This window comes from Pedobacter hiemivivus (assembly GCF_004331685.1).
In the GTDB taxonomy this organism is placed as follows: Bacteria; Bacteroidota; Bacteroidia; order Sphingobacteriales; family Sphingobacteriaceae; genus Pedobacter; species Pedobacter hiemivivus.
The window spans coordinates 807399-864614 of the sequence record NZ_SJSM01000001.1 but is presented as its reverse complement, the minus strand read 5'-3'; the positions used below and the strand labels follow the sequence as shown (position 1 = coordinate 864614).

Below are 57216 nucleotides of genomic sequence, written 5' to 3'. Positions count from 1 at the left end.
TCATAATGGCGTGAGATATATTAGAAAGTACGAAAAAATCGAATTAATTGACGAAAATATCTGTTCGGAAATCTTTCTTATAAAAGATTCCATCCTTGGCTTTAATTTGTTTTGTACAGGTCAATTTAAAATTGATGCTGAAAATATGAAGGTATATGCTTTGATGTTTGTTGCGCTTCCTGATTATCTTGATTTTGTAAAGTATAGTGGCTTTTTGGGAAAAGAAACATACGAAAGGTTAAAAAAACGGGATATCCCAGACATTATGTGAATGTGGAAAAAGTAAAAGCCTAACGATAAGTATGCTTTTGACGTTAAAAACGTTTATTATCGGGAATAAAAACCTGCCTAACATTTTAGAATAATTAAAATATGAGTCAATATACCACAGAAGAAATCAACAACGAGAATATTATTGAACAGAAGAAGATGAATAGGCACACCTTTTCAATTTTAATCGGTAAAGGATATAAAGAATTTGAGGAAGCTGAGCTTGAGTTCTATTTCTATTCTGACGATCCCCTGAAGTTGGAGAAATTAGCGGAGCACCTGAGTTCAAAAGGATATGAAATCGATGTTGTAGAAGAGTCATCCTCAGAAAATGAGTTTGTATTGGATGGAACATCTATAGCTATAAATTTAAGTATTGAAAACCTAAATAAATGGACTACGGAGATGTGTAATTTAGGATTAAGTCATGATTGTGAATTTAGTGGCTGGGAATTAGAAATTTAAATCACTTTGATCATTAATAACTTATACTTTTCCTATTGTAATTAGCGGGTTTGGACTTAACATGATAATAACTTAACGATGAACTATAATTCAAACGATATTAATGTCGCCATTAAAGATGGTGATTTGGATAAAATCCAATTGATTCTGGATGCGCAGCCGAAATTGCTAACCACCGAATATTTTAATGTTCTTGAAACCCCACTGCATACTTGTGCACGAGATGGAAATCTTACCACCTTTAAATTTCTAGTCACAAAAGGTTTGGGCGTAAATATTTCTATAAAGGGTAAAGAGACACCGCTGAATTGTGCCGCGACGGGTAATAATATAGAAATTGCAAGTTGGCTATTAGAGAACGGTGCTTATGTAGAAGGTATAGAAAGCTGTCTTTTGTCACCTTTAATGAATGCTGTTAATTTTGGTCATTTTAAAATGGTGAAGCTGTTGATGAGCCATGGAGCGAATGTTAACAGAATGCATATCAGGAATGGAATGCTTCCTCTGGATCGTGCAATTTCGCAAAAAGATCCTAAAATTGCCGATTACCTGAAATTACACCAAGCAAAAAGTCATTACATTTTACCCGAATGGGTTGATAATGAAATTCCGGGAAGTGGTATTTTAAGTCATGTGACTTTGAGGCTGGGAAAGATATTACCCGTAGATATTGCTTCTGTTACTGAGGATAAACCTGTGGTACAGAAACTAGTTCATGCTAACAATAAAAAGAACAGGGTGTTATTTACTTTTGGTTTGTTTGATCTTCATAAACCGATGATAGAACTGTTCATTGTTTTGCCCGAGTATTGGAATTTTTATATTCAAACAGCAGAAAATCAATTTCCAATACAATTGTTGTCGAGGATAATACAATCGGTGAAAGAAGGCATGAAGATATCCGAGGGCGATTATATCCTTGCAGAGGACGATCGTTTTAAAGATCTAAGCTGGCCTGTGGGGATTGCTGCATTATGTGTTCTTGATGTACAATGGCCGGGAGGAAAAAATGCAGAGGAGAAGTTTGACGAAAATAATGATGAAACGGTGATGCTGTACACACTTTTACCTGTTAGAAGAACAAAATCAGGTTTTACTAAAGTACCTATTGAAAAGGCAAGATTAGCCGGTTGGAAAAAGCTAACCCTTCATATTGGAGATGATGACTGAGAAAACAAATTAAAGCTACACAGGGATTCAAATTAAAAAATTATGGATATAAGGGAGATTAACAAAAAAGCTGAAATTTTAGTTTTAAAATATAACCCAACTTGGACTAATGCGTACTTGGATATTAATTTAGGAGAGGTTTTTCATTTATGGAAAGATAAGATGATGGTAAATGAGACACCTTATCAGGATGAAAGTTTGGTACCTATTGAAAATATTGAGATTAAAGATAATAGATACTTTATTTTTAATTCTTTCTACAAAAAAAAAGATACACATTTTAAAATTGATTTTTTAAAGTATCCAGGAGGTATGTATGTTGCTGAACTTATAAGAGAAATAAATCAAAATAATCTTCAAATTGATAAGGCACAGGATTTTATCGAAATTGAATTTGAAGAAAATAAATTTCGACTTTCTATTCACAATGAATTAGAAGGCAAGCTGATTGTTATTGGCTACAATCAGTATCGTAACTACTTTACATTAAGATTTCCAGAACCCGCAAAAGAATATCAGCTAGGCGAGTGTTACATTAATAACAACACTATTTATATTCGATGCGTTGGAACCAACCTATGGGATGAAACAGATTCTACGGAGGGACTTGATTATCAATGGATCCTAAACTTGTCCCCTAACATATTGGCTGTAGCGTCTAAGTTGATTGAAATAGGACTTAGAGATAGGTAAGTATGGTATACTAATAATAGTACATGACTAAAAATTGTTTCATAAAAAATATAATATGACCATTGATAGCTTTAAAAGTCTTTATATCGTATATGTTGAGTTAAATATCGAGCAGATATATACTTTTTTGAAAGAAGACAGTCTTACAAGTTCTTTTGAAATTGAATTATTTAATAATTCGATTGAGGATGTGTATATGGAAAAACTTTATGGTCAATCTCCGGCAGTGTTCTTAGGAGCTGTTTTTTTTAAGCCAAAGCAATTGAAAAAAGGTGTAGTTGTGTTAGGCAATTCGGGAGGATGGGCCACCTTGTGCAATTACATTTGCAAAAGTCTTAATTCTATTAACATTCAGTTTGATATTAACTCTATGGAGTCTGAAATACATCGAAACTCTTTGGTTATGAGCGACTCTGGAAAGATCGTTCGATCAGTGCAGTCGATTGTTGATGATAAGGGCATTTGGCAATTTAATGAAAATGGAGAAGCACTATGGTTTGAAAATATAGAATACTACAAAGTGCAGGAAAAGGCTAAAAGAATTGATAAGGAGATACTGGTTCAGTATTGTGAAAAGTTAAGTCTAAACGTAAAAGATCCTTCTTTTTTTGAATCTAATAATGAATCTATTTTTGTAAAAAGGCAAATAAGGAAGACAGTTGTTTAAAATTTATTAAGAAGATGAGAAAGAGAGTACTTAGGTTTTATTACAGGTGCTTTAGCTGATGAACAAAAGTAGTTTTGTAATATTGAAGTTGATTGAAATGGGCTTAGAGGCCTTTATAAACCTAAAAAAAGGAACATGTCAAAAGGACTTGGTAATATACTAGAAGAGGTTGTATCTGAGTTTAGACCTTTTCTGTTGGAAAGACAATTTGTAGAAAAAGGCAAACGTGACTTTGTCAGAAAAATAAAGTCAGATTTTAACAGACAGGAGAAGATTACTTTTTCGGCCAGGCTACATAGATTAGATTCCAATACAATTTATGTCGCATGTACAATTGGGTTATATTATCCAAGTGTCAAAAAGATCGAAAGCTTCTTTATTACTGATCACTTATCAAAATATCCAATTTTTGCTGGCAGTATAAGCCATTTTTCAGAATCCAACATGTTCTTATCCTTGCCCTATAAAACGGAAGTTAATTTAACTGACGTTGTTGAAGAAATAAAAAGTGAACTTGAAGCAGGGGCATTTAATTTGATCAGTACTTTTCCAACACTTGAAAGTATTTATCTGGGTATCATCAATAAACATCCTTTTTTATATAAATTTTATAATTCGTATCAGGAAAGAGAAATATTAATGGTTACCTGCATTGTTCTTTTGTTATATGGCAAAGACAAAGCTTTAGAGTGGGCTCAAGAAAATTTTAAAGAAGGCAGCTACAAAGACGGTATCATCGAACGTTTACTGGTCTTTGAGTTTACGAAGTAAAGCCTATACTCAGCAATAATGAAAAAAGATATAAAACTATTAGAAGAGACTATCTGATGGTTAATGATAAAATGAATTAGATAAAAAATAGAAAACATTAATAACACTTCTGATAGTGCAGTTTTAAAGAGGGAAGCGGAGATAATAAAACTAAATGGCGGTATAAAAGAAGGTCTATGTGTTGCAAAAAAATTAAATATGAAAAATTCATTTCCTACATATAAGTTTACCAAATTTGACATGGAATATCAGATTCTAACAGATGAAAATCAAAGTAAATTAGCTGAGTATATGTTGAATAATCATTTAAAAAAATTGATTATAACCTCAGACAAAGATGGGATTGGTTGGAATCACTCATTCTTGCCAGATTTGACCGAATTCGATTTCATCGAAGAGTTACTAGTTTATTGGACGAATATTAAAAATATTAAAGGAATACATTCTTGTAAAAATGTAAAAGTTCTGTGGTTAGATAACGATGATAAAACTGAACTGGATTTTTCTCTATTTCCAAAAATCGAGAAGTTAGTATCTTGGGATCGTAAAGGGATTGATGAAATCTGGGCTGTAAAGACGATCAAAGACTTGACATTGGCAGGCCTAAAAAGTAATTATTTTAAATCTGGAGCTGCATTGAAGACAATTGAACGATTACGAATCATTAAGACTCATCTTGAAGATATCAGTTTTTTGGCGGGATGTGAACAAATAGTTTTTCTAGAATTGCTTGAATTGAGTAAAATGGAGAATTTGGATGGCATAGGCATGCTGAAGAATCTAAAGCATCTACGTATTGATGCTAATAAAGTGAAGGATTTCTCCTTTATTAGATTTTTAAAAAATCTCGAAAAATGCTACTTGTCAAGTAAAATTGGAGTTTTTAATGTTGAAAATTTCAAGGATTTGAAAAAAATAGAGAAAATTAATCTGTCTGGAAACCAAAAAGTACAGGAAATAAACCGCTTTTTGCAGAAAAGCTATTTTTAGTTCTGTGATGATTTAAATACTTACTTAGGAACATTTAATGGCTCAAGTCGAAGTGATGTATTACCTAAAGGAAGTGATCCTACAAAAATAGAACCAGGTAGTTTGAGAGTAGAGAGAACAAATTTTTAAATTAACACCAAAGAACAAATGAAGGAAATTAGCGATTTAAAATCTTTTCGAGATGCTTTTGTTGGTGGTATATCATTATCCTTAGAGAAGGAAGGATATCAGTACAAAAAGTCTAAAGAAGTATTTACTAAATTAAATAATGATCATCAATTCAGTATTTTCATCTATATGTATAGAAGAGCTGGCTTTATAGAAGTTGAAACCAGGGTGTATTATTGTAATACAACAATTGAAAAAAAATTAAAAGAGATTGGTATTAAAGTCTTGGATGATAAAGTATGGGGCGGAAGCATAAAATTTATTAGTGAATATTATTTTGGAGCAGAGTATCCGGATAAGTATACTAATCTAATATATGAATTTGGCGAAGAAACTTTACCATTAATACAAACATGGCTTGCATATTTGTCCAGTATCATTGAGCCATTTTTAAAAGATTGTACAAATCCAGTAATTCTAAATAAAATTGTAAATGAGGAAAAAATTGATACATCCGGTTTAAATACATCGTACGAAAAAAGAGTGCTTAGATTTTATTATGTTGGAAAAATGGCAGGGCTTAGTGATGATGAGTTAAGGAAATTGTTTGAATTATATGAAAATCAGTTAATAAAGTTAAACGCCAATTATCTGCCAAAATTTATAGAGATGAAAAACAAAGTAATTTTATAGATTTCAAGAACAGTGATGAGATGTAATAGAAGTAGAATGGATGACTAATTTCAAAAAGGAAAGAAGATGAATCTGTACTCAGAACTAATGAAAGCTTAGATAGCTTTTAATATACAAGCTATGAATAGATATTCCGACGAAAGTACACCAGTGTTCCGCACTAAAGTACCCCATTTATTCCGGAGCAAAGTACGCCAGCCAAACCGGCCAGTATCACTACTAAGCAAGAGTGATATTTTTCAAACTTAATGATTTTTTTTCTTTCTTAAAGACTTGCCCGTAAGGGCTATTCTGTGTGCAGAAGCTGCCAGTCTGTCCATAATGGCGTCAGCCAGCGTAGGTTCATCAATAAAGTTGTACCAGCTGTCCACCGGCAGTTGCGAAGTGATCATTGTAGAACCATTCCCATATCTATCTTCCAAGATATCCAGCAGGGCAATTCTGGCATCATTATTCAAAGCCTTTAGTCCAAAGTCATCCAGGATGAGCAACTTGTTTGCAGAGATCCCCCTGATCCATTTCAGATAAGATCCATCAAGCCTGGCCTGGGCCAACGCATCCAGGAATTTGTTCATACTGAAGTATTGGGTGCGGTAACCCAATAGGCAGGAACTTCGTCCCAGGGCACAAGCCAGAAACGATTTGCCACAGCCAGTAGCACCAGTGATCAGTACATTCTCGCCTTTTTCTATAAACATGCCATCAGAGAGCCTTAACACCTGCTCCCCGGTAATGCCTCTTTCAGCATTGCAAAGTATATCCTCAGGTAAAGCATGGTAGCGCAGTTTGCTGGCCTTGAGATACTTTTGTGTGCGGGCGTGATCGCGATATTCTACTTCTGCCTCGGTGATCATAGCAATCAAAGCATGAACATCCTGCAGTTCATGGACAGGGAGTGATAATGCGGCCTCATAGCGCTTGGCCATACCGGTCAGTTTAAGTGTTTTAAGTTGTTCTACTGTGTTTTGTGTATTCATTATTGAATTATATGATTATGACTAATTATAGGCTTCAGGGCCTCTCAGATTGTTTTGAGCAGGGATACGGAACTCTGGTTCGATCTCTTCTTCCAGCATATCCATGTTGTTATCCAGGATATTCTTGATGGCAGTGTAGCTGAACTTATGCCCCCGTAATCCTCTTTTACAGGCAGCCTCCATGCGTATTGGCCCATAACCTCCCATCAACCTGAGCAGGCCGATACAGGAAGTATAAGACTGGTCGATCACCAGTTTACTGTCCATTACTTTTTTAAAGAACTCCAAGGTATGCGGTCCGTTATCGGCTGCTTTTTTCAGGTAATACTCCGGGCTCCATCCACGCTGACGGGTGATGGCCTGATGTCTTTCGGGCATATGCTCCTTGACACTGGTGTAGCCATGGCTGGTGTAGTTCCTGGTATGAACAGCGATTCTTTGTCCATCATGGTAGATCTCAACATGATCTGCACAATAGGCGATGCGTACTTCCTTTCCAATGTAGCGGTATGGAACAGAGTAAAAGTGCCAGTCTTCACCCACCAGCACATGATAATGCTTCTGTACTTTTGCTTTGGTGTAATGCCTGATACTGTATGCGGACTCAGGCAGTGGCTGCAACAATGCGCTTTCCTGACTATCAAATAACTCCTGTCTGCTGAATATCTTTTTCTGGAAATTGAGCTGATGATGCTGGTCCAACTTTTCCCGGATAGCCTTGTTGAGTTCAGCCAGACTATGAAACGTATGGTTGCGCAAAGCGGCATAAATACGTCTGTAGGTGATCTTAACGTTGTTTTCTACAGAGGGCTTATCTTTAGGCTTGTATGGCCTGGCTGCCAATAAAGCAATATTGTTATGGTTTGCCCAGGTCTCTAACATATCGGTAAAGGCAGGCTCATACTTGCAGCTCTTGGATACCCACTGCCTCATATTATCTGATTTAACACTTAGCGGCACTCCACCAAGGTAATCAAGTGTGTTATTCAACGCTTTTACCACCTGCGGAAGCTTCGCATCGGGTAAAGCCTCTACATAACCATAACCACTGAAAGGCAATACTGCAACATATACCGGACAAGCAATCAACTCACCAGTTGATGGATCACCATAATGCAGCACATCACCCGCAAAGTCTACTTCCAGCAGCTTTGCAGGATAGTGGACGAAATGCATGACCGCATTGTTCAGCTTCATTTGATCTTGTAACAGTTCACAGAATCGGGAATACTGGAAACCAGTTGGATATTCTCTGATGTACTCTTCCCAAAGTAGTAAACGGGTCACACCAGTTCGGCTAAGCTCTTTATTGAAGTATTCAATCAGGCTATTGAAATGAAGCTTACGGGGGTCAGCATCCTCCGGTACAAGTGGCTTTATCAAGCCTAAAACCTGTTCCAACTGTTCATCGGATCGCTTTAGGAGTTCGCTAAAATCGACTCCTGTTTGAAGAAACTTCCCAAGGTAGAGGGCAATTGTTTTCCTGGTAATCTTAACTTCTTTTTCTATCGCCCGTTGGGAAACGCCGCGGTCAAGAAATAAAAGTATCTGTCTTATCTTATGCATACTAAGTAGCTTATTTGCCATACTACATTGGGTTTGGTTACAAACCAAACTTATAGTAATCGGCGGTTAAACTCTGCTTAGTGGTGTACTTTGGTGCGGAATAAGTGGTGTACTTTGTGTCGGAATGTCAGACCGCTACAAACATTAATCCTTTAGCAAAGTGGCGTACTTTGCAGCGGAATAATTGGTAACCTTTCCAGCGGAATACTGGGGTACTTTGCTCCGGAATGGGTGGCGTACTTTCTAGCGGAATCGTGGCGTACTATGCAGCGGAATATCCATGAAATTAAGGAAAACAGAAAATTTTAAAGAAACAGGGGATTTATCTTTTTTAGAAGACTATAAATTCGAAAATGGTAATTCATTTCCAGCGTCATATAAAAAGTTTGTCCATGAATACGGTTATGGGTTGTTGTGTCAATTATATTTGATTTATATACCTATGGGGAATTATTCTGATTCGTGGATGATTAAGAGTAAGGAGCTAAAATCTACCTTATTGGAAATAATTGACAATGATTGGTATTTAACTTTAGAACCAGATGGTTATATTGATTTGATTAAACGTGCGATTCCGTTTGGTAAAAGTGAAAATGGAGATATTTTGTTTTGGGACGACTCAAGTTATAAAAATAATGAACTTAATATTTTTATAACCAATGTGAAAGGAGCAGGAGTATTTTTCATGGGCAATACTTTGTTTGACCTCATTGAGAATATGATTGTACAAACGAAATTTAAAGACAGTTTATTCTTTAGTAATTACCCATTAGAACCTGTTTTTAAGGCAATCAAGAAGAATTAAAAGCTGGAAATCAGAAATATAAAGTTAAAAAAATTATGAATATTGAAGAAGCTTTAAATGAGATTTTAGAAGAATTAGTCGGCGATAGTACTCCAAAGCCTAGTGTTCCATTTTCAAAAGGAATTCCTACGCTGAAAAAGAATTTCTACAGGTCATTAAGCCCGATGCTTAAATCCAGGTTTGAAAAATTTGGCGGATGGGAAGAGTCTACTCACGGTGATTGGCTGGATATAACTGAAATGGAGAGTTTCTGGGAAAGTCATATAGCCGATGAACGATTGAGTGGAATTGTTACTAATGTAAACTCTTCTATTAATAACTGGCAAAATGATGCCGGAAGTATATTTAATGACAAACGAATTTCAGTATTTGCCGGGAGCAAGTATACTTATGAAAGAATATACCTTGTATGGTTTGATTGCATAGAAGAACCAGAACTATGGGTTTATGATACCAATGGAGAAGCAAGATATAAAGATTTGTTAAGTTATTTAGAATCCTATATAAATGACGATCTTACTGCGTTTAATAAAAAATGGAAGCTAGGAGAATACCACTGAAATGAAATACTACATCATCAAAAATAAACAAATGCCCTGGGGAGATTATGGAAATGTATTGGCCTATGGTTTTATTTCAAAAAATGCGACTGGGGATATAATTATAGAGCGGATGGGTCCCATGATTCCAGCTATATATCTATACAATAAATATATAGCTGTTGTTGACGGCTTAAAGAATACCATTGAATCGAGTAGTTTAAAGGGCTATGTTTTTAAGCAGGCTAAAAAAGAAAAAATAGTTAAATTAGAGTGGGAAGGTTGGGATGCAAATGAAAAAATCCATGACAAACCAAAATCGGGCGAACCGGAGGATTTTATTTTGAAACGGAAACATGATCCTGAATTAGCTGAAAAGCTACCTGGAATATGGGTGATGATCTTGAATACTACCTCAGCTGGTCAGATTGATCTGTCAAAAAAGAACGTAGGAGATTATAGTCATATTTCTATTGATTTGACAGATTGGGATGGTTCTGACCTTTTTAGGACACCACAATTAGGTCATCTATTTTGTACGGAAAAGGCTAAAGAAGTTCTCGAAAAATATACAGCTTATTTGAACTTTTTCGAAATACAAACTAATGGATAACCTTGAACGTTAAAATATAGAATGATGTATTATGGAAAGACCGAGAAGAAAGTATCAAGTCTGAAAAACCAGTCGAGTAAATAGAAAGAACAATGCTCATGCCAATACATACTAAGTTTGCCATCTAACCTGTTGGTTAAAGTATCGAAGTTGATTGAATGGGGCTTGGAGGCTGTTAAGGATGCTATAAACCTAAAAAAAAGAATATGTCAAAAGGACTTGGTAATATACTAGAAGAGGTTGTATCTGAGTTTAGACCTTTTCTGTTGGAAAGACAATTTGTAGAAAAGGGCAAACGTGATTTTGTAAAAAAAATAAAGTCAGATTTTAATAGGCAGGAGAAGATTACTTTTTCAGGTAGATTACATCGATTAGATTCTGATGCGATTTATATCGACCCTGTAGTTGGAATATATTATCCTAGTGTTAAAAAAATAGAAAAATTTTTTATTGATGATCATTTGTCAAAATATCCAGTTGTTGCAGGAAGTATTAGCCATTTTTCGGAAAGAAATATTTACTTATCTGTGTTATATAAGACTGGGATTAATTTAACCGAGGTTGTTAAGGAGATACAGCGAGAACTCGATCTTGGAGCATTTACTTTATTAAGTATGTTCCCAACACTTGAAAGTATATATCTTGGCGTAATACATAAACACTCTTTTTTATATAAATTTCATAGATCATACGATGAAAGAAAGTTGCTAACTATGACCTGTATTATTCTTTTATTATACGGAAAAGAAAAAGCTATGGAATGGACAAAAGAAAGTTTTATTGAAGGTCATTTTAAGGATCATATAATCGAACGTTTATTGGTCTTTGAGTTTAAGAAGTAAACCGATTTAAATAAAAGGCAATTCTATACTTAGGTAAATATTTGTTACTTTTAGTATTTAAACTTTGCAAGGACTGTATTTGTAATTTAGTTGTCTGCAATAAATTATAACGATTAACATGAGCGCAATTATACAGCATTCCGTAAAACTATGTATTCAGGCCATTAACAATTCAGGTGATGGACTGGATGCAGAAGTACTGGATGCGATCAGGAGCATTGCAGAGCTTCCCTATAAAGGAGCAGGTTTAGGCATAGGTAGAGGAGGGTATCGTGGATACAGGTCCTCTTACGAAGATCTTTTGAAGAGATTTATAGAAAGGAAAACTATTAATAATAGTTTAGGCTGGGAATCTGCACTGCTGCTTTTGTATGATGCGGACGGTTTTAGTGAATCGGAAATACTATCATCGGCTAAGAGTATTGAAGATGATATTATTTTTAACCACATTCTGGAACATATCATTTCCAATTTAGCCGCTAAAAACGATATAGTAACGGCGCTTAAGTTCATTCCGAACTTTAGAACCACAACCATCTTTCAGGAAGAAAATAACCTTGACAATGGTTATTTAATTCTCCTGTGCCATTATGCCGCTCAGGGAGATGTGGTTCGTTTTTTTGATTATTTTAAGCTTGCTGAGCCTAGAAAAAACAAAGCTGAAATCGCCGAATTAAAATCCTATCTGGTAGAATCATTCGCCACAAAAAATGGCATTGCAGATGCTTTAAAATTATGCGCCCATAAAAATCTAGGGGCCAAATACCACGCTGATGTCTTGCTGGCATTCGCCAAGGTTGGCAAATACACCGAATTAAAGTCCATTTTTGAAGAGTATCCAGCATTGAAACAGCCTGAAACAGAACTTGGCCTTTTATGTACTGCGTATTTTCAGGCAAAGAAAAACAAGTTTGTGGTAGATGACGATTTTGAAAGCCTGTTTGAAAGGGCTTTGCAGCTGGACAGGAAAATTAAATACGGAGATATAAAAATGCAGGATGCGGTGTTGTTTGATTTAGGCCTGGCGGAATTTGATAATAAAGAGCGAAGGGAAAAGTGCCGGAAGGCTATTAAAAACAATAGCATTAAAAAAGAACTTAATGATTATTAGTGGAAATGAACAATATTTGCCGATTTTTTGGAAGGTGGATATTCCGTTTCATAGTACGCCACGATTCTGCTAGACCAGGCTGGACTCCAAAAGCTTTAGGCGAAGGAAAAATATCACCTCGAAATTGATTATTGCAAGTTCTATAATATTGGAAAACAGATTGTGCTACATGATTCAATTTCTAATTTAAAACGAATAAAAGACGTTGATTTTAAGACAGTCATGCGGACGTTTCTTGCAGGCTCATGTTATTCCTTCCTGAACTCTAGTTGCCGGTGATCGGGCTCAGATTGAAGAATAATGGTATCTCCAGTTACTTTTGAGACTTTAATACTATCAATTTTAAGCTCTTGGAATATATCGTGGTTAATGTAGGCCACTCCTAATTTTTTAATTAAAGGAAAATGAGTTTCATAAAGTTGTATTTTTGGTGATGCAGCGAGCACACCAGAAAAACCCTCCCTGATCATCATGCCTTCACCAATATATAAATTGCTTTCGATGCTCAGTAGAAATAAGGGGAGGCCTACTCCAAATAACAACATCATCCTGCTGAATAATGCCCCAGCAAGGATAATTAATGGATAAGTAAAAAACAGACCACCATAGATCTTTAACCACAGGTTTGATGAACGGGCGTACAATACAAACAAGAATAGCCCGGAAGTGATCAATCCTAATGTAAAGAACGGCACTATCCAATTGAAGTAAAAGTAATAGTCGGTCAGTATATTGAGTCCCAGGGCAATCAGACAGAACGCCAGACTGATCAAATGGATATTCGTTAATATGCGCTTATATTTTATCAAGCTGGGTTTTGAAAAATAAAATACAAAGGCTAAAATTAAACAGATCACATAAATAACTACGAACATGATGTAAAAATAGCTTTATTTCTTATTATCCCGATTGGAGAAAAAAAATAAATCTCTCCTGCGAAAGTAGAAGCATACTTTTTTAAGACCAGAGGGATCAGCAAATCGTATTAGTAATGACGCACAATTCAATAGTAATTACTGTTAAAAAGGGCGCAAAAGTGAATCCTGGAGATCTAAGTGTAGATGGTAAATCTATGCCCGTTGGGAAAATACACTCGCATTAAAAAAATATAACTATGGAAAAAACAAGACAATTAGAATTCTTTATGAACATTGAAGATGAAGAGTTTTTTTGTAAAACATTAAGAGATAAACTACCTAATATTTACTTTTTTGATGCTAAAGCCTCTGTGATCATTGAATTCTCGTCAGCAGACCGGTTCGAAATCCAGGAGGGTTACATAGCCGGTAGCATTCACTCGCATTAAAAAGAATAATTATGAATAAAAATTTAGTAAAAGATGCAAGTGTATTTATGACTGATAATGACAATAAACTTTTTGTGGAGTATTTGCAAAAATTATCAGATGTTGTTTTAATTGACACAAAGCCTACCCAATCCAATAAACCGAAAATAATTGAAAATATTGATGATGCCCTGCTTTCTGAAGTAGTTATTCTAAATGCAAATTTACAGGCACTTACAAATTATGAAAAGCATGTCATTGAAATAGGTGGATATTATCATTTTGCAAATACAGGGGAAGGTATTTTACAATTACTACGTTCAAAAATTTCAAGCTATGATAAAAATTGTCTGATGAATGGGAGGTTAAGTGCTTCTTACCACAGTGAAGATACTGATAAATGGGTAAAAGAGGTGTTTAAATGGATAAAAAAGGCAGGTAGAAAAGTCTATAGGACTTCTATCACTAGGAATTTATCAGCAGATATGGCTGAACGAAATTTTTATGCCTTGCCAGCTGCAGCAAGGACTTATAATGGAGCTGATGGTCAATTTCTTACAATTGGCAAGGACATTTACTGCATAACAGAATAATAAACTAAATTTAAACAAATATGGCTCTGGTCTCGGGCAATGTTAATACATCGCCTATATTTAGTTTTAAATATAGCCATAGCCTGCACTGGGCTTTAGAGGACATAATTTTAAGTAAGTTTGGATTTAAAAAAAATGGTTATCATTAAAAAATCGAGAAAATGCAAAAAGTAGAAGTGCGTACAATGGTAAAAAAGACAGAGTTAGAGGCCAGTCCTAAACTTTCTTCCAAAGTGAGAGAATACTTGTGGCAATATATTTTTGATAATTTATTGGTTCAAAAGAAGATAATGGTTGATGATAAATACAACTATAGTGTGACATTAGATTTAAATAAATTTAATCCGGAAATCCATAAATTTTTCACCGATTCACCCTTTAATACGGATGTTAATAAATTTAGGCCTGAACCTAAATTTAATCAGCAAGGCAATCTAAAATTTGCCAATATAAGAGTGGTCTCTAAGGAAATGGAGAAGGATATTTCGCCTACTGACTACGCAAATATTGTATATGACGCGTTCGGTTCATTTTTAGTCCTTATTTCTAAAAAAATAGATAAATCGGAATTAGGCGAACTTAAAAAAGGATTAGACTATGAATATATAAACAGTTTTAATTATCCTGCGACAATCGAAGAATGCAAGTTCTTTATGTTCTAAATAAATGGGTATGCTAATAAACAAAATAGACTTTTATACGTTGAATTTACCTTCTAATCTTCATCGTGTTTTGGAAGAGGAGGGAGGATGGGAATCAGAAGAATTTTTGCCTTTTTTTATAGATGTCGATTTAGTTGAAGGTGAGTCAGAAGATGGAGATCTTTTGTTTTCTTTTCAATTTAGTCCAAGTGGTGAGGAGTTTGAAGAGTTGAATAGAATTATTTCTTCAAGAGGGTTTGACGAAAATGGATATGGTTGGACGGAATTCTTAATGAACGAAATTGAAAAATTAGACCAATATTTGATAGAGGATTTAGGGGTTGATCCGGAAGCAGAGACCTGTAGCATCGTTACTACTTCAAGAGCTTCTTTTGAAAAGTTATTATCTTATTTGACGAAAGTGTTTCAAGAATTGATTTGATAAAATAGAAGTTTTTATCCCCCAATAAGAACACTACCTTCAACGCAGGAGACGATTTGGTGCAATCAAAAAACAAAGGATGCTAAAATAGTTTTACAATAAAAACGAATGGATTTAAGTAGAGAGTAAGGTGTATTAAAAAAAAACGATCCAAATGTGAAACTTACTAATAAACATCATTAAATCTTATGAACTACTTTTAAAAATAACAAAAAAAATATGAGCTATATATATGTTATAGTTGATTGTGAAAGATTTTTAAGTTTTGTAAAGAGAATAGCATTAAAACATAAAGTAGATTGCTTTTTCGAATACAGATCTTCAATTGATAGAACCAAGACTAGTTATAAGCAGGTTGATTTTAACTTAGAAAATTATAACAGCTTAATAAATGAAGAATACGATAGATTTTTTTTTATTTCAAAGGAGATATCTGTTGATGATGACTGGAGCTTTTATGATAAAGGTATTCTTGAGTATTCAATTGAAGGGACTGGGGGAAGGCAGTTAAGTAATGAAATTGAACTTATCGAATTGAGATTGATAGGTGAAAATCCAGATAAAGCTATCAAATCTTTCTTTAATGCGATTAATTATGGATTAAAGAAAGACGAAGATTTTTCACAAGGTATTGGCCCTTCTAGTCATCGTAAAAAATTTTTTTATTTAAATGAAGTAGCTGATAATGGCTTTGAGATATGGAATAATTTGAAGAATAAAAATGTTGCCCTTACTATTATTAAGCAATAAGGATAGATCAAGTTCATTCATATCTATTTGAGGAGGCGTTAAGATATGTTAACCCCTTCCTTATAGATATTTTTGTGTATTAAGTAAATTATAAATATTTAAAGTAGCTAATGTAAATTATGAATATTGAACAAGCTTTAAATGAGATTTTGGAGGAATTAGGTATCTGGCAAGGGATTTACCTTTGTGAACACCGTGACTATGGCGGAGAAAGGAATTTAGTGATAACTGCCTGGGGTGAGCATATATGATTAATGAAGTTGATTTTAAACAGTTGGTTGCTAAAGCGCAAAAAGAAACCAGGGAAGTCGTTAAAAAGGTTGGTGATAAATTAAAAGAATATAGGGATAAATATTTTAGTGTTATTTTTCTATTGCTGGCCATATTCTTTAGCTTGGAATCCTGCCAACATAAAAAAGCAAATAGGAGTTGGGAGTTAGTAGATTTTAATAAAATACCGGGAGAGACACTCCTCAACAATTTCTTTGATGCGTTAAGTAAATACCGTTTTAACCAGATTTTAGTGCTCAATAAAGAACATGTGATTTTACTCGGTGACAATAGTGGTGATAGCGATGAAGATTATGCAGCTAAGGAAAAGGAAGCGATTGTTTTTGTATCTGCGGATGGAGGAAAGACGTTGAAAAAACGTGTTTTGGGTAAAGGTACGCTTAGGGAAGCCGTATCGGTAGGCCGTATCGTGGTTTTAGTGAACGAAAATGGGGGCTCCAGTCAGCTGATTAAAGCACTCCCTTCATTTGAGAAATGGGAAGTAATTCAGGAATTTAAAAACGAAGAAATTAATAATATCAACTTTTACTCTACAACGGTTGGTGTGGCTTCATTTTACCGCGAAACTTCAGATCAGGAAGCGAAAAGCGAGATCAGGTATACTTTAGATGGCGGCAAAACCTGGAAAAATATGGGTCTGCATGTGTCAGATGGTTTTGGCGCGTATGTTTTTGCTTCAGCGAACGAGATCGAATACATCGAAGCAAACCAATTGATAAGGTTTAATTTCATTACCGGAGAACGAACCGTTTCCAGCCAGAAAATCGCTCCTGAAGGATATGTATGTGAGGGCAGTTATTTTAGGGATCCGGTAAGCAGGGAAACCTATACCTATCTGGAAAAGGCATCGAATAAGGAGCTGTCATTAAAAAATTTAAAAACTCAGGAAGTAACGCCATTGCCTAAAGGAAGTGATCATCTGGAAATTTTCGGCGATTATTACCATACGATGGTAAAAGAAGGGGCTTACTATAATTATGTTTGGACAGCAGATAAAGGAAAAACCTGGCATACGGAAGAATTACGGGATTTCTTTGTGACTCCAAGTCCGATGGGTTATTACGGCAAGGGCTATACTTATGCATTGGTTACGCTCTTTAATGCAAAACCTGAAGCCAAAAAAGGCGGCCGGTTTGCCATCCGGAAACCTAGTCAATAGCGATGCATTCCGTCCGAAGCCGAGATCTTCACACAGTTGTCGATTACGTACCCAATATTATAAAAGAAAGATTTATGTATTATAATAAATTGTTAACAGCGCTTTTTCTGATAGTTACTATGAATAGCTGCGCACAGGAAAAAGGGAAACAAAATAAAAAAGTGATGGAAAAAGAGATCGTAGAATTTCAAAGCAGAATGTATGACAAAATAAAGAAATTTGATAAGCGACCGCTTTATTCTCTACAGGTAAACAAGAACAACTGCAGGGGATTGGTTTTGTGTAATGACATTCCACATTGGCTTACTTTTTACGAGAATTATGGAGAAAGTATGAGCCTTTACTTAAATAACTACATTCCAAAATCAGGTACGCAAATGATTATTGTACAGGTGTTTCCAAAGGAGGGAGAGGAGTATATTGCCGCGAATGCCGACCTTGATCTAAAAGTGTGGTATGCTGCTGATAAAGATGAAGGCGTAGACGCCCATCGTGTCCTGGCCAGCGCTGAGTTACCTGAAGACATTGGCGACCGAAAATTAAAGTACTTTGAAATAAAGATACCTTTTAAAGCAAGGGTCCCCTTTGATTTCAGCAAGGATCTGGAGAATGCTCAGGCGCTGAAAAATATAGCGGACATAGAACAAAAAGTGGTAAAAAAGTATCAGCAGCTTAAGGAACTTTTAGTAAAAGGTGATGGCTTGTCTTTTGCAAAAGAATTTGAATACAGTGATTTAAAAAGTTGCACCTATTTATATGCAAATAAAGCGGAACTGATCGCCGTAGATAAAAGGGATAATGCTGACATTAACAGAGCAAGATTGGATGTTAAAAATAGAAGGGTACATCCGATAGCAAATTATGAGATGGTATTTTTTGCTGGCGGGAAATTAGTGCTTCTAAGGACGGCTAAGGGTAAGAAGGACATGCTAAGACTTGAATATGATACAGAAGCCGGAACAGATGGTGATGAAAAACCAGCTATTTTATACCTGCCGGCCGGTAGCACTGAATTGAAGGTCTGGTAACATATTGAACGTTTGGTAACATATATAAAAAAAACTGTTTGAAGAAAGATACTGAAAAAGCGGGTATAGATTCGCTCGATAACGAAGTCCCAATTAAATTGTTCTCAAAGTTTCCTGTAATTGGCGAGGGCGAGGAACTGAATGTTCTTGCCCAGGAAACTCTTTTTGGCTGTATTATTTTTCTCACATGCCTTGCCTCTGTTGTATTTTATCTGATCGATGTAGGTTTTCTCGCTCTCTTCATATTTAATTTAGTCGTTATTACAGTGGGGTATCTATGGAATTATAAATACAATTTTCGTAAAAAACCAATATTGAAGATTAATAAAGAGGGGATTACCCATAAGAACTCTTTTTATGAATGGCATAGGATACATAATATGGTTTGTGCCGAAGAATATAATGGAGAAAGAGGTGTATATGATGCCACGTATATAAAGTTTAACTATGGCAACGCAATTAAAACAATCTATATTGATGGGTTATCTAAAACTAAGGACGAAATCATTCATTACATCTGTTCTTTCTCAGCATCAGGTTTACGACGCACGGGGAAGCGAAGGGACACTTTTAACAATGAAACATGAACTTGGTCTGAAGATCAGCAGCGAGGGACTACAATCTAAATAACATTTTTGGTTAACTTAACTTTTTGATGTAGCACACAAGATTGGTTCTGTCATATCTAAATTGATATGTTTTTACTTTAGTCTTTGAAATCCTAAATTTCATCAATACTTTCAAAATGAAATTCAAGCACTTCGTCGTCATCGGATGACAATAATTCATTTTTAAAACCAAAAATACCATCGTCCGAATCTACCAGAAGCAGTAAATCTTTATCGTGTTTTTGCAGTGATTCGATTTTGGATTTCATAGTAGCCAATTTACGTCAATTTTTATTCCGATCTGGTGGTGATGGGACAATATCTAACGGAAAATTTCTTTCAAGACTAACCAAATGTTCATAATGGCCAAATTCGGGGTAATGCTCATATAGTCCATCTGTTACAAAGATTTCACTACGCACATAGTCATGAATTTTCTCATGCCGTTCATCATACTTGCGATAGTTAACGTGTCCTTTTTGATCAAATACAAAGTGTAAGCGGTAATCTTCATTTTCGTTGCTTTCAGTATTAAAATGATAATACCAGACCTCTTCCAAAAAGATCTTACCTGCATAAATTTCAGTAGGGGAAAAGAAATAGCTCAGATAAACCCGTTGTGCCCTGTCTATGAAATTAGCCCTGATGTGTCCACCTTTTAAGACCAGGTAACAAAAAAGCTGATTTTCCTTAAGTAGGGTGAGTTCATAATGCAATCCATTTGTATGATTTACCCTTGCAATGTCCTCTGCAGTCATCGCCCCGGTTTCGTATTTCTTTTTGTATTTCGTTTTATTGGAGAGATCTAATCTTCCTATCAGCTGGGCTTCTGTCTGAAGCTTTTTTACTGATGCCCAATAATTCTGATATTTTATTTCCATACTAGCTGATAAATGATATTTTCTCTGATTAATAGGCTTCTAGCGCAGCTATGGCTTTAACTTTTGATGCTTCGATATCCCCCGTTATGTCCCCATATTTAGACTCCTTTAAACCTAGTTTCTTTTTCAATAGCTCCTGAACCGTGATGATCATTCCTTGCAGTGCTTTCTCCTCCTTTTCTTCTGGAATTGCTTCCTTTATGTGTTTCAGAATTTCTTCCTTAGATTTAGGATGGTTGAACCATATTTGCCGCATTGCTGTGGCAGCGTATCCTCTTAACTGAGGGTCGCGGTCAGTCAGTAATCGTTCATTTAAAACTTTCAAATCAATTTTGGTTCCTATCCAGCCCAATACAATAATACTCCTGTAACGCAAATCTGCTTTCGGAAGGGCAATGTTTTCCAGCGCCACTTCTTTCGCATGCTTACTTCGTAAGTTCCCTAATAATTGAATGACATCTGCCCTAAGTGAAATGTCTTCAATACCGCTTGTATATTTTTGATAAAGAAAAGAGGAAACCACTTCTTTATTCCTGTTATTCACTACTTCCGAATAGAAGAATGATTTGAGAGTGCCCCTTAGCTGGTCCGACAGATCTTTGTCCTGTAAGATCAGGTAATGGAAATCCAGAAATTCATCGCTGTCCGATGACAACAACTCTTCTTTAAAATCGAAGATAATATCATATGGATTTTCAGATTGTTTTAGTGCTTCATAAGAAGCGTATAGGTTTTTTATATCCATTCTATTTTTAATGATTACTAGACAACACCTGTTATTCAATTAAATTTCAGCAAGTCATCGGTTCATAACTTAAACCTTTGACCTTATTTTTTACCAGCAGCTGATATAACTTTTGAGAAATGATTGTGGCCCTGACGGTAAAGCCCCCTGCTCCAAAAAACTCTTTAGTCTCAAAAAAATCAAGGTCACCCGGTGCCGACTTAAAATCTGGATAAAATCCAACTCCGTTCAGGATATATTTGTTGATTCCCCAGCCTGCAACGCTTTCTATTTTATTGATATGGTGTGCTTTAATATCCAGATCAGCTTCAGCTATTCCCTGAGGGACCAACTGCAACACGCTTTTCAACACGCTATGTGATTTATACTCCAATACAGGGAGAGATTTTATCCCCAGGGGTTCAAATATAGCTTTATAAACTTGAGGTTTAACAAAGATCGAATCCTGTATCCAGAAAGCGGAACCAATAGATGAACTGCCCCAGTTCGGTTCCTTTTTCAATTTATAACTTCCTATTTGCCTGCCTTTCAATATGCCAAATTCTGGATCTGTATTTTCAATTTCAAAAACATCCTTGAAATAAGGATACAGGTCATAAGGAAATTCATATCCAGCCGATTCCGGTTGGGGATAGCCAACCAACTTCGCTGGGTAAACATGTAGAAACGAAGAGCCGCACCTGTCTTTTTCTGAAAATTCAGTTTCCAAACTAATCGAACTTTCCCATTCTTCAGCAATGATGTTCTTTATTTCCGCAAGTTTAGCATGGTCAGCATCGACTAGAAACGCATCAAAACCTGGCTTTACATCTATTGCCAATACTCTTAATTGCTTTAGTTCCTGCTTACTAAAATCTTTAAATACCCGGTATCTTATTTTCATCGCATTATGAATATGAATGGCCAAACCAGTTTTTTATGCTAACACTTTTTACCGTTACCCCAATCGAACAACGCCAATACACTAAGATTTAATTAACATTTACGTATAAAACCCAGGTTACCTTTATAAATAGTTTTATAAAATGAAGCCGGTAAAACCAGCTTTTTAATATAGATCAGAATTTCTTTTTCCAGCTTCTTTTTATCTGTTTCACTCATTCTGAAACAACTGATATTTTCCCCTTCCTTCAATATAGTTTGAATTTTCCCCTTACCATCTACAACAAAAGAAAAGCTGAACATGATTTTATCACAATGAGTACAGTCGGATTTAATCCTTTTCGAAGCTAGAAATGGATTCAGGCAATTGGTCATAAAATCAGTGTTGATTGTGGACCAGTTTATTGCTTGCGTCGCTTGGTTTGCATTTATTGATATACTATCCTGGATTTTAGCAGTTGGCAAAGGCGCTTTAATAGCTGTGACTCCCGGTATTGTTTCGGTAGCGCCATCCGATCCTTTTTGAGCTGGGCTTTTACACTGACACAGGGTCAATATATAGAAAAAGCTAATGCAAAAAGCACGTGCGGTTTCCTTATATTTCGGTAAGATATGTTTGCTTTTCACAATTCCTAATATAAGATTTTTATACTTTTTATGAAATCCAGAGGTAGTAACCTTTTATAGGGTTCTTCCTATTGCATATAAAAAATTCAAGCGGAGTAAGCACCATATATACAAATGACGGCAATTTTATTAAACTATCCTATTGTATAATAACCATCCTATCTTTTAATATATTATGATTATTTGTAATTTCTTTAGTTTAAATATTCGATCTCGAACCACCCTCTACGATGGACTACATCCATCATGCGCTCATTATGTAAGGTATGCGAAAAGATGGTCTTCCAATTTACGAATAGAAAATTATGCCCCTATTATTGGACAATGATCGAGATAATAATCGCGGTTATTCTAACGCTCATTCTAGAATGTTAAGTATCAAGCTCATATGTCAAGCCAGAATTGATAAGGTCGTCTAGATAGATTTTTAAAATTATTATTTTCTATTTTTGATAACTTTCCTTATATTATTCATCATCAAAACGTACTTTGATTTCAATTAAATGATGTGTTAAGCAAGATAACTACCTAAAATCAGGTAGATTGTATGTGCCCGATTCGGTGTCCTTTTTTTGAAAAATGTATAGACAAAATATCTAAGTAATTAGATAACAGCATATTAAAAATGGAAAGACAGATCCTGCCACTCTGACAAACATTAAAAGCCTTTAGATCGTAAGATTTAAAGGCTTTTTTGATTTAACACGTTTTTTGCTATGCTCAAATACGTATCGCTAGCTTCCTTTTATTTCAATTGAAATATTTGAAATATTTGTAACATAGTGTTGCTATATTTGATTATTCAAATTCTGCATAAGTTGAATATGTTTAGATAATGGTATCTAACAAATAAATTTACCACTATGGGAGTTTCTTCAGTTGTTGACCGCCTTTTAAAAAACATGGGAAATATGCATGAATTAGGACGTCAGAGGGCGTTTGAATTAGGCAATCCATTTTATGCTCAGTTTGCTGAAGATGGCGGTTTATGGCGTAAAGAATTACCAAGTGGTGAAAAATTCCTTGTCTCACTTGAAGTTATTACTGATGAAAATGATATGCCTGTGGAGGTTAAGGATACTATTATTAAGAAATTGGACTAGTATATGCCAGAGCTAATCTTCGTAGCTGGTTGCAATGCCGCTGGTAAATCAACATTTATTAGAACCCGGTTAAATGAGCTTGAAAGTTTTAAGATTTTGATGACCGATGTTTATAAGTCTCGAACAAAGGATTTAGCCAAACAAGCGATTGATAGTGGGAAAGATGTTTTGATTGAAACTGTTTTTAACGATGCATCCTTTAAGGATATAGCAGATTATGCAAAGAATGTCGGTTATCAAACCTCATTAGTCGTTTTGTTTTTAGATAGTTTGCAGCAATCCATTACCAGAGTAGCCTTACGTGGTATGCAGCAGAGTGGGATAACCATTTCAGGAAGTAATATTAAAATTAACTTTTATGAAAGCTTTAAAAATATTGCCAACTTCTTTTTTTATTTTGACCGTTCCGATTTTGTATATACTGGTGAAGGCGAGGTAAACCAATTGATTATGAGTTTTCATAATAGTGAACTCATTAACTACCATTCTAGCAATTTGACATACCCTCAGAATTTTGTTAAATATGGTATTAGTAATGAAAGGATAGATGCAGATCGTTAATTCCCATTTTAATAGATAGCCTATGATGTCATTTACGCAGAATTTGATGAAGAACAAGAACGGTTAACATATAGATATACCGTAGAACTTTCTGGAAATTCTATAGTACACGTTGATTAAAATCAATTTCATTCGGGTCCTGGAATCGATTCTGTCAGGATGAGCTGATCTTTCTGATCATAATAAGTGCAGGTCATCAATGATAAATTCACTATCCATCTATCTATCCCTGTTTCTGCACAATGTCTGCAAAAACTGAGGTAATCCGTTTGCCCTGCCTGATGCATTTTTAAATACTTCCTAAACTTTTTCTTATGACTTACAGCAGCGACGACTAGAGGTTCATATTGTGCCTTGGAGCTGAGTTGATGGCCATTATTTCCAAAATACTGGGTATGGCTATCGGATACGTAGGTCACAAATTCTTGTACTCCTAACTTTTTGATCGCTTGAATGTACTGGGGAAAATCTGCTCCGCTTTTCACTTTCTCCTGTTCCTGCTCAATCTGCGCAATTGTAAAAGATTCATCCTGTAAATCGGTGGATATGGCTTTGAGTTCAATTTTAGGTTTATTAAAATGTTTAGAATCCCTCACAACTGACATATCATCCCATTTTTCTGTCTGTTCCTGATCTACTATTCCATCCGCGATTACTGCTCTGAATACAGCAACAGGATTGAAGGTTTTACTATTGATGATCAGGTTACCAGAAAATGTCTTTTGTATAAACTGAAATGAAAACATAGAAATGCATAAACAGCCTGGTTCTATTTCAAAACTAAGTTCCTGCGCAGGAATAACGTTATCTCTTAAACCGTTTGGAATTTCAATCGACTGAATCGGACACATCGTTCTATTTCCATAAGTAAGGTCAAACATCCCCACAGCGATGTTTAGCAAGCAGGAAGTCGCTTTTGCTGGAAATTTCATATCCTTTGAAACATGCATTTCCGGCAACTTGATGGTCAGGATATTTCCATTGATGGTCTGCTCAGGTTGCGCAAAGAAATTATCCATTACCGGTGAATCCGCATTAAATTCAAAACCATTGAGCCGATCAAAACTATTGGTTGTAAAACGATAGGTCTCAGATTGAGCGTCGAATGCCTGTTTCAATGCCTTTTGTACGTCTGTTCTAAAGCGATAAACCATTGTTCCATCATAAAAATCTGTGATGATCTCCGTTGTAACGCTCCGGAATTGTTCTGCCAGCGTACTGGCGATCCCAAATTGAGTTGCTGCTTTGTGTGTGTTTTCAGTTTGCTTCTCCTTTGTCAACCTGGATTTGCCTGTAACCAATTGCATGTTGCGATACTTCTTAAAAACAGCAGGTCCTATTACACCTGTCAGGAATTTTCCGTCAAATTTTGCCATGATCTATATGTTCTTTATAGCTAAACACCTAAGTTAAGAAAAGGTTTGGTTAGCGTACTATAAAATTTCAAGTTAAAAAAAATAAAACAGTAATCAAACTCTATGTTTTTTATTGAAAAAGTTGGAGTATAGTTGGAGTATACTTGGACTATAGTTGGAGTTTTATACTAGTCAGACCGATCTCTGTCTTGTCCGGTCCTAGCTATAAAGGTTGTCCCTTTGTTCAGGTTTGCTCCAAAACCTTTCTGTTCATCCATTAGGTGGCTGAATTTCCAGTTTCCTCTTTTCCGTATATATAAATGCCACGTTTATAAATTGAACGAGTTGGGTGTAAAAGTATAGCATATCGGCATTTTCATCTCCCTCGGTAAATCCGACTGAGTTATTCACCCATCCCTTATAGAGTTGCCAAGCCTTTTTCCTGATTTCGTGGAGATTATTGTTGTCAAAAAAGTCGTTCATTACGTTTAATGGTTTTTCTAATTCGTAATCTGATAGATTTGAGGGCTGGTAATCCAGTTTTTTCATGATACTTTCCATAATCTTATTTTTAAATCCGTATTGAATAATGTAATTGGTTGCTAATTGTAGACTCCGGTTGGGTTAACAAATTTATTATAGCGCATCGCCTGTTGAGTTGCAAACCGTAATGAAAAAACGATTGTTGGCTATAATAGCTTCCTCAATGGCTTCTTTAGCATGACAGAGGATTGTAATTACACCTTGTTTGTAATTTCCATTTGTGAAATCCTGTACCTCATGATCAATTCGGGTGTTGCTCTCAGTGACAAGCAGCAAGCAATAATTGCAATGAAAGGTATCGGCTTTTTCTTTAAAACAGCCCTGATCATCTTGGGTATAAGTGTTTTTAAAAAAGCTAAAGATTTGAAGAGGCTTGAATTTTTGGACAAGCTGATCGATAAACGCTCTAAAGTAAATCGCGTGGTCTTCTGCTGGGGATAAGATTTGTAGTTCCATATATTGATCTCATTTAATTTTAACATTAAATAAGCCTAGAATAAGTGGTTACCCGTAAAAAGAATAGGGTTGGTAACTCACTTAGTCTAATGTAACTTGGCTCTGACAAAGCCACCCTTTCTTTCGAAAGGGCTCCCACAAAAGACATAAGCGAGCACCAACCCTATAGCAAATATAGGGTTTTGGCTGCTCAACTTACTCTCGCGGGATTAAACTGTCAGATTTAGTTGCGAGGCTTGTAAGCAATTCTTTATCACTAATGATAGAACTGCAATTTTAATATTCGTTCGTTTTTTTAATTCATATATGCAAGATCAGTAGTATTTATGTTAATAGCAAATTTGCTATTAATTAATTTGTTTTATAGGTGTCTATTTGCCTTGTGAAGTATTTAAAGGACGAAGATTTTATTAAGAAATTTGGGCAAAAGTTAAAGCAAATTCGTGAGGGGAAAGGGATTTCTCAAGAACAGCTTTCTTTGCTTACAGAAGTATCGCAAAGCCAAATAGCTAGAACAGAGCTGGGACAAGTTAATACCAGCATTAGCCATGCATCAACTTATGCCAAATTTTTGAAAGTCAATCCAATGGAGTTGTTTGATTTTACTGATTTAAAAGAGAAAGTTAAGAAATAAGACTTATAAAAAAGAAAGCGGGAATGATCTCCGACCACTCCCGCTTCATCTAAATTAACGCTCTCATATATAAAGACGTTAATCTGGGCTAGATATTGTGTTATCGAAGATAATTGTGAAACAGGTTATTTCTATGCAGTTGCCGCCTGAAAATGAAATACGAAACCCAAAGCCCAATTGAAGGTGAAAGAATTGATGAAATGAAAATTATATAATTGATCAAATTGCGCGGGCAGATCAAATTTTCAATGAGCTAGATATACTATAGTTATCTTAGTGAAATTATGGCCAATATTCACTTTCAAAATAAGCTTATCCTTTGTTTATTCTTGATCATATTTTCATCCTGTAAGCATGAAAAAGTATATCAAGCTGCACTTTTTGATATAAAAGTTAATTTAAATGAACTGCCAGATGGTAAAAAACCTATATTTTCCCAGCGGCATCTAAAAAGCAGGGAACAAAAATGGATAGGGGGCCTATTCGGATCTAACCAATTCACGGAGTGGAACGAAGTGCTTTACAATGGTACAGTTATCAGGATAAATCCCCAGGTTGCGGCCCCCTTCGACTCCGAATCATCAGCTTACCCTTCTCAGGAGCGTTCTCAATACGACTTTTATGACGTTACCTATATTAATCCAGCCAAAACAAGTTTTATTGCGCGCATTTCCGGTCCAAATAGTATTGGAAATAGATTTTATTTATTCACTGCACAAAAATCGGGTTTAAAGGTCTATAGTATAGACAGACCTACCGTTATAAAGGGCGACGGACAATGGGAGAACCGTGATATGCTGAAGATTGGACCTAACTTGTTAATGGTAGATAATGACTATATTTTTAACCAGAAAACCGGTAAAGCTTATGAAATAACCCGGTCAGGAAAAGACAGAATCCGGGGGGAATTTGCAGCATTGTCACCAGATAAGCAAACTATAGCTTTTACAACAAGTGAACTGCTATACCAATGCCATTATCCCAGCGGTAAAGTCTATAGCGAACCAATAGACGACCAGCAACTGTCTAAAATCGTTAATAATAAAACAAAAGATTGGCCATACAACTATTTCACTTGGATTACTGTGAATGGCAAAATGTTTCTGCATCCAACAATCTAATAATTTTTCTATTCGGCTAATCGAAAATTTAAAAGTACTTTACACTGTTACAACCAGTAGATCTATCTAATTACGAGGGCTAGAAACACTGCTAAAGGAATGCCTAAGTCCTTTTTAACTGCATCACCTAGTACTCTCATTGATTTCATCATGTGTTTTTTAACTGCATTGCGCGATATACCTAAGAGCTCAGCAGCTTCTTCATAGCTTTTATACTCTTGACGGCATAGTCGAAAAACTTCGCGGTTTTGTGGTGTAAGTGAAGTTAAGATCGTTTGCAAATATTCCAGGTAGTCTTTTGTTTGTAAATCCTCTTCCAACGAATCTGTTAGTACATAATTGCTTAAAATAATATTTTTTGCAGTCTGGTCTATGGATGATCTTTTTAAAAAATTTAACGTGTGGTTTCTCGAAATAGTAAATAAGTAGGATTTGAAAGCGACCCTATCCTTCAGCATTTCTTTGGTTTCCCATATTTTAAGGAAAATCTCTTGAGTTAGATCATCCGTTAACTGTGGTGATTTGAGGTATTTATAGATGAAACGATAGACCAGTGACTTATAATGCCCATAGAGCTTAGCAAAAGCATTAGTATCACCATTTGCGGTTAACTGCAGTAACTCAATCTCATTTACCAATGCTGTTTTTATAGCCATTCTTTCATTTTACCAGGGATATCGTATTCAGACAAAATAATAACAAGGCAATAATAAAAAATTATAAATTAATGATTAGTATTTTTTTTTACCAGAAGGGTACCCTAGGGTTGATGTTAGATTGTCTGGTATACATAAGCAGAGTTTAATAAAATGGATCAGACAACATTTCAAAAACAATTGATAAATCGGTATGTAAAAAACCTGGCTACTTTAGATGAGTTAGAGGTTATCGACTATTTGATAGCCGAAGGAACGTTGGATGACCTGCTCATGTTGAATATGCAGGAAAACTGGGAAATAGAAGAGGCTGCATTTGCGGCGGAAGTAAATTTGGTTAGACCACCTGTACCTAAGCTAAAATTATGGTCCCGGGCAGCAATACTTGTTGCCGCTTCCATAGCTATTATGGTTGTAGGCTTATATCTGTTTAAGTTTTCCGGTATTGGGAGAAGTGCTGGAGATAAAGAATCTTTAGTTGGTGAAATCGCTCCAGGGAAGAATGCAGCAACACTTACACTTCCTAATGGTAAAAGCATAATTTTAAATGGTGCCAAAACGGGAGTTGTTATTGATGTTTCAAAAGTTGTTTATAATGATGGTACCGAACTGACTGAAGCCTCACAAAAGGGGATGCAAATTATTAGCACTCCAAAGGGCGGTACGTACCAGGTTTATTTACCAGATGGTTCCAGAGTATGGCTCAACGCGGCTTCCTCCCTTAAATTTAGAACAACACTTGCAACAGAACCTCAACGTAGGGTTGAGTTAAATGGTGAGGCTTATTTTGAAGTTGTTCATAATAAGAGAAGTCCATTTATTGTAACTACAAATCAGCAGGAAGTACAAGTCTTAGGCACCCACTTTAATATTAATAGTTATACAAATGAACTGGTTACCAAAACAACGTTGCTGGAAGGATCAGTAAGCGTCAAACCAATTGGAAAGGCCGAACAGTTGGATCAAATTAAGAATTCTATTGTACTTAAACCGGGCCAGCAATCTGTGGTAAATAGTCAAACATTAAAAATTGTACAGCTGAATGCAGAGAATGAGATTGACTGGAAAGAAGGTGATTTTGTTCTGGAAAATGAAATGCTGGAAAGCATAATGCGAAAAATAGCAAGATGGTATGATGTAGATATTGTGTATGCAAAGGATGCACCATTAGACTTACCACTGAGCGGAGCAGTTTCTCGTTCAAAAAATATTACATCTGTACTTGGATTGATTGAATCTACGGGGAAAGTTCATTTTAATATAAAAGGAAAAACAATAACCGTGTCCAGGTAACATGATTTAATACATATTTTATTCACAAACTAAACCAACCAAAATGAAAAAAAAACTACTCGAAACTGGGTAAACTGATCACACGTATAGGTAATTCAAATAAATGGCCGGAAAGTGTTGTAGCACTGTCCGGCCGGGATTTGAGTCACCTTTTCCGACCTTAAAAAGGCCGGAATAAATAATCGCTTAACTATTCAGTATAAACTCAAACCAATTCAAAAGTATGAAATTAAATGCTTTTAAACCAGGTATGCCTAAATGGCTACCACCTAAACTTTTATTAATTATGAAAATGGTCATAATTATAATGACTGCTACCTTTTTACAGGTGAGTGCTTCTTCTTTTGGACAGAAAGTGACGCTCACGGAAAGTAACATCTCACTGGATAAATTATTTAAACAGATCAGAAAGCAAACAGGCTATGATTTCATATTTGATACCAGAATTATGAAGTCTAGCAAACCTATTGATGTTAAATTTCTGAATGAGGATTTATCATCAGTTTTGAACAAATGTTTATCTGGTCAGCATATGACCTTTGAAATTAATGAACATTCTATTGTGATTAAGGAAAAGGAGCATTCTTTTCTTGATCAGTTGATTGAAAAATTGAATGTCATGGATGTTAAGGGAAAGATTGTTGATGAAAAGGGCAGGCCAGTTCCAGGGGCTTCTATTAAAATTAAAAAGTCAAATTCCAGAGGAACAATCAGTGCTTCGGATGGTAGTTTTCGAATTACAGGCACTGATGGTGATGTTTTGATTATTAGCTATGTAGGTTATAAAACACAGGAAATAAAGTTAAAACCAAATCAGTCACTTCTAACGGTTACACTTGAGTTGGAGGTGAAAAGCATGAACGAAGTTACTATTGTAAATACAGGATTGTTTAAAAAAGCTGATAAGAGCTTTACGGGGGCATCGACTACAGTTACCGCTAAAGAACTGAAACAGTTTGGCAGTAGGGATCTGATCACTTCGCTCCGTAATATCGATCCCTCCTTCAATATTATTGAAAGCAATACTTTTGGTTCAAATCCGAACCGGATGCCCGAAATTCAGATCAGGGGAAATTCCAGTATCCCCAATGTAAATGATCTCCAGAATGAAAGCCGTGTAGGCCTCAATACCCCACTGATCATATTGGATGGTTTTACTTCCTCCCTGCAAAAGATGTTAGACATGAATCCCGAGGAAGTGGAATCCATTACCCTGCTTAAAGATGCTGCTGCAACTGCTTTATACGGTTCGAGAGGAGCAAATGGTGTGGTTGTGATCATCACAAAGCCACCTGTTCCCGGAAAACTCCGGCTTACATTTAACTCGAGAGTTGCTATTGAAGCTCCTGATCTTTCCGATTATCACCTCTTAAATGCAAAGGATAAACTTGATCTGGAATGGAAAGCAGGTTATTACGATAGTAAATTTACACAAGGGTCTGATGTACTGCTGAAAAGATATTATAATTTTTTGCTGAATGAGGTAAATCGTGATGTTGAGACTGATTGGCTGGCTATTCCATTGCGTAATGGGGTAGGACAGCGGCATAATTTGCGGATTGAAGGGGGAGATAATGCTTTACGTTATGCTGCATCCGCACAGGTAAATAATATTGAAGGGGTAATGAAAGGCTCTTCAAGGAATACATTTAACGGAGCAATCACTTTATCTTATGTTTATAAAAACATTCGGTTCAGAAACAACCTTCAGATACAGCAGGGAAAATCAAATGAATCTAAATATGGATCCTTTGCCGATTATAGTAAAATGAATCCATATTGGAGGCCTTTCGATGAAAATGGAAAAGTGCTAAAGCAATTGGGGCATCCCGGGAATTATGATTTTGGTGAATACTGGGGAGTTCTTGAAACCAGTCCGCTGTACAATGCAGGGTTAAATACCTTCGATAAAAGTGAAATATCAGAACTCACAAATAATAGCTCTATTGAGTGGAATGTACTAAAGGAGCTGGTAATTCGGGGACAATTTGGCATTACAAAAACAACCATGCAAACGGATAAATTCCGACCTGCAGATCATACCGCTTTTGCAAATTATGCACCTGAGGATATTTTCAGAAAAGGTGATTACAATTATGGTATAGCTAATGGATTAGGCTACGATGGTGCATTAAACCTTTCTTACTCAAATACATTTGCAGAAAAACATCAACTTTTCGGTGGAATGGATTTGAATGCCCGTCAAGCCAAAAACTCTAGCTATAATTTTGTTGCAGAAGGTTTTCAGAATGAGAACTTTGATTTCATTACCATGGGCTTGCAATACAAAAAAGATGGGAAACCTACTGGAACCGAGGGGATAACCAGGGCAGTAGGCTTTACTGGAAATTTGAACTATAGCTATGATGACCGCTATTTTGCAGACGGAGTATTTCGCTTAGATGGCGCCTCTCAATTTGGCTCAAATAAAAGATTTGCGCCTTTCTGGTCGGCAGGACTGGGATGGAATATTCATAATGAAGCGTTTTTTAAAGACAATAAGTATGTTAACCGACTAAAGTTAAGAGGCTCAGCAGGTATCACAGGCTCCCAGAATTTTAGTGCCTACCAGGCGCAATCAACTTATCAATATTATACCGATCAGCGTTACTACAACTGGATAGGTGCCAACCTAATCGGTCTTGGTAATGAAAACCTGCAATGGCAGCAAGCTATGAAGTACAACATCGGTATAGATGCAGAGTTCCTAAGCAGAAGACTGAAAATTGTTGCAGATTTCTATAGAGAAACAACTAAAGATTTGGTTTCTTCCGTTAATTTACCTGCTTCCAATGGCTTTTCTTCCTACGTAGATAATATTGGTCGCCTGGAGAATCGAGGATATGAATTAAAAGCTACCGGATTTTTACTGGCTAATCCGGAAAAAGTGGTTTGGAGTGTTTCCGCTTCGCTAATGAGAAACAAGAATAAAGTACTCGAAACGTCACAAGCCTTGAAAGACGCCCAAAAGGCAATTCAAAACGGAACTACTACCCCAGGAGTATTGTATGTTGAGGGGTATTCCAGTAAAACGATATGGGTGGTTCCTTCGTTGGGGATCGACCCAGGTACAGGGAAAGAATTGTATATGGGTAGGGATGGTTTAGCTACCTATGTATGGAATGGAGCCGACATAAAGCCTGTTGGTTCTGCTGAGCCAAAAATGTTTGGAAATTTTAGCACCATGGTCCGCTATAAAGACTTTGCGATCAATGCTTCTTTCAGGTACAATAGTGGCGGACAGCAGTATAACGAAACTCTTGTGAATCGGGTAGAGACTGGGAATTATAAGTATAATGTGGATTCGAGGGTCTATTATAGCCGATGGCAGCAACCTGGTGATATCGCCGCTTTTAAAGGTTTGCTTGTAACCGGAGCCACCAGTAAAACCTCACGTTTTGTACAGGATGAGAATACAATTGTTTGCCAGAATGTTAACCTGCAGTACGATTTAAGATCAAAACCTTTGCTTAGGAAGCTTGGGATGCAGGCGCTAAATTTAACTGCGGATGTTTCTGAGCCTTTGTATTTATCAACCATCAGAAGAGAAAGGGGAACTGCATATCCATTCTCCCTACAGTTCTCATTTAGTATTAACGCAACGTTCTAAAATCGATAAGAAATGAAAAGAATAAGTTTTATAATCATGGCATTGCTTGGCTTATCGTCAATAATATCCTGCAAAAAATTTTTAGACGTAAAACCCAAAACTGAAATGCCGAGAGATATCCTTTTTGGTACAGAAAATGGCTTTAAGGATGCCTTGACAGGTGTTTACATCCAAATGAAAGACAACAATGCGTACGGCGGGGCTATGACGCAAACTACTATTGAGTCGTTGACTTCCAGCTGGGACGTTACTGCTAATACCACCGAACAAAGAATTGGACTGTTCAATTATACCGACGCTGGGGTCGAGACGGCATTGGGAAATATCTTTAAACAAGAGTACAAGGTAATTTCGAGTATCAATGCCATTTTAGGGGAAATTGATAAACGCAGGGATATATTTGTAACACCCGGCTTATATGAAACCATTAAGGCCGAATGCCTGGCATTGCGTGCATATTGCCATCTGGATATTCTGAGGCTTTTTGGACCGGTGCCAACCGCAAGTCAGAATGGTAGCATGTTGGCATACGTGACGATGTTGTCTACCACCATTAATCAACCCTTGCCTTTTGCTGAATATCGGGCCTTACTTTTAAAAGATCTTGAAGATGCTGCTGCACTTTCAAAGGACATAGATCCCATCACTAAATACAGTCTAAAACAATTGAGGTCACCAGGCGCCATTTCCGGCTTTAATCCCGATGATAAATATTTTGCTTATCGTTATTTACGCCTAAACTATTATGCGGTAAAAGCTTTACAAGCAAGGGCAAGTCTTTGGTTTGGTGACAAAGATAAGGCCTATGAATATGCTAAAGTAGTTATAGAAGCTAAAAATAGTGATGGAACTTCGAAATTTCTTTTAGGGACTGCAGCTGATGTCACAGCAAAAGATTATGTGTTCACGAAGGAGCATCTTTTTGGACTGTACGACTTTGAAATGTTTTCTAAATATACTGGAAGATATGGAACAGGAACAACTAAAAAGGGGACATCAGCGACCACAATTAAGACCCAGTTATTTGGGAATACCGGTACAGATATCCGTGAATCGGGATTGTGGGACCTATTGACTTTAGGCAGTGGTCAAACTGCATACATTATCAAAAAGTACCAGGTTCTGGACCCCAAAACCGTAACTGTGAACGAAGATTATAAGCAAATTCCTATGCTAAGGCTTAGCGAAATGTATTTAATAGCCGCCGAATCAGCTCCATTTGCAGAGGGCTTAATTTACTTTAAAGATTTTCGGACGGCCAGAAATATAGGGAACTTCGTATTACCTGCCAATCCATTACTATTGCAAGCGGAAATCATAAAGGAGTATAGGAAAGAGTTCTATTCCGAAGGGCAGGCTTTCTTTGCGTATAAACGCAACAACACTGCCAAAGCTCAGTTTCTATTTGCGCCTGCTGCCGCAACTGTAAATTATCTTATTCCACTTCCAAAAGTAGAATCAGCTAACCTAAATTAATTGATAAACACATGAGAAAAATGATATTATTGCTCATGGTTACGCTAACCATAGCTTCCTGTAAAAAGGACCAGTATTACCTATATAATGATGTGGCAAGGATTCAGTTTGGACCAGCAACCAACCAGATCTATGATCCCGCCTTTAATCTAGCAGACACGCTAAAACCCATTACCTTTTTTTATGATGAACCATCGGTAACTGAAGACACGGTTTTCTTTGATATTTATGCAATAGGGCGGGTTGCTAGTACCGATAGGTCATTTACTTTAGAACAGGTACAAGTAAACAATACACTCAATGCGGTATCTGGTACTCATTATGTTGCGTTCAACGACCCAAAGGCAAGCAAGTATTATGTAATTAAGGCAGGAAGTTCCCACACTAAAGTTCCTATCATTGTTCTGCGAGATCCTAGTTTAAAGACCAGCTCACCTGTTTTGAAATTTAACGTGGTTGCAGATGGAAATTTCCAGAACGGAGAAATAAAAAATCTATGGAGAAAGGTAGTGATGACAGACCGACTAAGCCAGCCAGCTGCGTGGAACGCGACTGTTACTTTGTTTTTTGGAAAATACAGCGTCGAAAAACATAAGTTTATGATTAAAACGACAGGAGACAAATGGGACCAGGTTTTCTTAACCTACGTCCTTACTGATTTTTCCCTGGTACAATACTACCAGGCTATTTTTCAAACAGCAATCGTGGATTACAACAAAGCGCATCCCGGAGCACCTATGAGAGATGAGAACCAGGAATTAATAACATTCCCTTAATCAAAAAACAGATGAAAATAATAAACACGTTGCTGCTAACCGGTTTCGTCCTGTTCGCTGCATCCTGCAAGAAAGATAAAAGTAATTACGATTACAAATCGGCCGAAGTGTTCAGCATTTCAAATTTTAAATCAGCTTATACTGTCATTTCAGAAAAAGACCATATTGTTGCAGATCCGATAATAACTTCTACAGATCCTGAAGCAGACTTCGAATATAGGTGGTGGATTTATGGTGGTGACATAGTTGGTGTAGATACACTTTCAAAAACAAAACAGTTGGATTACCTGGTTAAAAAATCAACCGCACAGTATGGTCTGGTTTTTAAAGTAACGAATAGGCATACCAAATATACTCAGTATTATACCGCTAATGTAAACGTAGGCACAGCTTTTACCACCGGTTGGTACGTTGCAAAAGATGATGGCAACGCCGCCGATTTGGATCTTTTTCTTACACCGAGTAGCATTGTACCCGAAGGTAAATTCGAAAATATTTACAGTACAGTAAATGGCAGTAAGTTGGAAGGTAAAGCCATGATGATGAATTATTTTGGACAGCTTCAAACCACGATATCAAGACGTACAAGTACTTTGTTTTTGACAACGGATAAGACCATCGCCGGAGTATACATCAGTACGCTTAAAGCTATAAGAAATTTCAATACTTCGTTTATTGAACCGCCAGCGATAAGCCAGCCAGATTTTGTGTTTTTCTCTTCCGGAGCTTATTACCTGGGGAACGCCGGACAATGCTATGCTATTAATTTAAGTTCTTCAAATTCTGGTCAGTTTGGCGCACGAAAATTAAAAGATGCTGACAATACCCCATACCATCTGTCAAAATATTTCCTGGCTAGCGGTCAGGGCGACCCCTTGTTTTTTGATGAAACAAGCAGTTCATTTCTTACTTCGCCAATTGGTTCGGGGCTAACATTGGCACGGGTGAATGATGACGTGAAACTTCCGCCTTTACCTCCAACGGGGATGCCCGCAATCAATAATCAGATGCAGCCATTATATATTGGTTATAAATCAAGGAATTATAATTCTGTAGACAGTAGATATGAAATTACTGGATATGGAGTATTTCAAGATAAAAGAGATGCTACTAAGAAAGTGATAGCTAAGCTCGCACCCAATTCAGCAACAACAACAAAACTATACATTACCAATGAAGTTATTAAGCCAGCGGATAAAATTTACAATGCTACGCTTTTTACACTTTTAGTTGAAGATGAAAACATCATGTATTTTGTACTGGGGAATGAAGTTTGGTCTAGAAACCTCTCTAATGGTTTTGAACAACTGCAATTTACTGCACCTGCTGGAGAACTAATCACTTACATCAGGCACAAGGCGCTTACCGTTGGCAGTTATCCATTTAACTATTTTATGATCGGGACTAAGGTAGGCGAAAATTATAAAGTAAGAATGTTTACCAAATCATCAGGAAATCTTTCTGCATCACCTCATTTTACACTGGAAGGCAAGGGCATTGTAAGGGATGTCATGTATGTTTCACCAAACGTCTCCGATGGCACCTACAGTAATACTTATTAAGTTAATCCAACCAAATTAAATAGAACAGAAAATGTATAAAAAATGCTATGTTACAGCTTTATTGTTAAGTCTGACTGTATCAATATTCGCGCAATTACCTGTACAAATTACAGGAAACTTAAATAAACAAAGAATTAGCCCTGTTAAACTCTTCAAGGTGGAAGGTAAACCTGAAGAAATAGCCAGTTCGGTACCAACGGCCGACGGAAAGTTTGCATTCACTTTTTACCCGGAAACCGAAGGTTTATATGTTTTAGGGACAGGAAATGTAAATAGCCCATCTGATAATTACTCCTTTTATTTTAAGGGAGGTGAACAGTTGTCTTTAACCATTAACGATAGCAATTATGAGCTTAGGGGGACCACTAACTCAAAAGAGAACATGGTAATGGCACAATGGTTTAAACTAACCGAGCCGATTTACCAAAAAGCCATTAATTTCAGTCGTAACTCGAGTACCTTCATTGATTTCTTTCCGCAGCTGGAAGAAATTGTTGGACAGTCTAAGACTTTTTTGAAAGGAAAAGCTACGGGGAATGCGAAGTTTGATAAATATATCGCTGAAATTATGGCCTGGGATCTGGCTAATTACGCTGCAAATTTCATCAACACCCCACGTTCCGCACATCCGGATTTAACTGAATTTAGTCCTTACTACGCCGGGTTGAATGCGCAGGATTTGACGAAAAGCGCAACTAAAGTTTTTGCCTATCCCTGGGGTTTCCGTGTATCAGAATCGGTTATGATGATCAATATGCGTCAGAAAAATATGACCTATGCTGCAGGAGTAGATGGTGTTAAGCAATCACTTTCATTCATCTCCAATGATACCTTGAAAGGAGATTTTGCCTTGAAAAGGATGGAAAGCTTAAAGAATTATACGGATTACATAACTTATGCTAATGCCTTTGGTCAGTACTTTTTAACTAGCAAGCTAAAGAAAAAGAATGTAGAAATTGCGGCTTCCCTGGCTACATTAAAGCCAGGAGATTCAGCTTTCAATTTTAGTTACCCCGATAATAGTGGTAAAACAGTTTCAATGGCAGATTTAAGAGGTAAAGTGGTGCTGGTAGATGTCTGGGCTACCTGGTGTGGCCCGTGTAAAAAGGAGATTCCATCTCTGAAAAAACTTGAGGAAGAAATGAAGGGAATGGATGTTCAGGTGGTGAGTATATCTGTGGATGAAGCAAAAGATAAAGAAAAGTGGCTTAAAATGATCAAAGATGAAAACCTGGGTGGCTTACAATTATTTGCTTCGGGATGGAGTGATATTGCTCAATTTTATAAAATAAATGCGATTCCTCGGTTCATGGTTTTTGACAAAGCAGGCAAAATTGTGACCATAGATTCTCCAAGGCCATCTAATCCTGAGCTTAAAGCATTACTGGAAAAAACCTTAGCTAATTAATCAACGCTCCGGCTCATACCTTTGTGGTATGCTTAAACGATATGCAATACTTTTTGCTGATTAATAATTGTCTATATAATTTGGGGAAGGACCAAAGCTGACAATAACCTCAAATCATGCAGAAAAAGGTTCGAAATAAGTACAGGGAAGACGGCACAACAATAGAGGCCTTTAGATCGTAAGATTTAAAGGCTTTTATGTTTTATGCCCGTCGATGGTTTGGACCCTTCATACCCCAAGGTCATTAAACAAAATTTATTATACAGAATAGCAAGTAACCTACCTGAATATAGGTAATACATATTGGGAGATTTCTGACATTACCTCATCTAAGGGCCTACTCGAGTGGCGGAGTTGTAAGGCCATATGATTCACACCTGCAGTCTGATAATCTTTCAATAAATCGATCAGGGCATTCCTTCCAAGTGCAGCTCCAAATCTATGTGGCTTTACGGACGCATCCGGATCTGCCTCCAGTTTCAAGTGAAAAGCGGTAATGTAAGGCTTGTGACCTAAACCGGCTCTTTCCAGTTCTGTCGTCCATTGTGTAGCCTGATGTTTGGTCTCCATTACATTTCTTGGATAGTTAAACCAGGCCTGCATGTTAGCTGCAATCCATTCTATCGATTGCTGGCCATGTCCAGCCATTACCAGTGGTACTGACTCTTGAGTTGGCTTAGGGAAAACCTGCATTCCCAAGCCTAATTCCGGATATAAATTATCTAAATATCCATTCTTTTTCCAAACATGTTTCATCAATTCTACACCCGATCTAAAACGTTCAGCACGGTCTTCATAATTGTAGCCAAACATTGGAAATTCTACGGCTCTGTCACCCAGCCCTAAACCAAGCATTAACCGTCCATTAGAAAGGAGGTCTATACTTGCTGCTGATTTTGCTACCAAAATAGGCTTCCTTAACGGAAGAACTATGGCTGCAGTACCCAGCATGATGTTTTTTGTGAGGGCGGATAAGTAACCTAAATAAGAAAAAGCTTCAAACTGTTGCGCGGCATCTCCGAAATTAGGATCATAAACCGGTACATCGCGCATCCATAAGGCTGCAAAGCCAAGCTCGTCGGCTAATTGTGCCAGCTTACTATGGTTGGCAATATCTGGTACACCAAAAGGCCTTCCATCTTGTTTACGTTTCTGATCCCCCATAGCGGACCAATCATTATCTAATGGGAATTCTAATCCTATGGTTAGTTCTCCCGACTTACCAATTTTATCTAATCTGTTCATGTTGTTTCTTGTTGAAATAAAATCTATTTAAAATAAGCTGACACCAACAACCAATCCGCCTGTTTTTCTGATCGGGTTCCAGGTTGGGGCTAAGGAGACAGGGAAGGAATATTTTCCTACTGTCACCTTTTTATTTGCGGCTACGCCCAGCGTTGCAATTCCAGGCTTATTCCCGTAAAAACTATTTTGTTGTCCGTTCAGGGTAAATACGCCACCAATAAAGAAATCAAGTCGTACGTCATTTAAATTCACCGGATAGGTCAGTTGGACATAAGTTGAATACCTATTTTTTCCTCTTCTTAATGGGTCTTTGCCAGCAATAGCAATAGAATCCCCAGGTAATACATCTCTGTCACGTCCGGCAATAATTGTGCTCCATGCAATATCCAGCGGGAATTTCTTGGAGATGGTATAACCGATTGTTGCATCAATAAAATGCCTGGTTGTGCTGGCACTATAATCAAATAGGTTGGTGGTTAAAGGAAGTGTTTTTGAAGAGTTAAAGATATCGTATAACACGATCCTTGCATTTTTGTATTGATAAGAAGCGAAATAATCCAATTGTCTGTATTCACCATTCCAGCCTGAGCTGCCTCTGGCGCCAACTTTCAATCTGCCACTTTTGTCAGTAAAGTTAACTACGCCTAATAAATAAGGGGATGTTGTAATTTCCAGGCCTCTCCATAAATGTATACTTTTTATCTGCAGATGAGCTTCAATTGGTTTATAGGTGGTATGGGTAGTTTGTGCAGCAGCATTAAAAGTCATCTGTACCAGAAAGAACAAGATGGATACTGCTAATAATTTTAATTTCATAATGATAAAGGTTAAGGGAATCTCAGCTACTGACTATGCTGTCATAGCTGAGATTGGTCCGTTTTACTTATTTTATTTTGATTCTAAGGACGTAGTATGGAGGGTTGCTCACATCTTTATTGTTGTTTAACCATCCCGTATTATGTAGTTGGTTCGCCACGATGTATAGATATCCATCAGGCGATAAAGCAACTCCGTCTGGCCATGATAATAAGTCTTTATCCTGTGCAAGAATGGTATATCCTTTAGGAGTAACCACCCCCACAGCATTGTGCTCAATATCTGTTACATATACCTCGCCTTTGCTGCCTACTTTAAAACCATCTGTTTTAGGTTTTTTACCATAGTTTTCAATCTGAGCTGCAAGTGCTGCTTCGCTTAGGTTTTCATTGGCAACTGCAGCAGCAGGGATGCGATAAATGGTATGTGCACCCATAGCTCCGTAGTAAATCCATTTCATCTCATTGTCGATAGAAATAGGGTTCAATGGATACTTAGGCTCATAAACAGTCCCATCAGGGTAGGTATGGCTTACCGGTCTGCCATTAACTACTGCTGCCTCACCCAATGGTTGAAAAGAAGCATGATTTTCTAATATCCTTCTGCTGTAACCTGTTTTCAGGTCGATCACTACAAAAGCAGGGACTGCAGGAAGGATTAAACCATCAATAGACATATCAGCGATCACTGCTTTATGGTTTTTCTCGTCAATTGCAAAATCCTGAAGGAAGGACGTTGGGCGGAGTACCGCATCTGGTAAAGGGTAAACATGTGCTAGTGTTTTGGTTTTGATGTCCCATCCAACCAGTTTCGGCGCTTGTTTCGGGTTTGATTTTTTGTTTCCCATATCCAACACCCATAGGATATTATCAGAAGAAACCTGGATTCCAATGGTAGAGTTGATGCCTTTGAAAGATTGTCCCTGAGGCTTCATGATCCATGAGGTGTCCGGAAAATTCACTGCTGTTCCATTAGGCAGGATCTCTTTAACCATGTATTTTGTTTCACCTAACGCACTCATGGTGACAAACACGCGGCTCTGGGGAGATACGGCCACATTACCTGGACGTTCAGTAGGAAATGTGGAAACGATTTCTAGTTTTGCTTTTGACTGTGCAAAAGTATTAGGAGTTAAGGCCTGAAACAGACCTAAAGTAGCAAGCATTGCTATTGATAACTTTTTCATATGTTTATTTTTTTGTATAAGTGTCAAAATTGTTAACCAGGTTAACGTTCATTGGAGTAGTGGTAAGTCCTTCAATGGCCTGGAACCACTCTTTTACATGTGCCGAGTTTTTATGGATCTCGAAAGCTGCCTGGTCTCTGAATACCTCATAAAAGATAATGGTACCAGGAGCGATGCTGCCTTGATGGGCCTCGAAGATTAAACTGCCGGGTTCATTTTTGCGGATTTTATCCGTCATAATCCGGGTAGCTTTTGCTACTCTTTCCTCGCTGCCGGCCTTAATTTGTGTCCAGGCGATGATGGTTACCGAGTTGTCAGGAACCGCAAATGAACTGGTTTGATTGGATGGTAACTTTTTAAGGTTTGCATCCTGAGCGTGTACGTTTAGGGAAAGGACAGTCAATAGAAGTCCTGCACCCCATTTCCATGAGATTTTCATTGTTGTAATTATGATGTTTAAAAAATTATGATTTGCGGTTTAAGCGGGCGCTGAAAAGGGTCACGATAATGGCCAGCACTACGAATATGGCACCAACCCAAGGTGTAGCTCCTAGTCCTAGTGGAGAGGCAACGATCAGTCCGCCGGCATAAGCTCCTATGGCAATTCCGATGTTGAAAGCGGCAATATTGAATGCGGAAGCAACGTCTTCAGTGCCAGGTAAGTGTTTTTCTGAGATCTGTACAACCAGTAACTGTAATCCGGGAACACTGGCAAAAGATAAGGCACCCATGATGAATAAGGTGATGATACCTAAAATGGTGTTGTGCACAGTGAATGTAAAGATCAGCAATACGATGGCCTGTAAGGCGAACATCCACAATAAAGCTTTTATAGGATTCTTATTGGAAACCTTGCCACCTACGATGTTACCGATAGCAATAGCAATACCATAGAGCAAAAGAATCACACTTACTAAGGATTCAGATAAACCTGTGATTTCCTGAAGGATTGGCGATAAGTAAGTAAAGGCTACAAATGTACCACCATACCCTAAAGCGGTCATCAAAAAGGCTAGTAACAGCCGTTTATTGGTAATGACTTTTAGCTGAGTTTTTAAAGAGGCTGGTTGCTCATTTTTGAGGGTTGCAGGGACTAAAATCATGCTGGAAATCAAACCTACAAGACCCAATAAAGCAACGCCAATAAAGGTGGCCTGCCATCCAAAATGTTGTCCGATAAATGTACCCAGCGGTACTCCGGTAACGATTGCTACTGTTAATCCTGCAAACATAATGGAGATCGCTGAGGCCCTTTTTTCTACTGGCACAAGTGCTGCAGCAATGGTAGATCCTATGGAGAAGAATACGCCATGTGCAAATCCGGTGATAATCCTGGCAATGACCAGACTGATAAAACCTGGAGCAACGGAGGCCAATCCATTTCCTACGATAAAGAGCACCATTAGGGAAATTAACAACTGTTTACGTGGAACTCTGCTGGTTAGTGCAGTAAGGATCGGAGCACCTATTGCCACTCCGATAGCATATAGACTCACCAGTAGTCCAGCTGATGGAAGTGAAATGTGCAAATCTTTTGCGACTGTTGGCAATAAGCCAACGATTACGAATTCTGTGGTACCAATTGCGAAAGCACTAATGGTTAATGCCCATAATGCAGCAGGAAGTCCTTTCTTTTTTTGACCATCTGCAGCTTGTATTTCGGTGGCTGAGGTGGATTTTGTTATTGTGTTCATACCTTTGTTTTTTTATATTGTCGGTGTTTGATTTTCTTTCGTTTAAATCGACAATACAAATGTACTTGCACAATCAGCCCTGTTTTCAGGATAGATTTCGGAGAAACCGGTACTTTATACGGAACTCACATTTTGGCGCTGTTCTTTCGGACTTAGTCCAGTATATTTTCTGAAAAATCTGGCAAAGTAGGATGGGTCTTCAAACTGAAGCAGGAAGGCTATCTCAGAAATGCTCAGCGAAGTGTAAGTTAACAATTGAGTGGCTTCTTTTAATGTTCTTTCACGAATCAGCTCGCCCGGTGTTTTGCCGGTAACAGATTTTACGCTATCATTCAAGTGGTTTTGGGTAACCGCGAGTGCTGCGGCATAGTCGGCAAGGCTTTTAACCGTACTGACCTCCTGATCAATCAGTGGAAGAAAGTCTTTTTGATAAAGGCGAATGAAATCTTTGGTGATGCGCTGTGCGGCATTACCGGCATCTACCAGGCAACCTCCTTTATCTGTATCCACCGACTTTATCGCTTTCTGGAACAATACATTTAGTAAGGCGCGGATTAAATCAGCCTTATAAGTATTGTCTGAGTTGTATTCTTCTTCGATCTCCACAAACAGCCTGTTGAAATACTCCGTTTGTGGTTCATTCAAATTCAAAACTGCGCTACCATCATCATGAAAGAAAGGGTAATTGGCTAGTACTTCCTGATCTTTCAATCCTTTCTGAAAGAAGTCAGAAGTAAAGGCGCAAAAGTAACCGGCATGATCATCTACAGTAGTTTGCCAGGAAGTAATCAGGCCTGGCGATACAAAACAGAGCATCCCAGGTCTCAGGTAATACTCTTTGTCTCCAAAAGTATGGATGCCTTCCCCTCCGGTAACGATGAATACCAGGTGGAAGTCGAGACGATTAGAGGCAATCGTTTCTTTACACTTAAACCGGAAATCATCCCTGCGGTGAATCTCAAAATGAGCAACACTGGCGCGTATGGCAGCTTGCCTTTTAGATTCTTCAGTGCCTTGAAAATAAGCATTTCTGTAGGATTGTGCAGTAAAAACGGGTATCTCTGTTTTCTTTGTCATTCCGGTAAAATGATTTTAAATCAATCGTATTTTATTTAAACAAAGTTCTTTAAGAAAAAGTTAGCATCATAATCATTTAGATGATGGCAGGTTATTAGCTATATAATACCGCAGTATAATTTAAGTTATGATAAATGCGATCAAATTTTTTGCCCTTTGTAAGGTTAAAGAAACATGAGCTATTGAAAGTTGTAGTTCATTAAAGGAACAGTTATGAAAGCGGTTATAATCAACCAATTTGGGGAAGCAAGAGATTCCTTTAAGGTTTTGGAGGTGCCACGACCTAGGGTTTTAGATGATGAAATTTTAATTAAGCCCGGCTACGTATTTGCAAGTTTCAGATTAAATAATTTAAGTGCCAGACCTCAACCAAAGGCCTGGCACTGTTTAGGCCCTGCGGATCACACCCAAGACAACCGCTATGATAGCGATCACAATAAGGATATGAATGATTCCGCCTGTATAGTAACCACCCAAAAAGCTGATAGCCCAGATGATGACTAAAATGACTGCAATAGTATAAAGTAGATTTCCCATGACACTTATTTTAATTATGTTAAGCTTTTTGATTAAAACGTAATGGCGGCTACTTTTGTTTTTGCTAATTTCCAAGTAAGTAAAATAATACCTTAATAATTTATTCGCTATGTTGCTTGTAAATTGTTAAAAACAATAGATCTGCTTGTCTGTTCCATTGTTGATGCTTCCGATAAGTGATACCTCAGTTTATTATTCAGGCACAAGCGGTTTGTTGCTACCTGTGCCTAATAAATTGTATTACCCTGAAGAATTTATAGATAAAAGTCGGCTTTGTTTCTATGCTTCTATGATGAACAGCATTGAAATTAATAGTTCATTTTATAATTTGCCCATGTCCTCAACTGTGGCGAAATGGGCGAATGATGTGCCGGAAGAGTTCAGATTTACCTTTAAGCTTTCCAAACAAATAACACATAATAGAGGCCTGGCATTTAACCCGGAGTTGGTAACCAGCTTCATAGAAGTGATAGGCGAGGTTGATAATAAAAAGGGTTGCCTGCTAGTGCAGTTTCCGCCCAGTGTGCGGATCGTTCAGTTTAAACAGCTGGCTTTGCTGATGAAAGCATTACGAGATGCAGATCCGAATGCTGATTGGAATATTGCTTTGGAATTTAGACATATTTCCCTCTACCATGATGAGGTATATAAATTGATTGAGGAGCATCGGATGGGGATGGTGATACATGACAAGTCACCTGCATCTACTCCCATTAGGGATACTGAACTTCCCTTTGTTTATCTCCGCTTTCACGGCCCGGGGGGGAGTTATAGAGGTAGTTATGAAAACGAGATACTTTACGAGTATGCTTGTTATATCCGAGAATGGATAAAGGAGGGTAAAACGATCTACACTTATTTTAACAATACGATGGGTAGCGCTATAACCAATTTGTTCACACTCAGGGATATGGTAATGGGTATGGTTTGATCAGAATAAGCAATTCCTTATAAGTATGTATCTTGTAAAAATATTTATCATCACATCTAGCTATGGACAGTTACAACTCGTTAAATGATAAGATCGGTAGCCACAAGCTTAAGGAAATTGAACTGAATGGAAATATCCGGCAACAAGAACTCCTCATAGAAGCAATGCGGCTTGCTGAGGAAAAAAGTGCGATTCTTAATGCCATCATTGAGTCTACGGATGATGCCATCATTAGTAAAGATTTAAATGGCACAATTACCAGCTGGAATAATTCGGCTGAAAGAATATTCGGTTATACTGCTGAAGAAATGATTGGGCAGTCTATATTAAAGCTGATTCCTGCTGATCGCCAACAGGAAGAACCCTTAATTCTCAATCAGCTAAAAAGAGGGCAAAGGGTTGATCATTTTGAAACCAAAAGGAGAACGAAAAATGGATGTTTTATTGATGTTTCCTTAACTATATCACCAGTTAAAGATAAAGCCGGAAATATTATTGGTTTGTCTAAGATTGCGCGAGACATTACCGACAAAAAAATGGCTGAACAACGCAAAAATGATTTTGTAGCCATCGTGAGTCATGAACTAAAAACTCCGCTGACTAGCATGAAATCTTATATCCAATTGGCTTTAGGCAAAATAAAGGAATCAAATGAGAGTTTTATTGAAAGTGTTCTGACACGCGCGCACACTCAGACACAGAAAATGACAATGATGATCAATGATTTTTTAAATCTTTCTCGCATTGAGGAAGGGAAAATGCCTTTGAACAGGTCGAGGTTTGTCTTATCTGAGCTGATTGACGAGGTTGTCGAGGAAGGCTGCATTTTAGCACCAAATCACCTCATCGAATACCAACGCTGCTCACGATTTATAGTTGATGCAGATAAGGATAAGCTCTGTCAAGTAATGAATAACCTTTTGAGTAATGCCGTTAAATATTCTGACCCAGGCACAGTAATAAACATTTGCTGCAAAATTGAAGTGGATGTGGTAAGGGTTAGTTTTTCTGACCATGGGTTAGGAATTTCAGCCGAAGATCAAAAACGATTGTTTGAAAGGTTCTACAGGGTCTCGGATGAACGGGCAAAAAATGTTTCTGGCTTTGGGATTGGTCTGTATCTTGTGGCTGAAATTCTGAAGTTACATGGTAGCAAGATTACCGTTAGTAGTGAAATAGGGAAAGGTTCTGTATTTTCATTCTGCTTACCAATTGAATCCAAAGAGTTGATTTGAGGTTAATGAGTTAATTATGATTCCTAAATCTCAGCTGATAGTCTAATTAGTAAATCGTTAGGGAGTCCTGCAATTTAAAATAAGAAATTTTATGAAACATTCTTAATCTAAGACTGTTAATTTATTCTGCTGAAGGTTACTTTGGACGTTACGCTATGCTATGCCTACCGGGGATGAAATAAGTTGTGTTGCAGCAGAAGATATAAACCTATTAATTTACTACTATGGCAAAAGATAAACCTACGGAGAAACCGGGGATTCAACCAGAAAATGAAAAGACCGAAGCCTTGCAGTTACATACTACTGATGCAAATGGTGAATTGATGACAACGGACCATGGAGTGCGGATTAATGATGACCAAAATTCGCTTAAAGCGGGAGAACGTGGGGCGACTTTACTTGAGGATTTTATCCTTCGGGAGAAGATTACTCACTTTGATCATGAACGTATTCCCGAAAGAGTTGTACATGCTAGAGGATCAGGAGCCCATGGGGTTTTTAAGTTGTACAAATCACTGGACAAGGTAACGAAAGCCGCCTTTCTTAATGATACAGAAACGGAAACACCTGTATTTGTGCGCTTCTCTACTGTTGCCGGATCTAAGGGGTCTACAGATTTAGCCAGAGATGTGAGGGGTTTTGCAGTGAAATTCTACACCCAACAAGGTAATTTTGATCTGGTAGGTAATAATATGCCGATATTTTTTATCCAAGATGCGATGAAATTTCCCGATCTGGTTCATGCCGTTAAACCAGAACCTGACAATGAAATGCCACAGGCGGCCTCAGCGCATGATACTTTTTGGGACTTTATATCCTTAATGCCAGAATCTACCCACATGGTCATGTGGCTAATGAGTGACCGCGCCATTCCTCGAAGCTTGCGCATGATGGAGGGTTTTGGTGTGCACACGTTTCGGTTCATTAATCGAAACGGTGAGGCTTGTTTCGTGAAGTTTCATTGGAAACCTTTGCTTGGTGTGCATTCAGTTGCATGGGATGAGGCACAAAATATTTCGGGTAAAGATCCTGATTTTCACCGAAGAGACCTATGGGAGGCAATTGATAGTGGTGCATTTCCTGAGTGGGAGCTGGGCGTACAAATTGTGCCTGAAGCGGATGAGTTTAAATTTGAATTTGATTTACTGGATCCTACCAAGCTGATACCCGAAGAATTGGTGCCGGTACAGCGTATTGGTAAAATGACGCTTAATCGTAATCCTGATAATTTCTTTGCTGAAACTGAACAAGTGGCTTTCCATGTTGGGCATATCGTACCCGGTATAGATTTTACCAACGATCCACTTATGCAAGGAAGATTGTTTTCATATACAGACACGCAATTGATCCGTTTGGGAGGACCTAATTTCCACGAGATTCCAATAAATCGACCAGTAGTTCCTGTTCATAATAACCAGAGAGACGGTTTTATGCGTCAAACCATTAACAAAGGGAAAACCAGTTATGGGCCTAATTCTTTGGGAAATAATGCCCCACAACAGGTGAAGGCGGCGGATGGTGGTTTCACTTCCTATCAGGAAAGGATTGATGCCAAAAAAGTTAGGGCAAGGAGTAAAAGTTTTTTTGATCATTTCAGTCAGGCAACATTGTTCTTTAACAGCCAGTCTGATCCTGAAAAGAAACATTTGGTTGATGCTCTAAGTTTCGAGCTGGGTAAAGTGAAAACAGTTGCCATCCGTCAGCGGATGGTTGGAATTTTGTCGCTTGTTGATGAAGGGCTCGCCACTGAGGTAGCATTTGCACTTGGGTTAAAAGTTCCTGCCAAACCGCAACAACCGATAAACCATAGCATTCCTGCAGATGGTGATCCGGGGAATTATCAGCCTTTAAAGGTAGAAGGGAAGCTCAATAAGTCTGCTGCGTTAAGCATGGCTGGGACTTTAAAGGATACCATTAAAACCCGTAAGATTGCCATACTTGCCGCGGATGGTGTTGATGCAAAAACATTAAATACGGTTAAATCTGCGATTCTTGCTGAGGGTGGGGTAGTTCAGGTGATCGCTCCTAAATTGGGCGTCGTAGTTGCTGCTGATAAATCCGAGGTAGCCGTAGATGAGAGTTTTTTAACTGCTGCATCGGTACTATATGATGCGGTATATGTTCCAGGAGGATTAAAGAGTATAGCCACTTTGGAAGCGGAAGCAAATGCGATTCATTTTTTAAATGAAGCTTTTAAGCATTGTAAGGCAATTGCTGCCGATGATCAGGCTAAACAGGTACTAGAATCGACTTATTTTTCTAAAAAGCTGCCTAAAGATTTTTCGGATGAGACTGTATTTAAAGAAGGTATTGTAATAGGTGCTGATGCGGCGAAACTGGCCAAACAATTCATTAAAGCCATTGCTCAACATCGGTTTTGGGATCGGGAAAAAAAGCGACAGGTTCCAGCTTAATATAATTGAAAAAAAATACCCGGAAATGCCGGGTGTTTTTTTGTGCCATTCATATTTAATTTTGGAGTATATCCAAAGCTTTTTCATTTCCTTGTTGAGCGGCCAAATCAAATACAGAAAGACCGCGCACATCCAGTATCGTCTTATTGGCACCGTGAGTCAGCAAAAGTTGTAATACATCATTTCTGCCAAACATGGCCGCAAACATTAAGGCTGTTCCACCATTGCCGTGTTGAAGGTCTAAATTAGCTCCATAATTGATTAATAATTCCACAATATCCAAATAACCTTTAAATGCTACCCCCATTAATGCGGTATTGCCCCCATGATCTTGAGCATTTACCTCTGCACCGGAGTCCAATAATAATTTGGCAGCTTGATATTGATTATTGTAGCAGGCGATAATCAAAGGGGTATATCCTTTTTCATCTTTTGCATTAGGATCAGCTTTCTGTCTGATCAATTCCTGAATGACTTCAATGTTGCCAAGTCTTGCTGCGTGAATTATAATCTGAGTCGGTTGTGTCATAAATTATATGTTTCTGATGAGGTAAGTATGCTTTTTTGTGTTCTTTCAATGTCTAACAGCTGTAGAGGAATAACAGCCGAAGCGAATTATGGTTCTGATTTTTTCATAACTTCCAAAATCCTTTTCTATGCGTTTCAGCAGCAACATAATTAACAGGTAGTAAACCTACCCCGCCTAAGATGACCGAGGTTTTTAAAAACTCATCTCTTTTCATTACAAAAGTGTTTTAAGTATGATTCCAATTATAGCTGATGCCAATATGAGATGTGGTTCTTTTATTTTTTTTAGGTAGATCAAAGCAAGCATACTAAATATAGCGATTAAGGCAGTCGGAATATCTACAATTGCCCGTATAGCGATAATAATTACAGCGCCTACAAGCGCGCCAATCACCACTGCTGTAATGCCATCCACAAATGCTTTGATACTGGTGTTTTTTGCAATCTTTTTAAAGGAAGGGGCCAGTGCTACCGTAAAAATATAACAAGGTAAAAAGGTAGCGAGCGCGGCTACACAGGCTCCGGGAAAACCAGCTACCAGATAACCGATAAATCCAACAGTGATCACGACAGGCCCAGGAGTGATCATTGCTACAGCTACAGAATCCAAAAACTCATGTTCGGTAAGCCAGCCAAATTCCTGAACCACTCCGCCATGTAAAAAGGGAACGATAGCCAAGCCACTGCCAAATACGAATGCACCCGCTTTTAGAAAGAACCAACCAATTTCCTGAAGGGTCTTTCCATCATAATGCCAAAATCCAATGCCAAGTAATATTATTGATGGCGCAGCAGCAGGGCGTTTGATCCATTTTGGAGGTGACTTAGCCACCATGTAAATCAGACCACAGCCTGCAAAAAGCAGAATATCTTCCTTTTCAGTAATCACAGTGACCACAATACCAACTAGATAAAAAATCCATAAGAGCCATTTAGACTTGATGGCTGCAAAGTCAAGGCTACTCACTGATTTAATGGTCAGTTTATAGGCACTAATGGCAATGATGCCAATTACAGCAGCACTTACTCCATAAAACACGGCCTGCATCCCTGGCAATCCGCTATAAAGCTTATATGCAATACCTAATAGCACTACCATGATAAAAGAAGGGAGTACAAAAGCGAGCCCAGCTAAAGTCGCACCTATTAATCCATAGTGGACAAAGCCAACGTAAATACCTAGTTGAGCGGCCAATGGCCCTGGTGCCAGTTGAGCAAGTGCCAGCCCCTCTTTATATTCCTCTTCCGTAATCCATTTCTTGTTCTCTACCAAATCACGATGCATGTAGCCTACAAGTGCAACCGGGCCACCAAATCCCCAGGTACCTAATTTTAAAAAATATGTAGTAAGCTCAATCTTTGAATAAGCGGGTTTTATGATCAGTTCTTTTTCCATGTCTATATATTTAAAATGAAATGCCAAACTGGAAACCAATACCAAAAGAGGAGGGAAGGTCATTCCCAAAACGGGCGGGCAAAGGAAGAGCAATGAAATAACTACTGCCTTTGTTTTTCTTCAGAACTTTATTAAAAACAGGAGTTAGACCATACCTGCCAGATGTTTCAAAAGCAGCTCTGCCTGCAAAAGTAAAACCATTTCCAAGGGCAACAAGTACACCGGGATGGAACAATACATTGTTTACTTTGCTTCCGCTACTTGTAGCTTTTACAAATGGTACAATTTCACTGCTGAAACCAATTTTTGCACTCTTCCAGATGTTTATCCCTATTGGCATCCCAACAACATAGCTGTCTTTAAAATTTGTATGGGTTCCATCCGAACTAAAAGTAACAATGGGATGGACAATTCCAACATACCCGGCAATTTTGGGATAAGTTTGAATAGGCGTTTGTTGGGAATAGCCAGTAATTGAAATCAAGAGGCTACCCATTAACAAGATAGCGAAGCAGGTTTTATAGATTGTCGTTTGCATAGCACAAGGCTACGGACGTTATAGAGGATAAAATAGAATGGTTTTAACTATTAGGACGTATTTTACCTTTTTGATTGTTCTTTTTGTATGCAGAAGGTGTTAAACCTGTTTCGAGTTTAAAAATGCGTGCGAAATGACTTTGGTCGGAAAAACCTGTCAGATAGGCAATTTCGGAAAAGGAATAATCAGAAGTTTCAACGAATACTATAGCCTTATCTATCCTAAGTTTTCTAATGTACTCGCCAAAGGAAAGGTTATCAAAATACTTGGAGAATTCTCTGGAAACATAGGCCGGATTTACATTTAGTTCTTGTGAAATCCCTGTTAAGCTCAGTGCAAGGTTAGTATCAATCTGATCCTGTATAATGGTTTTTAGTTCGGTTGCCCAACCAGGTATTTTTCCAGTAGTGCCTTTTTTCAGAAATTTTTGGTAAACATCAACCAATAACTGTTCTACGGGGCTTTCTGTGTGTTTTACATTTTGTAGATGTTTTGCCCAAGTATACAGCGCATCATAGATCACTTTTCCAGCTTCTAACAACTCTAAATCATCTTTAATATTATAAGCCATACCAGCAGCAATCGCCCACAGTCCAGCGCATTGGCTTGATAGGTGATGTTGGTCTGTATCTGCACCTCTTACAATGGGAGCCATTACCTTGAGCGCCGGGTCATTTAATTTGTACTTTTTAATCAGTGCATCAAAAGTACATTGATCATTTTGATGTGTGAGTTCAACACCCGGAACATCAAATGGAATTGCATCCAATTGTTTAGCTAGCTCAATAACCTGATCGAATGGTACATAAAAAAAAACTGCATTCTTGTCAATGAAATTACTGATCAGCCAGGGACAGGCGATACGGTCTATTTTTGGTCTTTCACGGGTGATCCAGTTCATTTTTATCTTTAACTATATATCAAACTTATGATTATTTTTCGATCATTAAATAGTATCCAGTTTTAGTCAAGTGAAGGCCAATGTTATCTTTCGATTTCCTGGCGAATATGCCCGTAGACATACGGCGATGGTTCGGGGCGCAATGCTGTAGGAGGCTAATCTAAAATTGATACATGAATTATTCTTCTGGTAACCTATGTATAATATGGCAATTACGAATGTTATGTTAAAGGCATGTTAAAAATTATTTAACACAATGGTTTTATTTACGTAAAACTAATTGAAGATCTTCATCTTATTTTTGGGGTTTAAATCTACAATGATGTCTGACAGAAGAGAGTTTATAAAGGCTAGTGTAGCAAGCTTAATGCTAGCAGGAATATCTGCTCCGGTAATTGCCCTGACGCGGAACGAAGAATATCCAACATCCGGACCGGAAAAGAAAAACAGGTTGCGCTTTGCTATTGCGTCGGATGGACATTACGGTCAGCCCAATGTAGATTTTAAAAAAGATCATGAAAATATCGTGCGCTGGTTAAATGAAGCTCATGCTCAAAAACCACTAGATTTCGTCATCATCAATGGTGATCTGGTTCATGACAGACCTGATCTGCTGGCCGTTGTTAAGAAAGAACACTACGACCATTTGAAAGTACCCTTTTTCGCAGTTCCCGGAAATCATGACATGGCCGATACGGCGCTCTGGAAATCGGTGTTTGGTTATGAAGACAATTTTTCATTTATCAAAAACCAGGTAGGCTTTGTGCTGGCTAATACTTCCAATACAAAAGGAAAATACCTCTGCCCGAATAATGATTTTTTGAAGACAGAACTCGACAAGCTGACTGCTTTAAAGACAGTCTTTGTTATCCTGCATATTCCGCCGCATTTTTGGGTTCCCGAATCTCCTTTTATCGAATGTCCGGATACTATTAGTCTGCTGCACAGCTACCCAAATGTAAAAGCCGTTTTTCATGGTCACGATCATAGTCTGGATTCGGTATTCTATACCGGCAAGTTGCCGCACTTTTTTGACGCGCACATTGGAGGAAACTGGGGTACATCCTACAAAGGTTACCGCATTGTGGAAGTAGATGAAAATGAAAAGATCTGCACCTTCCAGGTCAATGCAAGCGCAAGTCCCATGCTAAACGAAACTAAATTTTAACTATTTGTCCCTTATTGATATGAAAAAACTACTACTTATTAGCCTGTTGTTTCTGAGTGTTAACTGTGTTGCGCAAACTACCGCACAGCCTTTTCTATTTAATGTAAATACCTTGACTGGCGATAAGCCATATTGGAATCTGCAATATTCTGGAAGCTATGGTGAGCGTGCCACGGGGCAGTTCGGCTATGACGGATTGGGGCAGCAGTTTGGCTTAAAAAGCTACCTGGGTAATCGTTTTACCTTATACGCTACAGCAGCTGTTGGTTTTGCTAATGGGGGTGGGGTGAGTTCAGCACAGCAGGCCGAAGTATTAAGGGACTTTATTGGAGGCAAAAAGGCCGAAGGTTTTAGACTTGGTGCGGGATTGGGTGCGAGTAGGGATTGGTCTAATGTCAAATCGGCGATTAGCAGGATAGCGCTTTCTTTTGATCAGCAAAAATGGCGCGCTGCAGGAAACCTACGTTTTGAAAAAGCATTTGACAGCAGTAGGGATAAACTGGATTTTATCAGCAGTCTTGGCTTTCAATACCGCCTTGCGCCCGCATTGTTTTTGGGCTTTGAAGCCATAGGGCAAGACCTTGAAGGGTTTTGGGATAAAGAAGAAGCTGAAGGGGGCGCAAAACTCATGGTTGGCCCTTCTATCAATTTGAAGCCGCAAAATTCCAGGCTCTCCTTCTCTATTGCTGGCGGACCGGTATTCTATGCTACAAGAAGCAATATTATTCCCTCAGAAGCGATCCGTGAGTTAGGTGCTTCAGCTAATGGATATTCTCTCCGGGCTTTGGTTAATTTTGAACTGTATAAATAACAACGACACATGAAGAAGATTTTATATATACTGTTACTCGTTGTTTTTGCACAATCGAGTTACGCCCAATGGCCAGGTAAAACCGGCAAAAGCAATCAAATTCTACTGCCTAATGGCTGGAAGCTTAGCCCTGCTGGGCGCTCAGTTCAGCTAGGTGATCTGCCGCTCAATATGCAACTGAGTTCATCCGGAAAATTTCTGGCCATCACGAATAACGGACAAAGTACACAATCGCTGCAACTGGTTGACCCAAAAACCGAGCAGATACTAGACGAGCGCGTATTGAGCAAGTCATGGTATGGACTAGCGTTCAGTAAAGATGAGCAACATTTGTATGTGTCTGGAGGAAATGACAACTGGATCCTTGACTTTAAGATAAAAGGCAACAAACTGGGCAATAGTGATACAATCACACTGGGGCCTGTATGGCCAAAAGGTAAGATCAGTCCTGCAGGAATTGTTGTCAATCGAGCCAATAACCGGTTATACACTGTCACGAAAGAAGACAGTATCCTTTATATAATTCATCCCGCTGAAAAGAAAATCCTTCAAAAAATTCAGCTTCCCGCAATCGCTTACAGTTGCGCACTTTCGGCAGATGAAACCAAATTGTACGTATCCTTATGGGGTGGAAAAAGCATAGCGGTGGTTAATCTTGCTGAAGAGAGAATCGCACAGGTCGTTCCTGTCGGAGATCACCCCAATGAATTATTGCTAAACAGAAAAGGGACGATCCTATTTGTCGCCAATGCCAGCGATAATACCGTATCTGTGATCAATACGCTTTCAGGTAAGGTCATTGAAACCATAGCAACAACTTTGTACGCTACACAGTTGACCGGCTCTACCACCAATGGATTGGCATTGAGTGTTAACGAGAAAACGCTGTACATCGCCAACGCGGATAACAATTGTCTGGCTGTATTTGATGTAAGCAAGCCCGGAATCAGCCAAAGTCAGGGTTTTATCCCAGTGGGCTGGTACCCAACAAGTGTAAAAGTACTTGGCAACAAGATATTGGTCACAAATGGAAAAGGAAATACCTCGTTGGCCAATCCGCAGGGGCCACAGCCCATTTCCAAAGTGGACGATAGTGGATATCATATGGGTAGCACAGCAAACAGAAGACTGCAATATATTGCCGGTCTGTTTAAAGGTAGCCTGTCTTTCATTGACGCACCTAAAACCGAGCAGCTGAAGAACTACACCAAGGAAGTGTACGCCAATACCCCATTTAGTGACAAAAAAACGATCCTGGCAGATGGGGAGGCCGGAAACCCGATCCCCAGAAAATTGGGAGAACAATCCCCAATAAAGCATGTATTTTACATTATTAAAGAAAACCGTACTTATGATCAGGTATTAAGTGATATTCCAAAAGGCAACGGCGACTCTTCTCTTTGTCTGTTTGGAAGAAAGATTACGCCAAACCAGCACGCTCTTGCAGAGAATTATGTATTGCTTGATAATTTTTATGTAGATGCTGAGGTGAGTGCCGATGGACATAACTGGAGCATGGCAGCATATGCAACTGATGTAGTGGAAAAGACCTGGCCAACGAGTTATGGAGCGCGTGGTGGATCCACCAGTTTTGAAGGCGGTAGACCAGTTACCTATCCGAAAGGCGGGTTTATATGGGATTATTGCCAGCGTGCAGGTGTTTCCTACCGTAGCTACGGAGAATTTGGTAGCTATGCAAAAGCCAATATCAAATCGCTACAGGGGCACATGTGTCCAAACTCTCCAGGATTTGATATGGATATTACGGATCAGGTTAGGGCAGATACCTGGCAGCATGATTTTGACTCTTTGCTCAATGCAGGTAGTGTTCCACAATTCAGTACCTTGAGGATATCAAACGACCATACCAGCGGACAGAAAAAAGGAAAAGTTTCTCCTCAGGCAGCAGTCGCCGATAATGACCTTGCTGTAGGCCGCATCATAGAACACTTGTCTCACAGCCCGATCTGGAA

General features: G+C 37.9%; 60 protein-coding genes and 1 pseudogene (2 of these 61 running past the window's edge). 38 read left to right on the top strand and 23 right to left on the bottom strand.

The genetic code is table 11. From position 1 onward, the window contains the following. From EZ444_RS03185 to EZ444_RS03150, 8 genes are all read left to right on the top strand, one after another. On the top strand, positions 1 to 271 hold the final stretch of the coding sequence (locus EZ444_RS03185; protein WP_165503509.1) for an Imm43 family immunity protein. Its footprint begins 443 nt before the window's first position; only the last 271 of its 714 coding nucleotides appear in the window; its start codon lies beyond the left edge, outside the window; the stop codon is at positions 269 to 271. A gap of 101 nt (positions 272 to 372) precedes the next feature. After that, entirely contained in the window at positions 373 to 735 is a 363-nt protein-coding gene (locus EZ444_RS03180; protein ID WP_131607138.1) for a ribonuclease E inhibitor RraB, read from the top strand. A gap of 78 nt (positions 736 to 813) precedes the next feature. Beyond that, positions 814 to 1905 carry an ankyrin repeat domain-containing protein gene (locus tag EZ444_RS03175; protein WP_131607136.1) on the top strand — a complete coding sequence of 364 codons (1092 nt, stop codon included), beginning with the start codon at positions 814 to 816 and terminating at the stop codon, positions 1903 to 1905. A 42-nt stretch (positions 1906 to 1947) separates the two neighbouring features. Then, positions 1948 to 2598, top strand: coding sequence for a hypothetical protein (locus EZ444_RS03170; protein ID WP_131607134.1), 651 nt, complete (start codon positions 1948 to 1950; stop codon positions 2596 to 2598). A gap of 55 nt (positions 2599 to 2653) precedes the next feature. Then, the gene (locus EZ444_RS03165) at positions 2654 to 3265 is read left to right on the top strand and encodes a hypothetical protein (RefSeq protein WP_131607132.1); all 612 of its coding nucleotides are present in this window, start codon (positions 2654 to 2656) and stop codon (positions 3263 to 3265) included. Between the two features lie 135 nt (positions 3266 to 3400). Next, positions 3401 to 4036 (top strand): hypothetical protein, encoded by a 636-nt coding sequence (locus EZ444_RS03160; protein WP_131607130.1) that lies wholly within the window; start codon positions 3401 to 3403, stop codon positions 4034 to 4036. Between the two features lie 198 nt (positions 4037 to 4234). Then, on the top strand, positions 4235 to 5026 hold the full coding sequence (locus EZ444_RS03155) for a leucine-rich repeat domain-containing protein (protein WP_131607128.1): 792 nt from the start codon (positions 4235 to 4237) through the stop codon (positions 5024 to 5026). 147 nt (positions 5027 to 5173) lie between these two features. Beyond that, positions 5174 to 5827: a hypothetical protein gene (locus EZ444_RS03150; protein ID WP_131607126.1), complete on the top strand. Its 654-nt coding sequence runs from the start codon at positions 5174 to 5176 to the stop codon at positions 5825 to 5827. A gap of 245 nt (positions 5828 to 6072) precedes the next feature. On the opposite strand, the gene istB is transcribed toward EZ444_RS03150, so the two are convergent. After that, a complete protein-coding gene (gene istB, locus EZ444_RS03145; RefSeq protein WP_131607124.1) occupies positions 6073 to 6804 on the bottom strand; it encodes an IS21-like element helper ATPase IstB in 732 nt (243 codons plus the stop codon). 21 nt (positions 6805 to 6825) lie between these two features. Next, entirely contained in the window at positions 6826 to 8370 is a 1545-nt protein-coding gene (gene istA / locus EZ444_RS03140; protein WP_205945198.1) for an IS21 family transposase, read from the bottom strand. A gap of 280 nt (positions 8371 to 8650) precedes the next feature. On the opposite strand from istA, the gene EZ444_RS03135 reads away from it, so the two are divergent. The 5 genes from EZ444_RS03135 (at position 8651) to EZ444_RS03115 (ending at position 12280) form a co-directional block, all read left to right on the top strand. After that, a complete protein-coding gene (locus EZ444_RS03135) occupies positions 8651 to 9175 on the top strand; it encodes an SMI1/KNR4 family protein (RefSeq protein ID WP_131607121.1) in 525 nt (174 codons plus the stop codon). Positions 9176 to 9210: 35 nt separating this feature from the next. Continuing rightward, on the top strand, positions 9211 to 9735 hold the full coding sequence (locus EZ444_RS03130) for a hypothetical protein (protein WP_131607119.1): 525 nt from the start codon (positions 9211 to 9213) through the stop codon (positions 9733 to 9735). A 1-nt stretch (position 9736) separates the two neighbouring features. Beyond that, positions 9737 to 10327 carry a hypothetical protein gene (locus EZ444_RS03125; protein WP_131607116.1) on the top strand — a complete coding sequence of 197 codons (591 nt, stop codon included), beginning with the start codon at positions 9737 to 9739 and terminating at the stop codon, positions 10325 to 10327. Between the two features lie 206 nt (positions 10328 to 10533). Continuing rightward, a complete protein-coding gene (locus EZ444_RS03120; RefSeq protein WP_131607114.1) occupies positions 10534 to 11169 on the top strand; it encodes a hypothetical protein in 636 nt (211 codons plus the stop codon). A 118-nt stretch (positions 11170 to 11287) separates the two neighbouring features. Continuing rightward, complete coding sequence (locus EZ444_RS03115) at positions 11288 to 12280, top strand: hypothetical protein (protein ID WP_131607112.1); 993 nt, start codon at positions 11288 to 11290, stop codon at positions 12278 to 12280. Between the two features lie 248 nt (positions 12281 to 12528). On the opposite strand, the gene EZ444_RS03110 is transcribed toward EZ444_RS03115, so the two are convergent. Then, a complete protein-coding gene (locus EZ444_RS03110) occupies positions 12529 to 13089 on the bottom strand; it encodes a hypothetical protein (protein ID WP_131607110.1) in 561 nt (186 codons plus the stop codon). A 305-nt stretch (positions 13090 to 13394) separates the two neighbouring features. Here EZ444_RS03110 and EZ444_RS03105 point away from each other — a divergent pair, with 305 nt between their 5' ends. The 9 genes and pseudogenes from EZ444_RS03105 (at position 13395) to EZ444_RS03065 (ending at position 19056) form a co-directional block, all read left to right on the top strand. Continuing rightward, positions 13395 to 13586 carry a hypothetical protein gene (locus EZ444_RS03105; RefSeq protein WP_131607108.1) on the top strand — a complete coding sequence of 64 codons (192 nt, stop codon included), beginning with the start codon at positions 13395 to 13397 and terminating at the stop codon, positions 13584 to 13586. An 11-nt stretch (positions 13587 to 13597) separates the two neighbouring features. After that, positions 13598 to 14158, top strand: coding sequence for a hypothetical protein (locus tag EZ444_RS03100; protein WP_131607106.1), 561 nt, complete (start codon positions 13598 to 13600; stop codon positions 14156 to 14158). Positions 14159 to 14319: 161 nt separating this feature from the next. Continuing rightward, on the top strand, positions 14320 to 14820 hold the full coding sequence (locus EZ444_RS03095) for a hypothetical protein (protein ID WP_131607104.1): 501 nt from the start codon (positions 14320 to 14322) through the stop codon (positions 14818 to 14820). Between the two features lie 10 nt (positions 14821 to 14830). Continuing rightward, entirely contained in the window at positions 14831 to 15241 is a 411-nt protein-coding gene (locus EZ444_RS03090; protein WP_165503508.1) for a hypothetical protein, read from the top strand. A gap of 219 nt (positions 15242 to 15460) precedes the next feature. Beyond that, positions 15461 to 15991 carry a hypothetical protein gene (locus EZ444_RS03085; protein ID WP_131607100.1) on the top strand — a complete coding sequence of 177 codons (531 nt, stop codon included), beginning with the start codon at positions 15461 to 15463 and terminating at the stop codon, positions 15989 to 15991. A 158-nt stretch (positions 15992 to 16149) separates the two neighbouring features. After that, positions 16150 to 16242, top strand: a pseudogene (locus EZ444_RS27560) (secondary thiamine-phosphate synthase enzyme YjbQ); the annotation flags it as partial. Continuing rightward, a complete protein-coding gene (locus EZ444_RS03075; RefSeq protein ID WP_131607098.1) occupies positions 16239 to 17441 on the top strand; it encodes a beta propeller repeat protein in 1203 nt (400 codons plus the stop codon). The pseudogene EZ444_RS27560 and the gene EZ444_RS03075, both read left to right, overlap by 4 nt. Positions 17442 to 17515: 74 nt before the next feature. Next, on the top strand, positions 17516 to 18469 hold the full coding sequence (locus EZ444_RS03070; RefSeq protein WP_131607096.1) for a hypothetical protein: 954 nt from the start codon (positions 17516 to 17518) through the stop codon (positions 18467 to 18469). Positions 18470 to 18507: 38 nt separating this feature from the next. Next, positions 18508 to 19056: a hypothetical protein gene (locus EZ444_RS03065; protein WP_131607094.1), complete on the top strand. Its 549-nt coding sequence runs from the start codon at positions 18508 to 18510 to the stop codon at positions 19054 to 19056. Positions 19057 to 19190: 134 nt separating this feature from the next. Here the strand turns inward: EZ444_RS03065 and EZ444_RS27115 are convergent, their stop codons facing one another. From EZ444_RS27115 to EZ444_RS03045, 5 genes are all read right to left on the bottom strand, one after another. After that, positions 19191 to 19346, bottom strand: a complete 156-nt coding sequence (locus EZ444_RS27115; protein ID WP_165503507.1) for a hypothetical protein — start codon at positions 19344 to 19346, stop codon at positions 19191 to 19193. Between the two features lie 15 nt (positions 19347 to 19361). Further along, the gene (locus EZ444_RS03060; protein WP_131607092.1) at positions 19362 to 19958 is read right to left on the bottom strand and encodes a hypothetical protein; all 597 of its coding nucleotides are present in this window, start codon (positions 19956 to 19958) and stop codon (positions 19362 to 19364) included. 28 nt (positions 19959 to 19986) lie between these two features. Further along, entirely contained in the window at positions 19987 to 20703 is a 717-nt protein-coding gene (locus tag EZ444_RS03055; protein ID WP_131607090.1) for a HEAT repeat domain-containing protein, read from the bottom strand. 46 nt (positions 20704 to 20749) lie between these two features. Further along, positions 20750 to 21586, bottom strand: a complete 837-nt coding sequence (locus tag EZ444_RS03050; protein ID WP_131607088.1) for a hypothetical protein — start codon at positions 21584 to 21586, stop codon at positions 20750 to 20752. A 92-nt stretch (positions 21587 to 21678) separates the two neighbouring features. Next, the gene (locus tag EZ444_RS03045) at positions 21679 to 22212 is read right to left on the bottom strand and encodes a hypothetical protein (protein ID WP_131607086.1); all 534 of its coding nucleotides are present in this window, start codon (positions 22210 to 22212) and stop codon (positions 21679 to 21681) included. An 863-nt stretch (positions 22213 to 23075) separates the two neighbouring features. Here EZ444_RS03045 and EZ444_RS03040 point away from each other — a divergent pair. Both EZ444_RS03040 and EZ444_RS03035 read left to right on the top strand, forming a co-directional pair. Beyond that, positions 23076 to 23315 carry a hypothetical protein gene (locus EZ444_RS03040; RefSeq protein WP_131607084.1) on the top strand — a complete coding sequence of 80 codons (240 nt, stop codon included), beginning with the start codon at positions 23076 to 23078 and terminating at the stop codon, positions 23313 to 23315. 3 nt (positions 23316 to 23318) lie between these two features. After that, a complete protein-coding gene (locus tag EZ444_RS03035; protein ID WP_131607082.1) occupies positions 23319 to 23876 on the top strand; it encodes a zeta toxin family protein in 558 nt (185 codons plus the stop codon). A 128-nt stretch (positions 23877 to 24004) separates the two neighbouring features. Here EZ444_RS03035 and EZ444_RS27555 read toward each other — a convergent pair whose 3' ends face one another. From EZ444_RS27555 to EZ444_RS03020, 3 genes are all read right to left on the bottom strand, one after another. Then, on the bottom strand, positions 24005 to 25252 hold the full coding sequence (locus tag EZ444_RS27555; RefSeq protein WP_225874614.1) for a DUF1398 domain-containing protein: 1248 nt from the start codon (positions 25250 to 25252) through the stop codon (positions 24005 to 24007). A gap of 249 nt (positions 25253 to 25501) precedes the next feature. Beyond that, a complete protein-coding gene (locus EZ444_RS03025) occupies positions 25502 to 25792 on the bottom strand; it encodes a hypothetical protein (protein WP_131607080.1) in 291 nt (96 codons plus the stop codon). Between the two features lie 75 nt (positions 25793 to 25867). Next, positions 25868 to 26230 (bottom strand): hypothetical protein, encoded by a 363-nt coding sequence (locus EZ444_RS03020; protein ID WP_131607078.1) that lies wholly within the window; start codon positions 26228 to 26230, stop codon positions 25868 to 25870. A gap of 382 nt (positions 26231 to 26612) precedes the next feature. On the opposite strand from EZ444_RS03020, the gene EZ444_RS03015 reads away from it, so the two are divergent. Both EZ444_RS03015 and EZ444_RS03010 read left to right on the top strand, forming a co-directional pair. Beyond that, on the top strand, positions 26613 to 26864 hold the full coding sequence (locus EZ444_RS03015) for a helix-turn-helix domain-containing protein (protein ID WP_165503506.1): 252 nt from the start codon (positions 26613 to 26615) through the stop codon (positions 26862 to 26864). A gap of 284 nt (positions 26865 to 27148) precedes the next feature. Then, a complete protein-coding gene (locus EZ444_RS03010; RefSeq protein ID WP_131607074.1) occupies positions 27149 to 27985 on the top strand; it encodes a hypothetical protein in 837 nt (278 codons plus the stop codon). Between the two features lie 62 nt (positions 27986 to 28047). On the opposite strand, the gene EZ444_RS03005 is transcribed toward EZ444_RS03010, so the two are convergent. Continuing rightward, entirely contained in the window at positions 28048 to 28641 is a 594-nt protein-coding gene (locus EZ444_RS03005) for an RNA polymerase sigma factor (RefSeq protein WP_131607072.1), read from the bottom strand. Positions 28642 to 28794: 153 nt separating this feature from the next. Here EZ444_RS03005 and EZ444_RS03000 point away from each other — a divergent pair, with 153 nt between their 5' ends. From EZ444_RS03000 to EZ444_RS02975, 6 genes are all read left to right on the top strand, one after another. After that, positions 28795 to 29934, top strand: coding sequence for a FecR family protein (locus EZ444_RS03000; protein WP_131607070.1), 1140 nt, complete (start codon positions 28795 to 28797; stop codon positions 29932 to 29934). A 223-nt stretch (positions 29935 to 30157) separates the two neighbouring features. Next, a complete protein-coding gene (locus EZ444_RS02995) occupies positions 30158 to 33544 on the top strand; it encodes a SusC/RagA family TonB-linked outer membrane protein (RefSeq protein ID WP_131607068.1) in 3387 nt (1128 codons plus the stop codon). A 12-nt stretch (positions 33545 to 33556) separates the two neighbouring features. Beyond that, positions 33557 to 35020 (top strand): RagB/SusD family nutrient uptake outer membrane protein, encoded by a 1464-nt coding sequence (locus tag EZ444_RS02990; RefSeq protein WP_131607066.1) that lies wholly within the window; start codon positions 33557 to 33559, stop codon positions 35018 to 35020. An 11-nt stretch (positions 35021 to 35031) separates the two neighbouring features. After that, on the top strand, positions 35032 to 35796 hold the full coding sequence (locus tag EZ444_RS02985) for a DUF4843 domain-containing protein (RefSeq protein ID WP_131607064.1): 765 nt from the start codon (positions 35032 to 35034) through the stop codon (positions 35794 to 35796). Positions 35797 to 35807: 11 nt separating this feature from the next. Further along, positions 35808 to 37358 (top strand): PKD-like family lipoprotein, encoded by a 1551-nt coding sequence (locus tag EZ444_RS02980; RefSeq protein WP_131607062.1) that lies wholly within the window; start codon positions 35808 to 35810, stop codon positions 37356 to 37358. Between the two features lie 31 nt (positions 37359 to 37389). After that, a complete protein-coding gene (locus tag EZ444_RS02975; protein ID WP_131607059.1) occupies positions 37390 to 38766 on the top strand; it encodes a TlpA family protein disulfide reductase in 1377 nt (458 codons plus the stop codon). A 279-nt stretch (positions 38767 to 39045) separates the two neighbouring features. On the opposite strand, the gene EZ444_RS02970 is transcribed toward EZ444_RS02975, so the two are convergent. The 7 genes from EZ444_RS02970 to EZ444_RS02940 all read right to left on the bottom strand — a co-directional run bounded on the left by EZ444_RS02970 (position 39046) and on the right by EZ444_RS02940 (position 45321). Next, on the bottom strand, positions 39046 to 40011 hold the full coding sequence (locus tag EZ444_RS02970) for a TIGR03571 family LLM class oxidoreductase (RefSeq protein ID WP_131607057.1): 966 nt from the start codon (positions 40009 to 40011) through the stop codon (positions 39046 to 39048). A 27-nt stretch (positions 40012 to 40038) separates the two neighbouring features. Next, a complete protein-coding gene (locus EZ444_RS02965) occupies positions 40039 to 40827 on the bottom strand; it encodes a hypothetical protein (RefSeq protein WP_131607055.1) in 789 nt (262 codons plus the stop codon). Between the two features lie 67 nt (positions 40828 to 40894). Next, the gene (locus EZ444_RS02960; protein WP_131607053.1) at positions 40895 to 42013 is read right to left on the bottom strand and encodes an L-dopachrome tautomerase-related protein; all 1119 of its coding nucleotides are present in this window, start codon (positions 42011 to 42013) and stop codon (positions 40895 to 40897) included. Positions 42014 to 42017: 4 nt separating this feature from the next. After that, positions 42018 to 42452, bottom strand: a complete 435-nt coding sequence (locus tag EZ444_RS02955) for a putative quinol monooxygenase (RefSeq protein ID WP_131607051.1) — start codon at positions 42450 to 42452, stop codon at positions 42018 to 42020. Between the two features lie 25 nt (positions 42453 to 42477). Next, positions 42478 to 43707, bottom strand: coding sequence for an MFS transporter (locus EZ444_RS02950; RefSeq protein WP_131607049.1), 1230 nt, complete (start codon positions 43705 to 43707; stop codon positions 42478 to 42480). Between the two features lie 114 nt (positions 43708 to 43821). Next, a complete protein-coding gene (locus tag EZ444_RS02945; protein ID WP_131607047.1) occupies positions 43822 to 44784 on the bottom strand; it encodes an AraC family transcriptional regulator in 963 nt (320 codons plus the stop codon). A gap of 387 nt (positions 44785 to 45171) precedes the next feature. Continuing rightward, a complete protein-coding gene (locus tag EZ444_RS02940; RefSeq protein ID WP_131607045.1) occupies positions 45172 to 45321 on the bottom strand; it encodes a lmo0937 family membrane protein in 150 nt (49 codons plus the stop codon). Positions 45322 to 45466: 145 nt separating this feature from the next. Between EZ444_RS02940 and EZ444_RS02935 the strand changes: the two genes are divergently transcribed. From EZ444_RS02935 to EZ444_RS02925, 3 genes are all read left to right on the top strand, one after another. Further along, complete coding sequence (locus tag EZ444_RS02935; RefSeq protein ID WP_225874613.1) at positions 45467 to 46252, top strand: DUF72 domain-containing protein; 786 nt, start codon at positions 45467 to 45469, stop codon at positions 46250 to 46252. 62 nt (positions 46253 to 46314) lie between these two features. After that, positions 46315 to 47487 carry a sensor histidine kinase gene (locus tag EZ444_RS02930; protein ID WP_131607041.1) on the top strand — a complete coding sequence of 391 codons (1173 nt, stop codon included), beginning with the start codon at positions 46315 to 46317 and terminating at the stop codon, positions 47485 to 47487. 224 nt (positions 47488 to 47711) lie between these two features. Further along, positions 47712 to 49901 carry a catalase gene (locus tag EZ444_RS02925; protein ID WP_131607039.1) on the top strand — a complete coding sequence of 730 codons (2190 nt, stop codon included), beginning with the start codon at positions 47712 to 47714 and terminating at the stop codon, positions 49899 to 49901. A 55-nt stretch (positions 49902 to 49956) separates the two neighbouring features. Here EZ444_RS02925 and EZ444_RS02920 read toward each other — a convergent pair whose 3' ends face one another. From EZ444_RS02920 to EZ444_RS02905, 4 genes are all read right to left on the bottom strand, one after another. Beyond that, positions 49957 to 50430, bottom strand: coding sequence for an ankyrin repeat domain-containing protein (locus EZ444_RS02920; RefSeq protein WP_131607037.1), 474 nt, complete (start codon positions 50428 to 50430; stop codon positions 49957 to 49959). A 213-nt stretch (positions 50431 to 50643) separates the two neighbouring features. Continuing rightward, positions 50644 to 51825, bottom strand: a complete 1182-nt coding sequence (locus EZ444_RS02915) for a chromate transporter (RefSeq protein ID WP_131607035.1) — start codon at positions 51823 to 51825, stop codon at positions 50644 to 50646. 10 nt (positions 51826 to 51835) lie between these two features. After that, positions 51836 to 52363, bottom strand: a complete 528-nt coding sequence (locus EZ444_RS02910; RefSeq protein ID WP_225874612.1) for a hypothetical protein — start codon at positions 52361 to 52363, stop codon at positions 51836 to 51838. Between the two features lie 43 nt (positions 52364 to 52406). After that, positions 52407 to 53264 (bottom strand): chromate resistance protein ChrB domain-containing protein, encoded by an 858-nt coding sequence (locus EZ444_RS02905; RefSeq protein WP_131607033.1) that lies wholly within the window; start codon positions 53262 to 53264, stop codon positions 52407 to 52409. Between the two features lie 322 nt (positions 53265 to 53586). Between EZ444_RS02905 and EZ444_RS02900 the strand changes: the two genes are divergently transcribed. The 3 genes in view from EZ444_RS02900 to EZ444_RS02890 are tightly spaced (at most 19 nt apart) and all read left to right on the top strand, a layout consistent with a single transcriptional unit that may run on beyond the window. Then, the gene (locus EZ444_RS02900; protein WP_131607031.1) at positions 53587 to 54432 is read left to right on the top strand and encodes a metallophosphoesterase family protein; all 846 of its coding nucleotides are present in this window, start codon (positions 53587 to 53589) and stop codon (positions 54430 to 54432) included. A 19-nt stretch (positions 54433 to 54451) separates the two neighbouring features. After that, positions 54452 to 55243 (top strand): hypothetical protein, encoded by a 792-nt coding sequence (locus EZ444_RS02895; protein WP_131607029.1) that lies wholly within the window; start codon positions 54452 to 54454, stop codon positions 55241 to 55243. A gap of 9 nt (positions 55244 to 55252) precedes the next feature. After that, on the top strand, positions 55253 to 57216 hold the 5' portion of the coding sequence (locus EZ444_RS02890; protein WP_131607027.1) for a bifunctional YncE family protein/alkaline phosphatase family protein. It continues 478 nt past the right edge of the window; the window shows 1964 of its 2442 coding nt (coding positions 1–1964); it begins with the start codon at positions 55253 to 55255; the stop codon falls past the right edge of the window.

What these genes read in the sequence shown, in the direction of transcription:
- EZ444_RS02965 (WP_131607055.1), bottom strand. Translation starts at nt 40,827, where the DNA reads ATGAAATTAAAATTATTAGCAGTATCCATCTTGTTCTTTCTGGTACAG.
- EZ444_RS02995 (WP_131607068.1), top strand. Translation starts at nt 30,158, where the DNA reads ATGAAATTAAATGCTTTTAAACCAGGTATGCCTAAATGGCTACCACCT.
- EZ444_RS03040 (WP_131607084.1), top strand. Translation starts at nt 23,076, where the DNA reads ATGGGAGTTTCTTCAGTTGTTGACCGCCTTTTAAAAAACATGGGAAAT.
- EZ444_RS02905 (WP_131607033.1), bottom strand. Translation starts at nt 53,264, where the DNA reads ATGAACTGGATCACCCGTGAAAGACCAAAAATAGACCGTATCGCCTGT.
- EZ444_RS03100 (WP_131607106.1), top strand. Translation starts at nt 13,598, where the DNA reads ATGAATAAAAATTTAGTAAAAGATGCAAGTGTATTTATGACTGATAAT.
- EZ444_RS03050 (WP_131607088.1), bottom strand. Translation starts at nt 21,586, where the DNA reads ATGAAAATAAGATACCGGGTATTTAAAGATTTTAGTAAGCAGGAACTA.
- EZ444_RS03175 (WP_131607136.1), top strand. Translation starts at nt 814, where the DNA reads ATGAACTATAATTCAAACGATATTAATGTCGCCATTAAAGATGGTGAT.
- EZ444_RS03105 (WP_131607108.1), top strand. Translation starts at nt 13,395, where the DNA reads ATGGAAAAAACAAGACAATTAGAATTCTTTATGAACATTGAAGATGAA.
- EZ444_RS03155 (WP_131607128.1), top strand. Translation starts at nt 4,235, where the DNA reads ATGAAAAATTCATTTCCTACATATAAGTTTACCAAATTTGACATGGAA.
- EZ444_RS03035 (WP_131607082.1), top strand. Translation starts at nt 23,319, where the DNA reads ATGCCAGAGCTAATCTTCGTAGCTGGTTGCAATGCCGCTGGTAAATCA.
- EZ444_RS27555 (WP_225874614.1), bottom strand. Translation starts at nt 25,252, where the DNA reads ATGGCAAAATTTGACGGAAAATTCCTGACAGGTGTAATAGGACCTGCT.
- EZ444_RS02930 (WP_131607041.1), top strand. Translation starts at nt 46,315, where the DNA reads ATGGACAGTTACAACTCGTTAAATGATAAGATCGGTAGCCACAAGCTT.
- EZ444_RS03130 (WP_131607119.1), top strand. Translation starts at nt 9,211, where the DNA reads ATGAATATTGAAGAAGCTTTAAATGAGATTTTAGAAGAATTAGTCGGC.
- EZ444_RS02970 (WP_131607057.1), bottom strand. Translation starts at nt 40,011, where the DNA reads ATGAACAGATTAGATAAAATTGGTAAGTCGGGAGAACTAACCATAGGA.
- EZ444_RS03170 (WP_131607134.1), top strand. Translation starts at nt 1,948, where the DNA reads ATGGATATAAGGGAGATTAACAAAAAAGCTGAAATTTTAGTTTTAAAA.
- EZ444_RS02980 (WP_131607062.1), top strand. Translation starts at nt 35,808, where the DNA reads ATGAAAATAATAAACACGTTGCTGCTAACCGGTTTCGTCCTGTTCGCT.
- EZ444_RS02950 (WP_131607049.1), bottom strand. Translation starts at nt 43,707, where the DNA reads ATGAACACAATAACAAAATCCACCTCAGCCACCGAAATACAAGCTGCA.
- EZ444_RS03070 (WP_131607096.1), top strand. Translation starts at nt 17,516, where the DNA reads ATGTATTATAATAAATTGTTAACAGCGCTTTTTCTGATAGTTACTATG.
- EZ444_RS02955 (WP_131607051.1), bottom strand. Translation starts at nt 42,452, where the DNA reads ATGAAAATCTCATGGAAATGGGGTGCAGGACTTCTATTGACTGTCCTT.
- EZ444_RS02990 (WP_131607066.1), top strand. Translation starts at nt 33,557, where the DNA reads ATGAAAAGAATAAGTTTTATAATCATGGCATTGCTTGGCTTATCGTCA.
- EZ444_RS02960 (WP_131607053.1), bottom strand. Translation starts at nt 42,013, where the DNA reads ATGAAAAAGTTATCAATAGCAATGCTTGCTACTTTAGGTCTGTTTCAG.
- EZ444_RS03135 (WP_131607121.1), top strand. Translation starts at nt 8,651, where the DNA reads ATGAAATTAAGGAAAACAGAAAATTTTAAAGAAACAGGGGATTTATCT.
- EZ444_RS02895 (WP_131607029.1), top strand. Translation starts at nt 54,452, where the DNA reads ATGAAAAAACTACTACTTATTAGCCTGTTGTTTCTGAGTGTTAACTGT.
- EZ444_RS03025 (WP_131607080.1), bottom strand. Translation starts at nt 25,792, where the DNA reads ATGGAAAGTATCATGAAAAAACTGGATTACCAGCCCTCAAATCTATCA.
- EZ444_RS03090 (WP_165503508.1), top strand. Translation starts at nt 14,831, where the DNA reads ATGCTAATAAACAAAATAGACTTTTATACGTTGAATTTACCTTCTAAT.
- EZ444_RS02925 (WP_131607039.1), top strand. Translation starts at nt 47,712, where the DNA reads ATGGCAAAAGATAAACCTACGGAGAAACCGGGGATTCAACCAGAAAAT.
- EZ444_RS02945 (WP_131607047.1), bottom strand. Translation starts at nt 44,784, where the DNA reads ATGACAAAGAAAACAGAGATACCCGTTTTTACTGCACAATCCTACAGA.
- EZ444_RS03160 (WP_131607130.1), top strand. Translation starts at nt 3,401, where the DNA reads ATGTCAAAAGGACTTGGTAATATACTAGAAGAGGTTGTATCTGAGTTT.
- EZ444_RS02920 (WP_131607037.1), bottom strand. Translation starts at nt 50,430, where the DNA reads ATGACACAACCGACTCAGATTATAATTCACGCAGCAAGACTTGGCAAC.
- EZ444_RS02915 (WP_131607035.1), bottom strand. Translation starts at nt 51,825, where the DNA reads ATGGAAAAAGAACTGATCATAAAACCCGCTTATTCAAAGATTGAGCTT.
- EZ444_RS03005 (WP_131607072.1), bottom strand. Translation starts at nt 28,641, where the DNA reads ATGGCTATAAAAACAGCATTGGTAAATGAGATTGAGTTACTGCAGTTA.
- EZ444_RS03115 (WP_131607112.1), top strand. Translation starts at nt 11,288, where the DNA reads ATGAGCGCAATTATACAGCATTCCGTAAAACTATGTATTCAGGCCATT.
- istB (WP_131607124.1), bottom strand. Translation starts at nt 6,804, where the DNA reads ATGAATACACAAAACACAGTAGAACAACTTAAAACACTTAAACTGACC.
- EZ444_RS03060 (WP_131607092.1), bottom strand. Translation starts at nt 19,958, where the DNA reads ATGGAAATAAAATATCAGAATTATTGGGCATCAGTAAAAAAGCTTCAG.
- EZ444_RS03165 (WP_131607132.1), top strand. Translation starts at nt 2,654, where the DNA reads ATGACCATTGATAGCTTTAAAAGTCTTTATATCGTATATGTTGAGTTA.
- EZ444_RS03010 (WP_131607074.1), top strand. Translation starts at nt 27,149, where the DNA reads ATGGCCAATATTCACTTTCAAAATAAGCTTATCCTTTGTTTATTCTTG.
- EZ444_RS03020 (WP_131607078.1), bottom strand. Translation starts at nt 26,230, where the DNA reads ATGGAACTACAAATCTTATCCCCAGCAGAAGACCACGCGATTTACTTT.
- EZ444_RS02985 (WP_131607064.1), top strand. Translation starts at nt 35,032, where the DNA reads ATGAGAAAAATGATATTATTGCTCATGGTTACGCTAACCATAGCTTCC.
- istA (WP_205945198.1), bottom strand. Translation starts at nt 8,370, where the DNA reads ATGCATAAGATAAGACAGATACTTTTATTTCTTGACCGCGGCGTTTCC.
- EZ444_RS03055 (WP_131607090.1), bottom strand. Translation starts at nt 20,703, where the DNA reads ATGGATATAAAAAACCTATACGCTTCTTATGAAGCACTAAAACAATCT.
- EZ444_RS03000 (WP_131607070.1), top strand. Translation starts at nt 28,795, where the DNA reads ATGGATCAGACAACATTTCAAAAACAATTGATAAATCGGTATGTAAAA.
- EZ444_RS02940 (WP_131607045.1), bottom strand. Translation starts at nt 45,321, where the DNA reads ATGGGAAATCTACTTTATACTATTGCAGTCATTTTAGTCATCATCTGG.
- EZ444_RS03125 (WP_131607116.1), top strand. Translation starts at nt 9,737, where the DNA reads ATGAAATACTACATCATCAAAAATAAACAAATGCCCTGGGGAGATTAT.
- EZ444_RS03075 (WP_131607098.1), top strand. Translation starts at nt 16,239, where the DNA reads ATGATTAATGAAGTTGATTTTAAACAGTTGGTTGCTAAAGCGCAAAAA.
- EZ444_RS02910 (WP_225874612.1), bottom strand. Translation starts at nt 52,363, where the DNA reads ATGCAAACGACAATCTATAAAACCTGCTTCGCTATCTTGTTAATGGGT.
- EZ444_RS03180 (WP_131607138.1), top strand. Translation starts at nt 373, where the DNA reads ATGAGTCAATATACCACAGAAGAAATCAACAACGAGAATATTATTGAA.
- EZ444_RS03120 (WP_131607114.1), top strand. Translation starts at nt 10,534, where the DNA reads ATGTCAAAAGGACTTGGTAATATACTAGAAGAGGTTGTATCTGAGTTT.
- EZ444_RS02900 (WP_131607031.1), top strand. Translation starts at nt 53,587, where the DNA reads ATGTCTGACAGAAGAGAGTTTATAAAGGCTAGTGTAGCAAGCTTAATG.
- EZ444_RS27115 (WP_165503507.1), bottom strand. Translation starts at nt 19,346, where the DNA reads ATGAAATCCAAAATCGAATCACTGCAAAAACACGATAAAGATTTACTG.
- EZ444_RS03150 (WP_131607126.1), top strand. Translation starts at nt 5,174, where the DNA reads ATGAAGGAAATTAGCGATTTAAAATCTTTTCGAGATGCTTTTGTTGGT.
- EZ444_RS03095 (WP_131607104.1), top strand. Translation starts at nt 14,320, where the DNA reads ATGCAAAAAGTAGAAGTGCGTACAATGGTAAAAAAGACAGAGTTAGAG.
- EZ444_RS02975 (WP_131607059.1), top strand. Translation starts at nt 37,390, where the DNA reads ATGTATAAAAAATGCTATGTTACAGCTTTATTGTTAAGTCTGACTGTA.
- EZ444_RS03085 (WP_131607100.1), top strand. Translation starts at nt 15,461, where the DNA reads ATGAGCTATATATATGTTATAGTTGATTGTGAAAGATTTTTAAGTTTT.